This window comes from Umezawaea sp., assembly GCF_036375055.1.
GTDB lineage: Bacteria > Actinomycetota > Actinomycetes > Mycobacteriales > Pseudonocardiaceae > Umezawaea.
Genome location: NZ_DASUSQ010000086.1, coordinates 1 through 50,755 on the forward strand (window position 1 = coordinate 1; position 50,755 = coordinate 50,755).

The following is a 50,755-nucleotide window of genomic DNA, read 5'->3' on the forward strand; positions in this document are numbered from 1 at the left end:
TGGCGCTGGTGCTGGCGAACGGGCAGTTGGTGCAGCTGCACGACCCGGCGTTCCTGTTCCTGGGCACGGGTGACGTGTTCGGCGTGCCGGTCGGGGTGTTCGCCGCGGTGCTGTTCGCGGTGGCGGTGGCGTTGCTGGTCGGTCGGACGACGTTCGGCCGGCACCTGGTGGCGATCGGCGGCAACCGGGCGGCGTCGGTGCTGGCGGGCGTGCCGGTGCGGCGGGTCCTGATCGGCGTGTATGCGATATGCGGTGTGCTGGCGGCGGTAGCCGGTGTGCTGTCGACCGCGCGCCTCGGCGCGAGCGACCCGGCCGACGTGGGCCTGCTGATGGAACTGTCCGCGATCACCGCCGTGGTGGTGGGCGGCACGCCGTTGACCGGTGGCCGGGTGCGGGTGCTGGGGACCGTGATGGGGGCGCTGCTGATGCAGTTGGTGCGGGCGACGTTGATCAAGCACAACCTGCCCGACTCGACCGCGCAGATGGCGCAGGCCGCGATCATCGTCGGCGCGGTGTACCTGGCGCGTGAGCGGAGCAGCCGATGACCGCCGTCCGTGGTCGGATCGGGCGTGGGATCGGGCGTGGGATCGGGCGGCAGGGCGCCGCGGTCGCGCTGGTGGTGATGGTGCTGGTGGCGTGGCTGTCGTTCCCGAGGTTCGGCAGCCCGGACAACCTGCGTGACATGGCGCTGCAGGGGTCGTTCCTGGCGATCGTCGCGCTCGGCATGACGTTCGTGATCATCACCGGGGGCATCGACCTGTCCGTCGGGTCGGTGTACGCGCTCGGCGGCGTGCTGGCCGCCTACGGCTCCCAGCACGGGTTCCTGGTGGCGCTGGCGCTGCCGCTCGTGGTGTGCGGGCTGATCGGGTTCGTCAACGGCGTGCTGGTGGCCAGGACGAAGATGGCGCCGTTCATCGTCACGCTGGCGTCGCTGCTGTTCGCCAGGGGCCTGCTGCTCGCGATCACCGACGAGGGCTCGACCACCTACCGCGTCCCGGCCGACTCGGCGTTCATCGAGCTGGGCCGCGGCACGATCGGCGGCTTCGGGTACCCGGTGTTCATCGCGGCGGCCCTGTGCGTGGTCGGCGGGATCGTGCTGCGGCGCACCAGGTTCGGCCAGTCGGTGTTCGCGACCGGCGGCGCGGAGCAGTCCGCGCTGCTGATGGGTCTGCCGGTCGCCCGCACCAAGATCACCGTCTACACGATGAGCGGCGTGCTGTCCGGGCTGGCGGGCGCGCTGACCGCCGCCTACCTCCAGTCCGGCGTCACGGTCATCGGCGTCGGCACCGAGCTGGACGCCATCTCGGTCGTCGTCATCGGCGGCACCCTGCTGACCGGCGGAGCGGGCACCGTGCTCGGCACCGTCATCGGCGTGGGTCTGCGCAACGTCATCCAGAACATCATCAACCAGATCGGCACCCTCGACAGCAACTACCAGTCAGTGGTCAGCGGCGCGTTCCTGCTCGTCGTCGTGATCCTGCAACGGTCCCTCGCCAGAACAAAACCACGACGATAGGAGGTTCCGCTCCACGAGCACGGCCCGGCTGCGTTCCCCCGCGAAGTCTTGGAGCCAACGATGCCCTCCTCCCGACGCGTCCTGAGCGTCGTCACCGCCTTACTCGTCGCGACGACGACCGCGGTCGCCGTCGCACCACCGGCTTCGGCTGCCGTCTGGCAGCCGAAGCCGTTCCAGCTCACGACACCCTGGACGAGCCAGGTGTCGCCCACCAACGCCCTCCCCGAGTACCCGCGCCCGCAACTGGTGCGCTCGGAGTGGCTGAACCTCAACGGGGTCTGGGAGTTCGCCGGAGCACCCAACCTCGACTCGCCGCCCATCGGCAGGCCGCTCGCCGAGGGCGTGCTGGTGCCGTACCCGATCGAGTCCGCGCTGTCGGGGATCAAGCGGCACGAGGACAACATGTTCTACCGCCGCACGGTCACCGTCCCGACGGCCTGGAGCGGTCGTCGGGTCAACCTGAACTTCGGCGCGGTCACCTGGGAGACCCGCGTGTGGGTCAACGGGGTCCGCGTCGGCGCGACGCACACCGGCGGCTTCGACGCGTTCTCCATCGACATCACGTCCGCGCTCAAGGCGGGTGAGAACGAGATCGTCGTCGGCGCCCGCTCGACGGTCGACGGCAGCCTCCACCCGATCGGCAAGCAGCGCCGCAACCCCAGCGGCATCTTCTACACCGCCGCGTCCGGCATCTGGCAGACCGTGTGGCTGGAGCCGGTGAACGCGGCGAGCATCACCCGGCTCGACACCACGCCCGACGTCCCGGCGGGCGTCCTCGACCTCGTGGTGCGGGGCACCGCGGGGATGCAGGCGCGCGCCGAGGTGCTGAGCGGCGGCCAGGTCGTGGGCACCGCGACCGGCGCGGTCGGGTCGCACCTGCGCGTCCCGGTGCCCAGCGCGCGGCTGTGGTCGCCGGACGACCCGTTCCTCTACGACCTGCGGGTGACCCTGCTGGGCACCGGGGGAGGGGACGTCGTCACCGGCTACTTCGGCATGAGGTCGGTCGGCAAGGCGATGATCGGCGGCGTGCTGCGGCCGACGCTGAACGGCGAGTTCGTGTTCCAGCTCGGCACGCTCGACCAGGGCTACTGGCCGGACGGCATCTACACCGCGCCCACGGACGCGGCGCTGAGGTTCGACCTGGAGCGCCAGAAGGCGCTGGGCTTCAACGTGGTCCGCAAGCACATCAAGGTCGAACCGGCCCGGTGGTTCTACCACGCCGACCGGCTCGGGCTGATGGTGTGGCAGGACATGCCCGCGCTGGACGCGGTCGACGACACCCCGGTCGCCAGCCACGCCAACTACGAGTCCGAGCTGCGCCGGATGGTCGAGCAGCTCAAGGGGATCACCTCGATCGTCCAGTGGGTCCCGTTCAACGAGGGCTGGGGCGAGTACGACAACGGCCGCATCGTCGACCTGGTCCGCTCGATCGACAGCACCAGGCTCATCAACCACAACTCCGGCTCGAACTGCTGCGTGTCCGACCCGGAGCCGTCCAACGGTGACGTGATCGACGACCACGCGTACCAGATCTCCACCGGCACCAGGCTCCCCACGGCCACGCGGGTCGCGGTGCTGGGCGAGTACGGCGGCCTCGGCAGGGCGATCCCCGGCAGCGAGTGGCAGCCGGGAGCCGGGTTCGCCTACGGCGCTCTCCACCCGGACGAGTCGTCGCTGACGAACCGGTACGTCGACATCACCAGGGAGGTCGGCAGGTTCGTGCACGAGCGCGGGCTGTCGGCGTCGGTCTACACCGAGCCCTACGACGTCGAGAACGAGGTCAACGGCTTCTACACCTACGACCGCCGGGTGCTGAAGATGACCGAGGCGCGGGTGCGCGAGGTGAACCAGCGGGTGCTGGCCCTGGCGCGCGGCACCGAGGTCGGCCGCGGCGAGCTGGTGTCGCTGCGGGTGACCACGACCGGGTACACCGACCGGTTCCTGCGCCACTCCGACGCGCTGGCCCGCACGGACGTGATCAACGGCGGCAGCTCCGACGTGGCCAAGCAGGACGCCACGTTCTGGGCACGCCCCGGCCTGTCGAACTCCGCGTGCCTGTCGTTCGAGTCCCGCAACCACCCCGGCAGGTTCCTGCGGCACTCGAACCTCCGGGTCCGCAACGACCCGAACGACGGGTCCGCGACGTTCGCGGGCGACGCCACGTTCTGCGCCCGCGAGGGGGCGGGGGGCACGCGGCTGGAATCGGCCAACCTCCCCGGCGCCTTCCTCCGGCACCACAACGAGGCCGTCCACCTCGCCCGCTCCAGCGGCACGAACCCGTGGGACGGCGGCGGGAGCTTCTCGGCGGACAGCACGTGGGCCGCGACCACCGGCACCTGGCGCAGCGGCGCCGACCTGCCGCTGGACCAGGCCAGGTCGTTCCGGGTGACCACGCCGGGCTACACCGACCGGTACCTGCGCCACCAGGCCGACCTGGCGCGCACCGACGTGGTGAACGACGCGAGCGCCGCGGTGCTCAAGTCCGACGCCACGTTCATCGTCCGCCGGGGCCTGGCGAACTCGACCTGCTACTCCTTCGAGTCCCGCAACCACCCCGGCCGCTTCCTGCGCCACGCGGACTTCCGCGTCCGCCTGGCGGCGAGCGAGAACACCGACCTGTTCCGGCTGGACGCGACCTTCTGCGCCCAACCGGGAACCGGCGGCGTCCGGTTCGCCTCGGCCAACGAGCTGGGGACGAACATGAGGCACTACGCGGAGGCCGTGTACGTGGCGTCCAGCGGCGGCGCCCACGTGTACGACAACCCGGCGTCCTACGACCAGGACGTCAGCTGGGCCGTGTCCAACCCCTGGGCCCCGTAGCCGGGGGCCGACCGGTGGTGTCGCCGTGTCCGCCGTCCACGGCGACACCACCGGACCGCCCTGCCGGGTGGTCGCGGGCGTGGTCGAGCCGGGGAGGACGGTCGAGGCGCGAGGTGGCAGGGTGGTGCCCATGGTCGACACGCCGGTAAGGCTGGGCATCATCGGACTCGGCGCCATGGGTGGACGGGTGTTGGACGTCGCCGCGGCGCACGCTGACCTGGTGGTCGTGCGCGCCTGCGACCTGGACCGGGCGACGCTGGACCGGGTCTCGGCGGCGCACCCGGACGTCGCGGTCAGCCGCGACCCGGCCGACGTGCTGGGCGCGTCGGACGTGGACGCGGTCTACCTCGCCACGCCGCCCGCGTTCCACGCCGGGATGACCGTGGCCGCGCTCGCCGCGGGCAAGGCGGTGTTCTGCGAGAAGCCGCTCTCGGTGAGCGCCGAGGACGGGCGGAGGATGCGGGACGCCGCGGCGGCCGGCGGCCTGGTGACGGCGGTGAACTTCGCGCTCTCGGACCGCGACGTGGTGCTGGAGGTGGAACGGGCGCTGGCGGCCGGTGAGGTCGGCGACGTGCTCGGCGTCGACGTGCGGCTCCAGTTCCCGAAGTGGCCCCGCGAGTTCCAGGCGGACGCGCTGTGGCTGGACGGCCGGGAGCAGGGCGGGTTCGTGCGGGAGGTGTTCTCCCACTTCGCGTACCTGACCGACCGGCTGGTGGGGCCGTTGCGGGCGGTCGACGTGAGCGCCGACTTCCCCGCGAGGGGCAGCGAGGTGGCCGCGCGCGGCCTGCTGCGGGCCGGTGACGTGCCGGTGCACTTCTCCGGTGTCGCGGGCGTGGCCGGACCCGAGCACTACGAGTGGGTCCTGTGGGGGACGCGCCGGTCGTACCGGCTGCTGGAGTGGGCGAACCTGGAGGTCTTCGAGGACGGCGCCTGGACGCCCGTCCCGAGCCGCGGCCGGGGGTCGGACGCCTCGCGCCTCGGGCTGTTCGCCGAGGCGGTGCGCGGGGGGCCCACCTCGCCGAACCTGGCAGGCTTCGACGTCGCGCACCGGGTCCAGGAGGCGGTGGAGGCCTTCCACGCCTGAGCCGGGGTGCCGCCGCCAGGGGGCGGCGGCACCGTCGTGACCTAGTCCACGTGGAAGCCCGGACTGGTCGCCAGCTCGGTCAGCTGGACCTCGGTGAGCGGGAGGGCGGCCAGAGCGGGGACGCTCTCCCCGTGCTGCTTGGCCTGGTAGACGAAGACCACCGTGCCGTCGTCGTGGCGGTAGGCGGCGAGCTGGTCGAACCGCTTCTGGTCACCGGAGCCGTCGGAGGTGAGCAGGCCGACCTGCTCGCCGCCGACGTCGACCACCCGGCACGGCCCCTTGATGCCCCACGACTGCCCGGTCACCTCGCACGGGCCGGTCGGGTAGGTGTTGCCCGCCGTCGTGACCTGCACGTGCAGGGTGCCCACGGCACCGCTGCCGTCGGTCTTCACGAGGGGGGCGTCCACCAGGTACTCCCACACCTGGCCGCCGTCGGCCGCGTAGTCCAGGAACTGCGACTGCGTCCTCACGGCCGCGGTCCCGGCCCCGCCCTGGAGGGTGAGGCCGGGGGGAACGGCGCCCGTGAGGACGGGCACCATCCCGACGCTCTTGGCCGCACGGGGGCCGCTGGTCGCCGTGCGGTCGGACTGGCCGTCCGGCCACGCGGTCTCGGACGCCTCCACGTCCGGGCCCCCCGTCGTGCTCGGCGCCGCGCCCGTCGAGGCGCTCCCCGGCGCCGCCCCCCCGTTCGCGGCCTCCAGCCCACCGCCGGACATCGCGCCGGGCAGCAGCGCCGCACCCGCCGCGATCCCCACGACCGCCACCCCGGCGACCGCACCCGCCCAGGTCGCGCGACGGCGCCGCTGGGCCTTCCGGCCCGCCTCCACCGCCGTCCTCGTGTCCATCGGTGGCGGCGGGCTGCTCGCCACCATCACGCCGCGCAGGGCGCTCCTGACCTCGTCCTCGTTCATCGGACCCACTCCTGGTAGTCGTCGGCGAGCCTGCCGCGCAGCGTCTGCAGCCCCCGCGCGGCCTGGCTCTTCACCGTTCCCGTCGTGCACTTCAACGCCCTGGCGGTCTCCTCGACCGACAGGTCCTCCCAGTACCGCAGGACGAGCACGGCCCGCTGCCGGGGCGGGACGTGTTCGAGCGCCGCCAGCACCACGAGCCGGTCCTCGGCGGACCCGCCCGTCGGGCTCGCGGCCTCGGGAGCGCCGTCGGAGAACCGCTCGCGGCGGTACTGCCCGCGTCTCGTGTCCGAGACGAACGTGCGCACCAGGATCTGCCTGGTGTAGGCGTCGACCACCTCGTGCCGGGCGATCCTCCGCCACGCCAGGTAGAGCTTGGTGAAGGTGACCTGCACCAGGTCCTCCGCCCGGTGCCAGTCACCGCACAACAGGTACGCCGTGCCGCGCATGGCGCCGGAGCGCGCCGCGAAGTACTCGGCGAACTCGGCGTCCCGATCACTCATCCGTTTCTCCCTACCGTGCGGTACCGGGCTAGTCACGCTCACGGGAGCCGATCCGGTTGCACCGGGCGCGGAAACAGCCGCGGGCAGGATCCACAGTGGAAGGCCGGACGCCGTCCACAACGGACCGCGGCGGGCGGAAGGGGCCGGTGGAGCGGGGCGGACGGGGGTGCGGGGGACCTCCGGTGGACGGGGCGGGTGGACGAGCGTCGGACGTGGCGGAGAGTAGCCCCGCGCCCGTGCGCGCGGCGAGAAGCCGCCATGGTCCTTGTCCCTCGGCGCGAGGTCGCGATACGGTCGCTGGGAGCGCTCCCAGAACATCCACGACGAGGTGGGCCATGAGAGGGAACCGAGTAGTGCCAACGGGTGCAGACGCGTGCCTCTCGGCGGACCGCGAGCCGTGGGTGTCGATCGCGGCCACGGCGCCCCGTCGCCGCGCGGTGTCCGGGTTGGGTGATTTGTCCCCCGGTGGTGGGGCGAACGCCCGCGCGTCCGAGTCGGTGTCGCGCGGCCGTGCCGGATCGCGCGCGGGCGTGTTCGAGTCCACTGTGGTCGGCGCGCTGCCCGGCGCGGGCCGGCGGGCCGCGAGCGCGGTGCCGATCACCGCCGCCGCGTCCGCGCGGGTCGCCGTCCGGTCGCCGGTGCCACCCGGACGGTCCGCGAACGGCCATCGCGACGCCCCGCCGTCTCGTTCGGTGATGGCGGGTGTGTGCCATGTGGCCAGTCCCGATCCGCCAAGCGGGTCACCCCGGTCCCGATCGGCCTAGCGGGTGCTGATCATCGGCCCGTCGCGCTCCTCGATGGTTGGTCTGGCCTGGTTCCAAAACCGCATCCGTGCAGGTGAAGGCACTGGGAGCGCTCTCGGAGTTCAGTAACCGGCCCGATCGGTCCACGAGGGACCGGAAGTGCCATCAACCAAATATCCGCAGTTCACGGGTGTTGTCCACCTATTTGACCCCCATTGGTAACAGGCTGGACACAAGTCCTTGACACCCATTAGTGGTGCCGACCACACTTCGGCACCTGGGAGCGCTCCCAGACTCGTTCGCCTCATCCGGAGGCTGCCGAGATCCGCCGCCCTCAGCAGAGGAGTCCTTACGTGCCGTACCGCTCAAACCGATGGGTCATGGCGCTGGCCTGTACCGCCGCGCTCGCCGCTACCGCCGCCTGCGGTTCGAGCGACGCCGGTACCACCGCAGACGGCAAGGTCGAACTGACCGTCGCCACGTTCAACGAGTTCGGCTACGAGGACTTGTTGAAGGAGTACGAGGCGAGCCACCCGAACATCAAGGTCACCCACCGCAAGACCGGCAAGTCGGACGACCACCACCAGAACATGTTCACCAAGATCGGCGCGGGCTCCGGCCTGTCCGACATCGAGGCCGTCGAGGAGGGCTGGCTCGCGCAGGTCATGGCGAAGTCCAACCAGTTCAACGACCTCACCAAGATCGGCCCGGCCGACGTGAAGCCGGACCGCTGGCTGAAGTGGAAGTCCGACTCCGCCACCACCAAGGACGGCGCGCTCATCGGCTACGGGACCGACATCGGTCCGCTGGCCATGTGCTACAACAAGGACCTCTTCGCCGCCGCCGGTCTCCCGACCGAGCCCGAGGCCGTGAAGGCCATCTTCGCCACGTGGGACAGCTACTTCGCCGCGGGTGACCAGTTCAAGGCCAAGACCGGCGACAAGGCGTGGTTCGACAGCGCCGCGCAGGTCTTCAACGCCATGGTCAACCAGAACAAGGTCGGCTACTACGACGTCGACGACAAGCTCGTCGTCGACTCCAACCCCGACATCAAGGCCGACTGGGACAAGGTGACCGCCGCGGTCGCCAAGGGCCAGTCCGCGAAGCTCGTCGCGTTCGGCAACGAGTGGAACACCGGCTTCAAGACCTCGGCCTTCGCCACGAAGACCTGCCCGTCCTGGATGCTCGGCGTCGTCGAGAAGCAGGCCGGTCCGGAGAACTCGGGCAAGTGGGCCGTCACCGACGCCTTCCCCGAGGGCGGCGGCAACTGGGGCGGGTCCTTCCTGACCGTGCCCAAGCAGAGCAAGCACCCGAAGGAAGCCGCTGAGCTGGCCGCGTGGCTGACCGCGCCCGAGCAGCAGATCAAGGCCTTCACCTCGAAGGGCACGTTCCCCAGCCAGGTCGAGGCGCTGACCGCCCCGGCGCTGCTGGAGCAGACGAGCGCGTACTTCGGCGGCGCCAAGGTCGGCGCGCTGTTCGCCGAGCAGGCCAAGAAGGTCCCGGCCGCGCAGCACAAGGGCCCGGCCTCCGGCCAGATCCAGGACAAGGTGTTCAACTCGGCGCTCCAGGCGGTCGAGCAGGGCACGAGCGTCGACGACGCGTGGAAGCAGGCGGTCGAGGGCTCCCAGAAGGCCGCCAAGTGACGGCTGACCTCACGGAGGTGCCGAGCGGGCGGGGCGTCGAGCCCCGCCCGCCCGTCCTGCGTGAGCCCCCGAACGGGCACCCGAAGCTGCCCTGGCGCGACCGGCTCACCCGGCTCGACGTCAAGTACACCCCGTACGCCTTCATCGCGCCGTTCTTCATCCTGTTCGCGCTGATCGGCCTCTTCCCGTTGCTCTACACGGCATACGTGTCGCTGTTCGACTGGGAGCTGGGTGCCGACGAGCACCCGTTCATCGGGCTGGAGAACTACGCGACGCTGCTCGCGGACGACCAGTTCTGGAACGCCATGTTCAACACGATCAGCATCTTCGTGTTGTCCAGCGTCCCGCAGATGATCATCGCGGTCCTGCTGGCCGCGCTGCTCAACACCGCGCTGCGGGCGCGGACCGCGTGGCGCATGGGCGTCCTGCTGCCGTACGTGGCGAGCCTGGTCGCGCTGGCGATCATCTTCAGCAACCTGTTCGGCAAGCAGTACGGCCTGATCAACACGTTCCTGAACTCGGTCGGGCTGAGCCCGGTCGACTGGCAGGGCAACTGGTTCGCCAGCCACGTCGCCATCGCGACGATGGTGAACTGGCGCTGGACCGGCTACAACGCGCTCATCGTGCTGGCGGCCATGCAGGCCATCCCGCGCGAGGTGCACGAGGCCGCGCTGGTCGACGGCGCGGGCGCGGTCCGCAGGTTCGTCAGCATCACGCTGCCCCTGCTGCGCCCGACGATCATCTTCGTGGTCATCACGTCGACCATCGGCGGCTTGCAGATCTTCACCGAGCCCAAGCTGTTCGACCCGGCGGGCGGCAGCGGCGGCGGGTTCTCCAACCAGTACCAGACCGTCGTGCTCTACCTGTACCAATCGGGCTTCCAGGACTTCAACCTCGGCTACGCCTCGGCGATGGCCTGGATCCTGTTCCTGGTCGTCCTCGTCATCGCCGCCGGGAACTTCTTCCTCACCAGGCGGATCGCGTCAACGGGGGAGAACGAATGACCACGCTGACCACCAGGCAGCCCCCGGTCGCCCGGCCGGGCAAGAGGCTGCGCGCCTCCGCCCTGCTGGAGCGCCCCAACTTCGCGGTGTACGGGATCCTCATCGCGTTCATCCTCGGTTCGGCGTTCCCGTTCTACTGGTCGTTCCTCGTCGCCAGCTACGACGCCAACGTGTTCACCGGCGACGTGCCGCTGATCCCCGGCGGGAACTTCCTCACCAACGCCTCCAGGGTGCTCGACGCCATCCCGTTCTGGAAGGCGCTGGGCAACAGCGTCATCGTGTCCGGCACGGTCACGCTGTCGGTCGTCCTGCTGTCCAGCCTGGCCGGGTTCGCCTTCGCCAAGCTCCGCTTCCGCGGCAGCAAGGGCCTGATGCTGTTCGTCGTCGCCACGCTCGCCGTGCCGACGCAGCTCGGCGTCGTGCCGCTGTTCATGGCGATGGCCGAGTTCGGCTGGTCGGGCACCCTCGGCGCGGTCATCGCGCCGAACCTGGTCACCGCGTTCGGCGTCTTCTGGATGCGGCAGTACATCGTCGACGCCGTCCCGGACGAGCTGATCGAGGCCGCCCGCATGGACGGGTGCAGCATGCTGCGCACCTTCTGGCACGTGTGCCTCCCCGCGGTGCGACCCGCCGCGGCGATGCTGGGCGTGTTCACGTTCATGCAGTCCTGGAACGACTTCCTGTGGCCGCTGATCGTGCTCAACCCCGAGGACCCGACCATCCAGGTCGCGCTGGAGAAGCTCCAGTCCGGCTACTACGTCGACTACTCGCTGGTGCTCGCCGGAACCACCATGGCCACGGTCCCGGTGCTGTTGGTCTTCATCGTACTCGGGCGGCAGATCGTCGCCGGGATCATGCAGGGCGCTGTGAAGGGGTAGTTGTGGACCAGATTTCGTTTCCCGACGGCTTCGTGTGGGGCGCGGCGACGGCCGCTTTCCAGGTGGAGGGCTCGACGACCGCGGACGGTCGCACGGACTCCATCTGGGACGCCTTCTGCAGGTTGCCCGGCGCGATCGTCGGCGGCCACACCGGTGAGCCCGCGGCCGACCACTACAACAGGGTCGAGCAGGACGTGAAGCTGATGGTGGACCTGGGCCTCCAGGCCTACCGGTTCTCCATCGCGTGGCCGAGGGTCCGCCCGGACGGCGGCGCGGCCAACCAGGCGGGCCTCGACTTCTACGGCAGGCTCGTGGACACGCTGCTGGCCAACGGCATCAAGCCGTGGGTGACGCTGTACCACTGGGACCTGCCGCAGGCGCTGGAGGACAAGGGCGGCTGGGCCGAGCGCGACACCGCGTACCGCTTCGCGGACTACGCGACGACCGTGGTCGAGTCGCTCGGCGACCGCGTCACCTCGTGGACGACGCTCAACGAGCCGTGGTGCTCGTCGTTCCTCGGCTACGCGGCGGGCGTGCACGCGCCCGGCCGCCGCGAGCCCGAGGCCGCCGTGGCCGCGGTGCACCACCTGCTGCTCGGCCACGGCCTGGCGACGTCCGCGATCCGGGCCGTCCAGTCCGACGCCGAGGTGGGCATCACGCTCAACCTCTACCCGGTGTTCCCCGCGGACCCGGAGAGCGCGGCCGACGTGGACGCCGCGCGGCGGCTGGACGGCATGCAGAACCGGATGTTCCTCGACCCGGTGCTGCGCGGCGAGTACCCGGCCGACGTCGTCGAGGACTTCACGCCGTACAAGTTCATCGAGAACGTGCGGGACGGCGACCTGGAGATCATCTCCACGCCGCTGGACATGCTCGGCGTGAACTACTACTCCGAGCACAACGTGAGCACCGTGTCCGACGGCCTCGTCCCGCTGCGCAACGGCAGGCGGCAGAGCGGGTCGCCGTGGGTCGGCCTCGACCAGCTCTCGTTCCCCACCCGGAACCTGCCGCGCACCGACATGGACTGGGAGGTGCAGCCGGACGGCCTCACCAAGGTGCTGCGGCGCCTGCACGACGAGTACCCGCGGCTGCCGCTGTACATCACCGAGAACGGCGCGGCCTACCCCGACGCGGTCAACGGCGACGGCGGCGTGCACGACCCGGACCGGTTGGGCTTCATCGAGTCCCACCTCCGGGCGGCGCACAACGCCATCGCCGCGGGGGTGGACCTGCGCGGCTACTTCTGCTGGTCGCTGCTGGACAACTTCGAGTGGGCCGAGGGGTACGCGAAGAGGTTCGGCATCGTGCACGTGGACTACGACACCCAGGTCCGCACGCCGAAGGCCAGCGCCCGCTGGTACGCCAAGGTGACCAGGGAGAACGCACTGGTCGCCACGGGTGGCCTGTGACCGACGTAGCCAGGAACAGACGCCCCGGCCCCCGGCTGGAGGAAGTGGCCCGTGCGGCCGGGGTGTCGCGTTCCACCGTTTCCAGGGTGATCAACGAGGAGCCCTACGTCAGCGCCAAGGCGCGTGACGCGGTCCACCAGGCCATCCTCGACCTGGGGTACAGCCCCAACCAGGCGGCCCGCACCCTCGCGGGCAACCGGGCGAACGCCATCGCGCTCGTGGTGTCGGAGCAGGGCAGCCGCGTGCTGTCCGACCCGTTCTTCGCGGGCGTGCTGCGCGGGGTGCACGCCGAGCTGTCCGGTCGACGGGTCCAGCTCGTGCTGATGATGACCCAGCAGGACGACGAGAAGGACGTCGTCGGCTACCTGTCCGGCGGGCACGTCGACGGCGTGCTGATGGTCAGCCTGCACGGCCAGGACCCGCTGCCGCTGAAGCTGGCCGACGCCGGGGTGCCGATCGTGGTCGGCGGCAGGCCGCTGGTCGGCGACGGCATCCAGTACGTGGACTCGGACAACTTCAACGGCGCGCTGGAGGCGGCCAGGTACCTGGTGGCCACCGGCCGCCGCCGGATCGCGACCATCGCCGGGCCGAGGGACATGGCCGTGGGGATGGACCGGCTCAACGGGTGGCGCCGGGGCATGGCCGAGGCCGGGCAGCCGTCGGACCTGGTGGCGCACAGCGTGTTCACTCCGGACGGCGGGGCGGCGGCGATGGAGGACCTGCTGTCCCGCGAGCCCGAGATCGACGCGGTGTTCGTCGCCGCGGACATCATGGCGATGGGCGCGCTGCGGGTGCTGCACGCGCAGAACCGCCGCATCCCGCGCGACGTCGCCGTCGTCGGGTTCGACGACCTGATGATCGCCTCCACGGCCCTGCCGCCGCTCACCACCGTGCGGCAGGACGTGGAGCAGCTCGGCCGCACCATGACGTGGTGCCTGCTCGGCCAGCTCGACGGGGAGGAGGGGCTGCCCCCGTCCCTGCTGCTGCCCACCTCGCTGGTGATCAGGGCCAGCGCCTGAGAACGTCGCCCGCCGCACGTGTCCCGACCGTGCGGCGGGCGGTCACGCCTACTTCGCGGGCAGGTTCAGCGACGGGTTGACGGCGCCGGAGGAGAAGACGCACACGGCCTGGTTGGACCGCGCGCACTCCTTGGACGCCTCGATCCGCAGGTACTCCAGGTAGTTCGGGTCGGCCAGCGACTTCGAGAGCTGGGCCTGCGCGGCGGACTGGTCGATGGCCACCTTCTTGGCGCTGCGGCCCTTGCGGATCTCCGGGTCGTTGTAGTCCGCCCCGATGATCAGCAGCTCGACCGGCGGGCACGGCAGCAGCCGCGCGTCCTTCGCGTTCGGGTCGCCCGGCAGCTCGCGGTCGAACGACGGGCCGCAGAAGAACTGCTTGCCGGTCTGCCGCTCCAGGTACTCCTGGAAGCGCTTGCCGACGTCGGCCTGGAGCAGCGTGAGCGTGCCCGTGTCGGTGTTGGGCACCTGGACGTTGTTGACGATCGCGTCGCCGAAGTACTTGCGCGCCTCGTCCTTGAAAGCGGATTCGAGCTGCGGGTAGAACTTCTCCCGCAGCAGCTTGCGCCAGCCCTCCGGCTCGTTGCCGTCGTCGTCGAGCTGGCACTCGTAGTGCTTGCACAGGTCCTCGAAGAACTTGCGCAGCGTCCCGCCCTCGTAGCCGGGGATGTCGTCGTCGCGCGTGTTCGTCTTGAAGGCCACGCTGATCTCGAAGTCGACGAGCATGCCGTTGGTGTCGGCGTCACCGCCGGCGGGCACGCTGATCACGCCGTCGACGTCGGCCCGCTCGTCGCGGCGGACGATGTAGCTGCGCTGGGAGGTGGTGAGCCGGTAGACGTCGTCGTTCCAGGTCCACTCGACCTCGCCCGGCCGGACGACGCTGGAGAACGCCTTGCCGTCGATGCTGCCCGACGTGTAGTGCAGACCGATCGCGTCCGGCTCGATCTCGGTCGCCGTGCAGCCCGCGGTGCCGAGCACCGCCACCGCCAGCAGCGCCGCGACCGCGCTCCTCTTCGTCATGGAGTCCTCCCCCTGGGTGCGAGATGTCCGAAGTCTGACACCCGTTGTGCCCCAGGGGTTCCGGAATGGTCCGTTTCCTCGTCGCGCCCCACGCGCGGCGGAGTGGCGCCTCCCGCGAAGCGCCACTCCGGTCCGGTGGGGATCAGGCGCAGGCCGCGCCGTTCAGCCTCGGGCTCGCGAACGGCGGGGTGCCGCCGGAGAACGAGGCGTTGTAGCCGATGGTCACCGAGGCTCCGGTCGCCAGCGGGCCGTTCCAGGCCACGTTGGTCACCGCGATGACGTCACCGGTGTCGGTCCAGTTGCCGTTCCAGCCCTGCGAGAGCGTGACACCGGGCGCGGAGAACTCCAGCGTCCACGAGCTGATCGCCGCACCGCGGTTGGTGATCACGACCTCGCCGCTGTAGCCGCCCGACCAGCTGCTGGTGACCTTCTGCGTGGCCTGGCAGCCGCCGGACGGGGTGCCGGGCGTCGTCGTCGTGGTGGTCGTGGTGGTCGTGGTCGTCGTCTGGATCGGACCGGCCGCCGCGGCCAGGTCGTACGCGCGCTGCGGCACGAACTGGCCCGCCGGGGCGATGCAGCCGTCCGACTCGCCCGGCAGCTTCACCCAGAGGAACGCGTCGATCCTGGAGTCGCCGGTCGCCGTGGTGCTGGGTGTGCCGATCGCGCGGCCCGCCGGGTCGCACCACTCGCTGCCGAGCGGGCCGTTGCCGTTGCGGCTGGTGTCGACCACGGCCTTCAGCCGCTGGTCGCCGACGGCGTCGAGCACCGACTTCGCGAAGGCCACCTCGTTGCCGGTGGCGCGGTAGTTCGACACGTTGGTGGAGATGCCGTCCGCGCTGTTCGAGATGTCCGCGCCCCGCAGGCGGTTGGCGGCCTCGCCCGCGCCGAGCCACGCCGAGTGGCCGATGTCGAAGTACACCTTCGCCTGCGCCGAGCCCGCCTTGAGCTTCTTGCCCGCGTAGGCCATCGACGCCTTGGTCTCGTTCTGCTGGTCCGCGTTCTGGCAGGTGGACATCAGGGGCAGGACGTCGGGTTCGAGGATGATCGACGCCGGTCGGCCCGCGAGCCCGGCGGCCACCTGGTCGACCCACTGGCGGTACGCGCTGTGGGACGGGGCTCCGCCACCGCTCGCGCCACCGCAGTCGCGGTTCGGGATGTCGTAGACGACCAGGATCGGGATCTTGCCCGCGCTCGCCGCCGCGCCCACGTGGGCGTCGACCTCCGCGCGGACGGTCGAGGTGTTGGTGGTGGTGAACCACTTCGCCTGCGGGACGGACGCGATCCGGTCGCGGATCAGCGCCGTGCGGGAGTCGCCGGGGTTCGCCGCGACCCACTTGGCCGCGTTGGTCGTGGGATCGGTGTAGAACGCCGAATCGGCCGCCAGCGCGGTGCTCGGGGCGTGCAGCAGCAGGGCGCCCCCCACGGCGAGCGCGGTGGACAGCGCTCCCAGCGCGAGGACGTGCTTCGGTGCGGACATGGCTCTCCCGGTGGGTCGGGTGCCGGGGGGAGCGACGTTGCTCCCCCCGGCACCACGTTTCAGGGCGGCGGTGGGTGGTGGCGCCGGTCCCGCCGCAGGGCAGTGCGACGGGACCGGCGTCCGCGCCGCGTCGCGGGACGGGCGTCCCGGACCGGTGGTCACCACCGGGTCGGGAGCCCGCGGTCCGCGTGCGGCGCGTTGCCCGGGGTGACGGCCAGACCTCCGCCGTCGGCCTGGCCGTCACCCCGGTACTCCGGGTCGTGCTGGGTAGGCCGGGAGAGCGCGAAACCGGACCCCGGTCGTCAGGGACGTGGGGGAGTGGTTCGCCCGAATTCCTCGCGGCATCTGTTCGACTGCGGGAGTGAAGGACTGGGAGCGCTCCCAGGTGGGAACGACTTTAACCAGAGGGAAACGTGCCCGAAAAGACCCGAAAGTTGTTGAATATCGATCTATATTTTCCTGTTCAGACACGCGCTGTCGCGAAAGTCCTTGTTCCGCCGTGGTTTCTGCGGCAATTGAGACGCCGGGTGGGCCACCGGGATTACGTCGCGTGGTCGGGAGCCTGCCTGTTAGGCCATTGGGGATACGCGGGGTGTGGTGCGAGGGATCGCCGTTGTTGATGTTGCGGCTTTCCCGAATTGCGCCGATCGGCTGCCGGGGTGCGACTCCAGTCGGCGCAGGAAACAAGTCGTGCATTGCGTTTCCGGGCGGTTACGCCCTAACTTGGGAGCGCTCCCAGAATTTTCCGGAGGTTCCGCAATGACGCGCACTCCGTCAGCCCGCGTGCCCGGCGCCGTTGCCGCGGTGCTGCTCGCGGTCGCGGTGATCGGCGCTCTGGTGCTGGTCCCGCCCTCACGGCCGACGGCGGTCGCGGCACCCGCCGTCGCCGGTCGGGTGGACGACCTGCTCGCGCGGATGAGCCCCGACGGCGAGGTCGGGGGGATGACGCGGGCCGAGCGCGCCGCGCCGAGCCCGGTGTCCGGCCTCGTCACCCACCGCACCGGGTCCGTGCTGTCGGGCGGTGGTTCAGCTCCGGAGCCCACCGGGCCCACCACGTGGGCCGACGGGTACGACGGCTCCCAGCGCGCCGCGACGGCAGGCCCGCTCGGCATCCCGGTGCTCCGCCCCGCCCGTGACGACGGGTCGGGCCGGACCTCCGCCACCACCTCGGACGTCCGCCACCAGCGGGCGGGTGACGGCGCCGACGCGGTCGCCCGAGCGGGCGAGACCCCCCACGCGGAAGGAGGAGACCGCCCCGGAGACCACGTTCCCACCGGGACGCCGCCGGTGGCGTGGACGTCCGGCAACGCCCGGCAGCCGATCGACGACGGGGACGGCACACCGCCGGGGTTCGGGCTGACCCACCCTCCGACCAGCACCCCCGAAGGCGGCACGGCGACCAGCCGGGTCGTGGACGAGCGGTCCGGCGGCCTCCAGGCCGGGACCACCGTCGCGAACCCCGGTGCCACCCCCCTGTCCGGCTGGACGGTCGGGTGGAGCAGACCCGACGACCAGCCGATCGGCGGCCTCCGGAACGGGGCCCCCGGCCAGACCTCCACCAGCACGTCGGTCGACGACCTCGACTGGAACGCCTCCGCCGGGCCGGGCGCCACCGTCGCCCTCACCGGAAGCGGTGGTGCCGCGTCCCCCGACACGGCCCACCGCACCCGCTAGACCGACCGCACCACCCCGCGGACCGAAGTGGGCGCCTCCGCCCGCTCCTTCGGCGCGCACCCCTGCACGGGTCGACGGCGACCCGAGATCGAGGAGGACCGAATGAGGATCAGGGGCAGAGCACGTCCGCTCCTCAGGCGACCGTTACCGGGCCTGACCGTCGTGGCGCTGATCGTCGCGTCGGTGCTGCCCGCGACCAGCGGGGTCGCGCAAGCGGCGGTGGCCTGCACGGTGAACTACCAGATCAGCAACGAGTGGAACAACGGCTTCGGCGCGAACGTCACCATCCGCAACGAGGGCGACGCCGTCACCGGCTGGAACCTGACCTGGAACTTCGCCGACGGCCAGAAGGTCACCCAGGGCTGGAACGGCACGTTCACCCAGTCCGGCACCAAGGTCACCGTCACCCCGCCCGACTGGGCGCGCACCATTCCCGTCGGCGGCACCACGTCGGTCGGCTTCAACGGCAGCAAGGGCGCGACGAACACCGCGCCGACGGACTTCGCGCTCAACGGCGTCCCCTGCACGGGGGCGAACAGGGCCCCGTCGATCTCGCTGACCAGCCCCGCGGTCGGCTCCACCTACACCGCGCCGGGCACGATCCCGCTCGCCGCGTCGGCGGAGGACGCCGACGGCACGATCGCCAAGGTCGAGTTCTACGCGGGCGACCAGCTGCTCGCCACGGACACGGCCGCGCCGTTCGCCGGGTCGTGGAGCGGTGTCCCGGTCGGTGACTACTCGATCAGCGCCCGCGCCTACGACAACCGCGGCGCCACCACGAGCTCCACCCCCAGCGCGGTGAAGGTCCTGTCCGGACCCGCCGTCCTCGCCTCGCCCAACGCCGTGAGCGTCAAGCAGGGCGCGACCGGCACGTTCGGCGTCTCGCTGGCGATCCAGCCGTCGGCACCGGTCACGGTGACGATCGCACGGGACTCCGGCAGCACCGACCTGACGGCGTCGCCGACGACGCTGACGTTCACCACCGCCAACTGGAGCACCAAGCAGAACGTCACGGTGACCTCGGCGGCCAACGGCGGCGACCTCGGCACCGCGACCTTCTCGGCGTCGGCCACCGGCCAGACCGCGGCGTCCGTGGTGGTCAAGGAGATCTCGTCGTCCACATCGGACTTCAACCAGGCCTTCCTCGACCAGTACAACAAGATCAAGGACCCGGCGAGCGGCTACTTCCGCAAGTTCGGCGACCTGCTGGTGCCCTACCACTCCATCGAGACGCTGATGGTGGAGGCCCCGGACCACGGTCACCAGACGACGTCGGAGGCGTTCAGCTACTACCTGTGGCTGGAGGCCAGCTACGGCCGGATCGCCGGTGACTGGGCCCCGTTCAAGTCGGCGTGGGCGTCGATGGAGAAGTTCATCATCCCCGCCACCGCGGACCAGCCGACCAACTCCAAGTACGACCCGTCCAAGCCCGCCACCTACGCGCCCGAGCACCCGAGGATGGACCAGTACCCGTCCGTGCTCGACTCGAACGCGAAGCCGGGTGTCGACCCGATCGCGAACGAGCTGAAGACCGCGTACGGCACCTCGGACGTCTACGGCATGCACTGGCTGCTCGACGTGGACAACACGCTCGGCTTCGGCCGCTGCGGCGACGGCACCACCGCGCCCGCCTACATCAACACCTACCAGCGCGGGTCGTCGGAGTCGGTGTGGGAGACCATCCCGCAGCCGTCCTGCGACACGTTCAAGCACGGCGGCCCCAACGGCTACCTGGACCTGTTCACCAAGGACGCGTCCTACGCCAAGCAGTGGAAGTACACCAACGCCCCCGACGCGGACGCGCGCGCCGTGCAGGTGGCGCTGCTCGCCGAGCGGTGGGCGACCGCCCAGGGCAAGGCGGGCGACATCGCGTCGGAGATCAAGAAGGCGTCCAAGATGGGCGACTACCTCCGGTACGCGATGTTCGACAAGTACTTCAAGAAGATCGGCGGCTGCGTCGGGGCCACGAGCTGCGCCGCGGGCACCGGCAAGGACAGCTCGCACTACCTGATGTCCTGGTACTACGCGTGGGGCGGTGCCACCGACACGTCCGCGGGCTGGGCGTGGCGGATCGGCGACGGTGCCTCGCACCAGGGCTACCAGAACCCGCTCGCGGCCTACGCGCTGGCGAACACGCCGTCGCTCAAGCCGCTGTCCGCGACCGGCCAGGCCGACTGGGCCAAGAGCCTGGACCGCCAGCTGGAGATGCTCCAGTGGCTCCAGTCCGCCGACGGCGCCATCGCCGGTGGTGTGACGAACAGCTGGGAGGGCAACTACGGCACGCCCCCCTCGGGCACGCCGACGTTCTACGGCATGTACTACGACGCCCACCCGGTGTGGCGCGACCCGCCGAGCAACCGGTGGTTCGGCTTCCAGGCGTGGGGGATCGAGCGCACGGCCTCGCTGTACCAGATGACCGGTGACGCGCGGGCCAAGAAGATCCTCGACAAGTGGGTGCCGTGGGCCATCGCCAACACGACGATCGGCGCGAACGGGAACTTCCAGATCCCCTCGGACATCGAGTGGACCGGCGCGCCGGACACCTGGAACCCGACGACGCCCGGCTCCAACGCCAACCTGCGGGCCAGGGTGCTCAACTTCAGCCAGGACGTGGGCATCGCGGCGTCGTACGCCAAGACGCTGCTCAACTACGCCGCCAAGTCCGGCAACGCGCAGGCCAAGTCGGTCGGCGAGGGGCTGCTGACGGCGCTGCTGGCCCACCAGGACGACAAGGGCATCGCGGTGCCCGAGACGCGGGCCGACTACAACCGGTTCGACGACAAGTACAACGCCACGACCGGTGAGGGCACCTACGTCCCGCCGGGCTGGACCGGGAAGATGCCGAACGGCGACGCGATCGACCAGAACTCCACGTTCCTGTCGATCCGCTCGAAGTTCAAGACCGACCCGGAGTGGCCGAAGGTCCAGGCCTACCTGGACGGCGGGGCCGCCCCGACGTTCACGTACCACAGGTTCTGGGCGCAGGCCGAGATCGCTACGGCGTTCTCCCTGCACACCGAGCTGTTCGGGTAACACCCGGACGGACGCCGCCCCCCGAACCCGGCAGGCGGGGGGCGGTGGTCCGGGCTCGTCCGCACGTCCTCGACAGCGTTGTCGAAGACGCGCGCAGTCCTGTGTGGACATTGTCGAACATGGCGTTCGAAAGATTCGATAAGTGTTGTGCCGCAATGACTTCAGAACATCTTCGTGGCTGACCGATTAACCGGTTCAGTCCTTGACGCGCGCCAGTTCGCGGTGCTCCCATGATGGGGCCGTCGCATTCGAGAAGGAGCACTCGTGCGATACCCCCTGCACAGAGCGAGGACCCCGCGCGACACCGCGGCGGACCACCCGGTCCGGTCCACGGTGGAGCACCGGCGGAGCCCTGGCCCCGGCGCCGACGCCACCGGCGCCACCGCGTCACCGCGCTCCACCGGGACCCGTACCGCCCGCGTCGGGCGGAGGGCGCTCGCCGGCCTGCTGGCCGCGGTCACGACGGCCGCGCTGGCGGTCGTCGCGCACGTCGGCGGGTCCGCTCCGGCCGAGGCGCAGGCCGGCTACACGTGGAGCAACGTCGAGATCGCCGGTGGGGGCTTCGTCCCCGGCATCGTGTTCAACCAGACCGAGCGCAACCTCGTCTACGCCCGCACCGACATCGGCGGCGCGTACCGCTGGAACCAGTCCACGAGCCGGTGGATCCCCCTGCTCGACCACGTCGGCCTGACCGACTGGGGTCTCAACGGCGTCGCGAGCCTCGCCACCGACCCGGTCGACCCGAACCGCGTGTACGTGGCGGCGGGCATGTACACCAACAGCTGGGACCCCAACAACGGCGCGGTCCTGCGGTCGTCCGACCGCGGTGCGACGTGGCAGAAGACCGCGCTGCCGTTCAAGCTCGGCGGCAACATGCCCGGTCGCGGCATGGGCGAGCGGCTGGCCATCGACCCGAACCGCAACAGCGTCCTGTACCTGGGAGCGCCGAGCGGCAACGGCCTGTGGCGCAGCACGGACTCGGGCGTCACCTGGAGCAGGGTGACCGCGTTCCCGAACGCGGGCGACTACGCCCAGGACCCGAACGACCCCAACGGCTACCTCAACGACAACCAGGGCGTGCTCTGGGTGACGTTCGACCCGCGGACCGGCAGCGCGGGGCAAACCACCAAGACCATCTACGTCGGCGTGGCCGACAAGCAGAACAACGTCTACCGCAGCACGGACGGCGGCACGACGTGGGCGCGCGTGGCCGGGCAGCCGACGGGCTTCCTGCCGCACAAGGGTGTGCTGGACGGCGCGGGGCAGCTCTTCCTCGCCACCAGCGACACCGGCGGCCCGTACGACGGCGCCAAGGGCGACGTGTGGAGGCTGAACACGGCCACCGGCGCGTGGACGCAGATCAGTCCGATCCCGTCGAGCAGCACGGACAACTCCTTCGGCTACAGCGGCCTGACCGTCGACCGCTCGCGCCCCGGCACGCTGATGGTCGCCACCCAGATCGCCTGGTGGCCGGACGTCGTCTTCTTCCGCAGCACCGACTCCGGCGCGACCTGGACGCGGATCTGGGACTGGACCAACTACCCCGAGCGCTCCACCCGCTACACGCACGACATCTCGGCGGTGCCGTGGCTGTCGCTCGGCATGAACCCGCAGCCGCCCGAGGTCACGCCGAAGCTCGGGTGGATGACCGAGTCGATGGAGATCGACCCGTTCGACTCGAACCGGATGATGTACGGCACCGGTGCCACCGTCTACGGCACCAGGAACCTCACCACCTGGGACACGGGCGGCAAGATCACCATCACGCCGATGGTCGCGGGTCTGGAGGAGACCGCGGTGCTGGACCTGATCAGCCCACCCTCCGGCGCACCGCTCATCAGCGGGCTCGGCGACATCGGCGGCTTCCGGCACGACCGGCTGGACGCCGTGCCCGCCAGGGTGTTCACCCAGCCCACCTTCACCTCCACCACGAGCCTGGACCACGCCGAGCTGACGCCCGCGACGGTGGTGCGGGTCGGGCAGTTCGACAAGTCGAGCCGCCCCAACGACAACCGGGTCGCGTTCTCCACCGACGGCGGCTCGAACTGGTTCCAGGGCACCGAACCGGGCGGTGTGACGGGTGGCGGCACGGTCGCCGCCGCGGCCGACGGGAGCCGGTTCGTCTGGAGCCCGGCAGGCACCGGGGTGCACCACTCCACCGGCTTCGGCAACTCCTGGCAGCCGTCGTCCGGCATCCCGGCGGGCGCTGTCGTGGAGTCGGACCGGGTCAACCCGCGCAAGTTCTACGGGTTCGCCGCGAACAGGTTCTACGTCAGCGTCGACGGCGGGGCCACGTTCACCGCGTCCCCGGCGACCGGTCTGCCCGACAGCGCGCACTTCAAGGCCGTCGCGGGCCGCGAGGGCGACGTGTGGCTGGCCGGTGGCGCGGGGCTGTGGCGCTCCACGGACTCCGGCGCGACCTTCACCAGGTCCACGTCCGTGGCGGAGTCGAGCAACATCGGCTTCGGCAAGGCCGCCCCCGGCCGGACCTACCCGGCGCTGTACGCCATCGCGACGGTCGGCGGCGTGCGCGGGGTCTTCCGGTCCGACGACACCGGCGGCACGTGGACGCGGATCAACGACGACAAGCACCAGTACGGCAACATCGGCGACGCCATCACCGGCGACCCGCGCGTCCACGGCCGGGTCTACCTGGGCACCAACGGGCGCGGCGTGGTCCTGGGCGAGGCGTCCGGCACACCCACGACGACGACCACCACGACCACCACCACCACGACAACCACGACCACGACCCCGCAGCCGTCGACCGGCTGCGCGGTGAGGTACACCGTGACGGGCGAGTGGCAGGGCGGGTTCCAGGGCAAGGTCGAGATCACCAACGGCTCCACGACGCCGATCGACGGCTGGACGGCCAAGTGGTCGTTCGCCAGCGGCCAGGTGATCAGCAGCCTGTGGGGCGGCGTGGTGACGCAGTCCGGTGCGGCGGTCTCGGTGGCCAACGCCCCCTACAACCGCACGATCGCCGCGGGCGCCACCGCCGAGGTGGGCTTCACGGCGAGCTGGACCGGCACGAACACCAGACCGACCGCCTTCACGGTCAACGACAAGGCGTGCACGTAGGCCCGACCACCGTTACCCGCACCCCCGGAGGCTCCCGTGCACCGACGCACGACGAGATCGCTCACCTGGCTCACCGCCGCGGTACTCGCGGCGGTGGGGCTGGTGGCGCCCGCACCGCCGGACGCGTCCGCCGCGCCCGCGTTCAACTACGGCGAAGCCCTGCAGAAGTCCGTCTGGTTCTACGACGCCCAGCGGGCGGGCGACCTGCCCGCCGACAACCGGGTGTCGTGGCGCGGGGACTCCGCGCTGACCGACGGCGCGGACGTCGGCCTCGACCTGTCGGGCGGGTTCTTCGACGCGGGTGACCACGTCAAGTTCGGCCTGCCCTTCGCGTCCAGCGTGTCGATGCTGGCGTGGGGGGCGGTCGAGAACCGGCAGGCCTACACGGGTTCCGGGCAGCTCGCCGCGCTGCGGTCGAACCTGAAGTGGGGCACCGACTGGATCATCGAGGCGCACCCGTCGCCGAACGTGGTCTACGGCCAGGTGGGGTCGGGCAACCCCGACCACGCCTGGTGGGGGCCCGCCGAGGTCATGCCGATGGCCCGGCCCGCCTACAAGGTCGACGCGTCCTGCCCGGGCTCGGACCTGGCGGGGGAGTACGCGGCGGCGCTCGCGTCGAGCTCGATGGTGTTCGCCCCGACCGACCCCGCCTACGCGGCCACGCTGATCACCCACGCCAAGCAGCTCTACTCGTTCGCGGACACCTACCGCGGCAAGTACAGCTCCTGCATCACCGACGCCGCCAACTACTACAACTCCTGGAGCGGCTACCAGGACGAGCTGGTGTGGGGCGCGATCTGGCTCTACCGCGCCACGGGCGACGCGGCCTACCTGGCCAAGGCGAAGGCCGAGTACCCGAAGCTCGGCACCGAGCCGCAGAGCACCGAGCGGTCCTACAGGTGGACGATCGCCTGGGACGACAAGTCCTACGGCGCCTACGTGCTCATGGCGCACCTGACCGGTGAGCAGACCTACCTCACCGACGCCAACCGCTGGCTGGACTTCTGGACCACCGGCTACAACGGCAACCGGGTGCGGTACTCGCCCGGCGGCCAGGCCGTGCTCGACACGTGGGGCTCGCTGCGGTACGCGGCGAACACCGCGTTCGTCGCGCTGGTCCACGGCGACTGGCTCAGGACGAGGGACGCCGCGCGGGCCACCACCTACCACGACTTCGCGGTGCGGCAGGTGAACTACGCGCTCGGCGACAACCCCCGCAACTCCAGCTACGTCGTCGGCTTCGGGGTGAACCCGCCGCGCAACCCGCACCACCGCACCGCGCACGGGTCGTGGTCGGACAGCATCGCCGACCCCGTCACGAGCAGGCACGTCCTGTACGGGGCGCTGGTCGGCGGTCCGAGCACGAACAACGACGCCTACGTGGACAGCAGGCAGGACTACGTGGCCAACGAGGTGGCGCTGGACTACAACGCGGCCTTCACCGGCGCGCTGGCCCGCCTCTACGGCGAGTACGGCGGCACCCCGCTCGCGAACTTCCCGGTCGCGGAGACCGCGGACGGGCCCGAGCTGACCACGCAGGCCGCGGTGAGCCAGAGCAGCACCCTGTTCACCGAGATCAAGTCCTACGTGCTCAACAGGTCGGCGTGGCCAGCCAGGACGTTCACCGGCTCCCTGCGCTACTACTTCACCCTGGACGGCACGACCACGGCCGACCAGATCACCGTGACCACCAACTACAACCAGTGCGGTGCGGCGTCGAAGCCGCTGCGGCACAGCGGGAACGTCTACTACGTCGAGGTCCCGTGCACCGGGGTCGCCCCGGCGGGGCAGTCGGCGCACCGCAAGGAGGTCCAGTTCCGGCTGACCAGCTCCGGCACCTGGGACCCGACGAACGACTGGTCCTACCAGGGGTTGCCGGTCGGCAACGTCACGCCGACGACCACGTCCCGGATGGTCCTCGTGCAGGACGGCCGGACCGTGTGGGGCACCGCGCCGGACGGCACGAGCACGCCGGACACGCAGGCCCCGACCGTCCCGGGTGGACTGACGTCGTCCGCGGTCGGCGGGACGAGCCTCACGCTGGGCTGGACGGCGTCGACCGACGACGTCGGCGTGGCGGGCTACGACGTGCTGCGGGTCGACGGGTCGACGTCGACCGTCGTCGGCACGCCGAGCGGGACCTCCTACACCGCGACGGGTCTGACGCCCTCGACCGCGTACCGGTTCGCCGTGCGCGCCCGCGACGCGGCGGGCAACACCTCGGCGGCGACCACCCCGCTGGACGTGACCACCACGTCCGGTGGCGGTGGCGGCTCGGTCGCGGTGCTCCAGCGCGGTGACGGCGGACCGCGGGACAGCCAGGTCCGCGCCGTCCTCCAGGTCGCCAACCGGGGCACCACCGCTCTGCCGCTGACCGGCGTGACGCTGCGGTACTGGTTCACCGGCGACGCTCCTTCGCCCACCTACCAGGCGTTCTGCGACTGGGCCGTGGTCGGCTGCGCCCAGGTGAGGGCCGAGGTGGTCCGGCTCCCGACCGCCAGGACCGGGGCCGACGCCTACCTCCAGGTCACCTTCACGGGTGGCAGCGTCGCGCCGGGTGCCACCAGCGGTGACGTCCAGCTCCGCTTCGCCAAGTCGGACTGGTCCGCGTTCGACCAGTCCGACGACCACAGCTACCGGGTCTCCGCCACCCCGGCGGACCACGACCGCGTGACCGCCTACACGGGCGGCGTGCTCACCTGGGGCGTCGAGCCCCAGCCCTGATTCCGGTGCGGGGCGTACTGCGCGCTCAGGCGCCCCGCGCCGGTTCCACAGCCTCAGGAGAGGTCCCTGCCGATGAGGAAGTCGATCGCACTGGCGAGCGCGCTGCTCGCCACCCTGTTCTTCGTGACACCGTCGCTCACCACGGCGCAGCCCGCGTCCGCGTCGAACGCCGCCGCCACCGGGTTCTCCATCTCCGGCGGCAAGCTGTACGACGCGACGGGCGCCGAGTTCATCATGCGCGGCGTCAACCACGCCCACACCTGGTACACGTCCCGCACCGCGCAAGCGCTCGCGGACGTGAAGAGGCTGGGGTCCAACACGGTCCGCGTCGTGCTGTCGAGCGGTGACCAGTGGACGCGCAACGACGCCGCCGACGTGGCGAACGTGATCTCCCAGTGCAAGGCGAACAAGCTCATCTGCGTGCTGGAGGTGCACGACACCACCGGCTACGGCGAGCAGGCCGCGGCGGTGTCGCTGGCGAAGGCCGTCGACTACTGGATCAGCGTGCAGAGCGCGATGACCGGCCAGGAGGCCTACGTCATCCTCAACATCGGCAACGAGCCGTGGGGCAACACGAACACCTCCGCGTGGACCGCCGACACCAGGACCGCCATCGGCAGGCTGCGCTCAGCGGGGTTCACCCACACGCTCGTGGTCGACGCCCCGAACTGGGGCCAGGACTGGTCCTTCACCATGCGCGACAACGCCGCCTCGGTGTTCGCGAGCGACCCGCTGCGCAACACGATGTTCTCCGTCCACATGTACGGCGTGTTCGACACCGCCGCCGAGATCACCGACTACCTCGGCCGGTTCCGGACCGCCGGACTGCCGATCCTGGTGGGGGAGTTCGGCCACAACCACTCCGACGGCGACCCGGACGAGGACACGATCTTCTCCTACACGCAGTCGCGGGGCATCGGCTACCTCGGCTGGTCGTGGAGCGGCAACGGCGGCGGCGTCGAGTACCTCGACATGGCCACCGGCTTCGACGCCTCCCAGCTCACCTCGTGGGGGCAGCGCATCTTCAACGGCGCCAACGGGATCAAGCAGACCTCGCGGGAAGCCGCCGTCTTCGGCGGCGGTGGCCCCACCGACACGACGCCGCCGACCACGCCGGGCACCCCGTCCGCGTCCGGCGTCACCTCCAGCGGCGCCGCGCTCTCCTGGACCGCCTCCACCGACGCCGTCGGCGTCACCGGCTACGACGTGGTGCGGGTCAGCGGGAGCACGGAATCGGCCCTCGCGTCGACGGCCTCGGCGTCCGCGACGCTCACCGGGCTGACCGCCTCCACCGCCTACACCGTCGCGGTCTACGCCCGCGACGCGGCGGGCAACCGGTCGGCCCGCTCCGGCACCGCCACGTTCACCACGCAGGCGGGCGGCACCGGCGCGTGCGCCGTCAGCTACAAGGTCGCGAGCCAGTGGCAGGGCGGGTTCGGCGCGGACGTGACGATCCGCAACACCGGGACGGCCGCCGTCAACGGCTGGACCCTGCGCTGGACCTTCGCCAACGGCCAGACCGTGACGCAGATGTGGAACGCCACCGCCGGCCAGTCCGGCACGCAGGTGTCGGCGGTCAACGTGCCGTACAACGCCGCCATCGCGGCGGGCGGCTCGGTGGGCTTCGGCTTCAACGCGTCCTGGACCGGCACCAACGCGGTCCCCACCGCCTTCACCCTCAACGGTGCCGCGTGCACCGGCTCGTGATCGAAAGGAGAAGTCGTTGCGCTTCAGGCGAATGATCGCATCGGGTGCGGTGGTCGTCGGCGTCGCCGCCGTCACCACCGTGCTGATGCCCAACGGGGTCGCGCTGGCCCACGGGTCGATGACCTTCCCGGCCAGCCGGACCTACGCGTGCTACGAGGACGGACGGGCGGGCAGCGGGGGCGGCGACCTCAACCCGACGAACCCCGCGTGCGTCGCGGCGGTGGCGGCCGGTGGGAAGCAACCGCTGTGGGACTGGTTCGGCAACCTGATCAGCCAGGCGGCGGGCAAGCACCGGGAGATCATCGGTGACGGCAAGCTGTGCGGCCCCACCACCAAGTTCGACGCCTACAACCTCGGCCGCAGCGACTGGCCCACCACGTCGTTGCGGGCGGGTTCCACGATCACGATCAAGTACAACGCGTGGGCCCCGCACCCCGGCACGTGGGAGCAGTACGTCACGAAGGACGGCTACAACCCCAACCAGCCGCTCCGGTGGTCGGACCTGGAGGCCGCGCCGTTCAACACGGTGGTGAACCCGCCCCTGGGCAACGGCGAGTACTCCTGGAACGCCACGCTGCCGAACAAGTCCGGCAGGCACGTGATCTACTCGATCTGGCAGCGGTCGGACAGCCCGGAGGCGTTCTACAGCTGCTCGGACGTGGTGTTCAACGGTGGCGGCGGGAACCCCGGCGACACCACGGCGCCCAGCGCCCCCGGCACCCCCACGGCCACGGCCGCCGCCAACTCGGTGGCGCTGTCCTGGCCCGCCGCCACGGACGACGTCGGCGTCACGGGGTACCAGGTGTACCGGGAGGCCGGGGCGACCGACGTGCTGGTCGCGTCGACCACCTCGCCGTCGGCGTCGGTGACCGGGTTGACCGGTGCGACGGCGTACTCGTTCTACGTGGTGGCGAAGGACGCCGCGGGCAACACGTCACCGCCGTCGTCCGCGGTGTCGGTGACGACCCTGCCGGGCTCCTCGCCGGGGACGTGCGCGGTCACGTACACGACGCCGAGCGTGTGGTCGGGCGGGTTCACGGCGAACGTGGTCGTCAAGAACACCGGGACGAGCCCGGTGAGCCCGTGGTCGCTGGTGTGGGACGTGCCCAGCGGGCAGACGATCAGCAGCGCCTGGTCGGCCGACGTCGCGGTGTCCGGTGGGACGGCCACGGCCAAGGGCGTCAGCTGGAACACCTCCATCCCGGCGGGCGGCTCGATCAGCTTCGGGTTCAACGGGGCCGCGTCCGGCACCCCGGCGAGCCCCGGCGCGTTCACCCTCAACGGGGCGTCGTGCGGCTCGGTGTGACCCTGGTGATCGCGGCTCTGGTGTCGGGGTCGGCGGCGTGCTCCGCCGTCGACCCCGACACCGGGTCGGCCGCCGGGGTCGGGACGTGGGTGCACGCCAGGACGGGGGAGTGCGCGCCGGTGCGCACCGCGTCCGTCGAGGAGTTCGCCGAGTTCGTGGGGCCGTTGCGGGCGGAGCTGTACGCGCCGTTCGTGGCCGAGTGGGGGACCTGTTCCGTCGCTCCCTACGAGAAGCTGGGGCTGGTGGTGTTCCAGGCCGGGCGCATGAAGGACTTCCAGGAGTCGTGGAAGGCGGCGCTGGCGTCCGGGCAGGTCACCGACAACCCCGACTTCGCGTTCGGCGACGGGTTCGCGCTGAGCGCCACGACGGGGTTGGAGCGGCTGGGCCTGCGGTACCTGCACTGCACGCCGGTGGACGCCACGGCCCTGTCACCGGAGCCTGCCGAGGCCGACGGGTGCGTGTACACGGCGATGGTGCCCGGCCACCACCACCACTGAACCGGTGGTCAGGCGCTGGGCGGGGTGAGGAACGCCGGTTCGGCCGCCGAGAGGTTCTCCGGCAGGCGCATGCCCTCGTGCAGCGGCACCAGCTCCGACTGGAGGACCATCGCCGCCGCGCCGATGGCCGGTGCCGTCGCCGCCGAGCGGGACAGGCGCACGTCCACCCGGTGGGTCGCCCTGGCGAAGAAGGCCCGGTCCAGTTCCTCCTCGACGATCGGCAGGTACACCGAGCCCGCGACGGCGAAACCGGGACCGGTGAGGACCAGGACGTCCAGGTCCACGAGGTTGGCGAGCGTCCGCGCCGCGACGGCGATGTACCGCGCCGAGCGCTCCAGGATCGCCAGCGCCTGCGGTTCGCCGCGCCTGGCCGCGCGGCTGACCGCCGCGAAGTCCGCCGCCACCGAGGGACGGGAGCGCTTCGTGCCGGTGAGGCCCACCATGCGGGCCAGGACCTGGTCCGCCCGCGCCGCGGCCACCACCGCCGCCGGGCCCGCCAGGCTCTCCACGCACCCCCGCGCGCCGCACCAGCACTCGGGGCCGAGGGCGTCCACGCAGGTGTGGCCGATCTCGCCCGCGTTGCCGCTGGTGCCGCGGTAGGTGATGCCGCCGATGACCAGGCCCGCTCCGATGCCGGAGCCCATGTAGAGGGCGGCGGACGTCGACGTGCCGCCGATGCCGCCCGACCAGTGCTCGCCCAGCGCCGCCGCCGTGGCGTCGTTGTCCAGCAGGACCGGCAGGCCGGTCGCGCCCGCGAGCGCCTGGTCGAGGGGGAAGTCCTCCCACCGGCGCATCGGCGGTGGGGTCCGCGCCATGCCGGTGGCCGCCGAGAGGGGACCGGGGGAGACGAGGCCGATGCCCAGCACCCGGTCCTGGTCGACGCCGACGCGGGCCACCAGGGCGGTGACCTCGGCTGCCATCCTGGCGACCACCTCGGGCGGCTCCTGGGCCCCCGCGCCGGGCCTGGTGATGCGGGCGACGACGGCGCCGCCCAGGTTCGTGAGCACGTAGGTGATGCCCGCGTGGTCGAGGTGGACGCCGATGGCGTAGCGCGAGGCGTGGTTGAGCTGGAGGAGCACCCGGCGCTTGCCGCCCGTCGACTCGGCCCGCCCCGTCTCCAGGACCAGGCCCTCGTCGATGAGCCTGCGGACGACCGTGGAGATCGTGGCGCCGGTGAAGCCGGTGGCGTTGATCAGGCCCACCCGGCTGATCGTGCCCGCCGCGCGGATGACGTCGAGCACCGCCGCCTTGCTGCTCGCGTGCAGCGTCGTCCGGGCCTGACCGGTCACTGGTCCTCCGTGGTGTGGCCAGCACTTACTTCGTTCAACGGTCGAAGGGTAGCAAGCGGCCGGCGGCGACAGGACCGATCGGCGGTAGCACCGGAGCGGGCCAGAGGTATTGACTTCGTTTCTTCACTGACTTAACAATCTTCCCACCGCAGCGACTCGCGCGTCGACGGCCGGTCGCTGCCACCCAGCCAGGAGAGGATCAACGATGTTCCTGAAGGCACAGCGCTCCCGCGTCGCGGCGGCGGGATTGGCCGTGGTCGCCCTGATCGCCGCCGGGTGCGGGTCCTCCGGCAGCGGTCGCTCGGCCGACGCGGACACCCTCGTCGTCTACACCGGCCAGTCGGGTGACTACCAGGTCAACTTCAACCCGTTCTCGCCGACGCTCATCGACGGACCGGGCACGATCTTCGAACCGCTGTTCTTCTTCAACGTCATCAAGGACGTCGAGCCCCGGCCCAGGCTCGGCAAGTCCTTCTCCTGGAACGCCGAGGGCACCGAGCTGTCGATCGAGCTCCGCGACGACGCCACGTGGTCCGACGGGCAGAGGTTCACCGCGAAGGACGTGGTGTTCACGCTCGACATGATCACCAAGAACAAGACGATGAACTCCACCGGCTACCAGGGCCGGGCGACCGCGGTCGACGACACCCACGTGGTGGTGGCGTTCGACGAGCCCGCCTTCATGGAGGGCCCGCAGGTGCTCGGCAAGATCTTCATCGTCCCCGAGCACCTGTGGAAGGACATCGCGACACCCGCGACCGACCCGGTGAAGTCGCCCGTCGGCACCGGGCCGTTCCTGCTCGACGAGTTCAAGCCGCAGGCGTTCACGCTCAAGGCCAACCCCGGCTACTACGCGGGCGAGCCGGCCGTGAAGAAGATCCGCTACCTGTCGCTGTCGGGCAACCAGGCCGGTGCCGACGCGCTGAAGGCCGGGCAGGTCGACTGGCAGACCGGGCCGGTGCCGGACATCGAGAACGTGGAGAAGAACTACCCCGGCTACAAGGCGATCATCACGCCGATGAACCAGGCCGCGCTGTTCACCTGCTCCAACGCCGAGCTGGGCTGCACGGGCGCGCAGACCGACCCCGCCGTGCGCAAGGCGATCTACTACGGCGTCAACCGCTCCCAGGTGAACGCGCTGGCGTTCGAGGGCACCGCCAGCGAGGTCTCGCCCGGTTTCGCGCTGGTGCGGCGGGACGAGGGCGTCGTCTCGGCCAAGCTGAAGGAGAGGACCGCGCCGATGAGCCCGGACGTGGCCAGGGCGACCGGGCTGCTGGAGGGCGCCGGGTACACCAGGGGCGGCGACGGGATCTACGCGAAGGACGGCGAGCCGCTGGAGCTGACGGTCAAGGTCGTCGCGGGGTGGACCGACTACATCACCGCCGTGGACACGATGGGCCAGCAGCTCCAGCAGGTCGGGATCAAGATCACCCCGCAGCAGCTGTCCTGGAACGAGTGGTCCGACGCCCGCGGTCGAGGCCAGTACGAGCTGCTGATCGACGCCGTCCAGCAGGGCCCCGCGCCCGACCCGTTCTACACCTACAGCTACTTCTTCAGCAGCGCGACCACCGCGCCCGCGGGCGAGATCGCGAACCCGAACTTCGGCCGGATGAAGGACGCCGCGCTCGACGCCGCGCTGGCGTCGTTGAAGAGGATCGACCCGAAGGACGCCGCCGCCCGGCAGCCGCACTTCGACGTGATCCAGACGCGCATCGAGGAGGTCATGCCCTACATCCCGATCCTCACCGGCGGCACGGCCAGCGAGTACAACGCCGAGAAGTTCACCGGCTGGCCCACCGAGGACGACCTCTACGCCTTCCCCGCCGTGTGGTCGCGGCCGGAGAACTCCGAGGTCTTCCTCAAGCTCAAGCCCGCGGGCAGGTGAGGCGCGCGGGACCGGGGGAAGCGCACCGATGAGGTACTACGCGCGGAAGTTCGCGTTCTACCTGGTCGCCCTGTGGGCGGCGCTCACGCTGAACTTCGTCATCCCCAGGCTGATGCCGGGCAACCCGGTCGACATCCTGCTGGCGAAGCTCCAGCAGCGCGGCGGGTCGATCGACCCGGCGGCGCGGAGGTCGTTCGAGCTGCTGCTCGGCACCGGCGGTGACGAGTCGGTCGTGAGCCAGTACCTCGCCTACCTGGGCAACATCGTCCGCGGTGACCTCGGCGTCTCGGTGAGCGCGTTCCCGGCGCCGGTGTCCGAGGTCATCGCGTCCTCGCTGCCGTGGACGGTGGTGCTGGTCGGGATCGCGACGCTGCTGTCGTTCCTGGTCGGCATCGCGCTCGGCGCGCTGGTCGGCTGGAAGCGCGGCACGTGGCTCGACTCGCTCGTGCCCGCGACGACCGTGCTGTCGGCGGTGCCGTACTTCTGGCTCGCGCTGATCCTGGTGGCGGTGTTCGCGTCCGCGCTCGGCTGGTTCCCGCTCACCGGCGGCTACGACGTGGTGCTCACGCCCTCGTGGGACGCGGAGTTCCTGTCGTCGGCGGTCTACCACGGGACGCTGCCCGCGCTGACGATCGTCGTGTCGTCGGTCGGCGGCTGGCTGCTCGGGATGCGCAACATGATGGTGTCGGCGATGTCCGAGGACTACGTGCTCACCGCGCGGGCCAAGGGGCTGCGGGACAGCAGGATCATGATCCGGTACGCCACCCGCAACGCCGTGCTCCCGTCGGTGGCCGGGTTCGCCACCTCCCTCGGGTTCGTGGTGTCCGGCTCGATCATCACCGAGCAGGTCTTCTCCTACCCCGGCATCGGCTCGAAGCTGCTCCAGGCCGTGCAGAACAACGACTACGCCCTGATGCAGGGGATCTTCCTGGTCATCACCGTCGCCGTGCTCGGCGCGAACCTCGTGGTGGACCTGCTCTACACCCTGATCGACCCCCGAACCCGCGTCAGCGGTGGATGAGGAGCGGCTGACTATGTCCACGGCGGACGTGAAGCGGCGGGTGCTGCCGCGCTGGTCGCCCAAGCTGGCGGTCGGGTTGGGACTCATCGGGGGCGTCGTGCTCCTCGGGCTCGTCGGGCCGCTCGTGGTCGGCGACCCGAACACCGTGCGGGACGCCGGCCTCACCCCGCCCGGTGCCGAGCACTGGCTCGGCACCACCCAGACCGGGCAGGACGTGGTGGCGCAGATCGCCTACGCCACCAGGGGGTCGTTGCAGATCGGCCTGGTCGTCGGGGTGCTGGCCACGGTGCTGTCCGCGATCTTCGGGATCGTCGGCAGCTACGCGGGCGGGATCGTCGACGAGGCGTTCTCGCTGTTCTCCAACGTGATGCTGGTGATCCCCGGCCTGCCGCTGGTGATCGTGATCGCCGGGTTCGTCCCCGCCGCGCAGCGCGGGTCGTGGACGATCGCGATCGTGCTGGCCATCACCGGGTGGGCGGCGTCGGCCCGTGTGCTGCGGGCGCAGACGCTGTCGCTGCGGAACCGTGACTACGTGGCCGCGGCGCGGGTGGCGGGGGAGAGGGCCTGGCGGGTGATCACCGTCGAGATCCTGCCGAACCTGCTGCCGGTGCTGGCGTCGCAGTTCGTGTTCGCGGTGGTGCTGGCGATCCTGAGCGAGGCGGGGCTGTCGTTCCTCGGGCTCGGCGCCTCGAACTCGTCGACGCTCGGGACGATGCTGTACTACGCGCAGAACGGGTTCGCGCTCCAGCGCGAGGCCTGGTGGTGGTTCGTGCCGCCGGGCCTGGTGATCGCGCTGTTCGGGTGCGGGCTGTCGCTGGTGAACTTCTCGATCGACGAGATCATCAACCCGAAGCTGCGGGACGTGCCGCGGAAGCCGGGGAAGGTGGCCTCGACGGTGGCCGCCGCCCCCGCTTCGCGCGGGGAGGACGACGCGGTGCTGACGGTGTCGGGGTTGTCCGTGGTGTACCAGGGGGAGAAGCCCGTGCACGCCGTGCGGGACGTGTCGTTGACGTTGCGGCGCGGGGAGGTCCTGGGGTTGGCGGGCGAGTCCGGGTGCGGGAAGACGACCCTGGCGTACGCGGTCAGCCGGCTGCACGAGCCGCCCGCGGAGGTGACGTCCGGGGCGGTGACGTTCCACGACCGCGACGGGACCGACGTGGACGTGCTCGGGCTCGGCGTGGAGGAGCTGCGGGCGTTCCGGTGGTCGAAGCTGTCGATGGTGTTCCAGGGGGCGATGAACGCGCTGAACCCGGTCACGTCGGTGGCGGCCCAGCTCGACGACGTGCTGCTGACGCACCGGCCGGAGATGTCGCGGGAGGAGCGGCGGGCGCGGTGCGTCGAGGTGTTCAGGCTGGTCGGGGTCGACCCGGCCCGGCTGGGGGCCTACCCGCACGAGCTGTCCGGCGGGATGCGGCAGCGCGTGATGATCGCGATGGCGCTGCTGCTCGACCCGCAGGTGATGATCATGGATGAGCCGACGACGGCGTTGGACGTGGTGGTGCAGCGGGGGATCCTGCTGGAGATCCTGAAGTTCCGCGACTCGCTGGGGTTCGCGGTCGTGTTCATCACGCACGACCTGCCGCTGCTGCTGGAGATCGCGGACCGGATCGCGGTGATGCGGGACGGGGAGGTCGTGGAGCTGGACACGGCCGAGGAGCTGAACCTCCGGCCCCGGCACCCGTACACGCGCGAGCTGCTCGACTCGTTCCCGAGCCTCACCGGGGACCGCGGGTCGTTCGTGCGCGGGACGCCCGCGCTGGACGGAGGGGTGCGATGAGCGCGCTGGAAGCTCGGGAGCTGGTGAAGGACTTCTCGGTCCGGAACGGGTTGCGGCGCTCGGTCCTGCGGGCGGTGGACCGGGTGTCGTTCACGCTGTCGGCAGGGCGGACGGTCGCGCTGGTGGGCGAGTCCGGGTCGGGGAAGTCGACCATCGCCCGCATGATCGCCCGGTTGGAGAAGCCGTCGTCCGGGGAGATCGTGGTCGGGGACGGGGCCGTGCTGGCGGACCGCGAGTACCGGCACCGCGTGCAGATGGTGTTCCAGGACCCGTTCGCCTCGTTGAACCCGTTCCACACCGTGGAGCACCACCTGGCCCGGCCGCTGGCCCTGCACGGGAGGGCCCGAGGGGGTGCGGAGACGGCGGCTCTCGTGCGGGAGCTGCTGGAGCGGGTGGCGCTGCCGCCGGAGTTCGCGTCGCGGCGGCCCCACGAGCTGTCCGGTGGGCAGCGGCAGCGGGTGGCCATCGCACGGGCGTTGGCTCCAGGGGCGGAGATCGTGGTGGCGGACGAGCCGGTGTCCATGTTGGACGTGTCGATCCGGTTGGGGGTGTTGACGCTGCTGGCGCGGTTGCAGCGGGAGGAGGACCTGGCGGTCCTGTACATCACCCACGATCTCGCCACGGCTCGGCACTTCTCCGATGAGATCCTGGTGCTGTACCGGGGGCGGGTGGTGGAGCGGGGGCCTGCCGACCAGGTGATCCTGGAGCCCCGGCACCCGTACACGAAGCTGCTGGCCGCTGCCTCCCCCGATCCCTCTGCCAGGGGGAGGGAGTTCTCCGTTGGGCGGGAGGTGGTGGAGGCCGCGGGGGCCGCTGCTTCGTACGATCACTTCGCCGGGACGTGGTCCTCTGGGTGAGGAAGGGCAGGCAAGGCGGGTGGTAGGCCTTGCGACCTGCGAACCGGCACGTGGTGCCTGGAAGCGTGGCCGGTTTTACTCGGGGGATTCGACCCTTTGTCGGGCTGAGGGCTTCCCACCTGCCCTTCTTGGCCCGGCAAAGGGTCGAATCGAGGGGCCCCACGTCACCTCGGCCACACCACGCTGGAACTCGCACCTCTCCCTGACGAGCCGCGGCTCCCTAACGAGCCGTGGCTCGGACGAGCACCAACCGCTCCGGGAACAGGACCGGAGCCTGGACCCCCGCCACCGCCAGCGCGCGGCCGGTCGTGGTGATGCCCTCGTCGGTCCACCACGGGAGCCGCACGCCCCACCGGACGGCGTTGCCGTCCGGGACGTCGCCCGGTGCCTGCGGGCGCACGTGGTAGGTCCTCTCCGGGTCCAGGCCGGGGAGGCGCACCGGGCCGGTGGGGTAGTAGGCGGAGGTGTCCGTGGCGACGATGGCGTAGAGGGCGTCCGTGCCGTCCTTCGCGACCACGCCGTGGACGTGGTACGCCGGGTCCGGGTGGTCCGCGTGCACGGCCGTGCCGGTGTGCAGGAGGCCGCGCACCTCCTTGTACAGGGCCACCCATTCCGCCAGGCGGGTGCGGTCCTCCTCCGATGCCTTGGTGAGGTCCCACTCGATGCCGAAGTGGCCGAAGAGGGCGGTGCCCGCGCGGAAGTCGAGCGGGTGCCTGCGGTGGGTGGTGTGGGAGGTGCCCGAGCCCACGTGGGTGCCCATCAGCTCCAGCGGGACGAGGGTGTTGGTCCAGCGCTGGATGCTCTGCCGTTCCAGGGCGTCGATGCAGTCGGAGACCCAGACCCGGTCGGTGCGCTGGAGGATGGCGAGGTCCACGCGACCGCCGCCGGAGGAGCACGACTCGATCTCCACGGTGGGGTGCTGGGCGCGCAGTTCGTCCAGCAGGCGGTAGGTCGCGAGGGTCTGGCCGTGGACGCCCGCGCGGCCCGTCGGGCGGTGGCCCGCCTCCACCAGGTCCCTGTTGTGGTCCCACTTGAGGTAGGAGATGTCGTAGGTGGACAGCAGGTCGTCGAGGCGGTCGAAGACGTACCGGAACGCCTCCGGGCGGGCGAGGTCCAGCACCTGCTGGTTGCGGGCCGCGCCGGGGAGGCGGTCGCCGGGGGCCATGATCCAGTCCGGGTGGGCCCTGGCGAGGTCCGAGTCCTCGTTGATCATCTCCGGTTCGACCCAGAGGCCGAACTGGAGGCCGAGGCCGGTGACGTGGTCGATGATCGGGCCCAGGCCGTCCGGCCACACCTCGTCGGAGACGTACCAGTCGCCGAGACCGCGCCGGTCGTCGCGGCGGGAGCCGAACCAGCCGTCGTCGAGGACGAAGCGCTCGCCGCCGACGGCCGCCGCGGCGTCGGCCAGGTCCTTCAGCCGGGTCAGGTCGTGGTCGAAGTAGACGGCCTCCCAGGTGTTCACGACCACCGGGCGGGGGCTGGACGGGTGCTGGGGGCGGGCGCGGAGGTCGTCGTGGAAGCGGGCGGAGACCTCGTCCAGGCCCGCCCCGTAGGAGCCGTACTGCCACGGCGACGTGTAGGACTCGCCGGGCGCCAGTTCGACCTCGCCGGACAGCAGCAGTTCGCCGGAGCCGAGCAGGGAGACGGCGTGGAAGGTCCGCTCGGCGAACGTGCGGTGGTTGCCGGACCACGCCGTGTGGACGGCCCAGACCTCGCCGGTGCGGTGGCCGAACGCCTCCGTGCCCGCGGCGAGCAGGTACGCCGAGTCGTAGCCGGTGCGGCCCGTGCGGTTCTCCCTCATCCGCAGGCCCTGCGTGAACGCGGTGCGCAGCGGTGCGCGCTCCCGCAGGTGGCGACCGGTGAAGTCGAGCAGTTCCACGGCCTCCGGCGGCACCGGGAGGGTCAGGTTCACCGCGTCCACCGCGAACGGCGAGCCGCCGGTGTTGGTCAGCACCGCCCGCTGGCGGACCAGGCCCGCGGCGGTCAGCTCGACGGTCAGCTCCAGTGCGAGCGCCGCGGCGGTGTCCTCGGCGCGCACGACCACGCCGCCGTCGGACACCGACGTGGCGGTGACGCGGAAGGCGGTGGAGAAGTCGCGGCCCGCGCGGTTGCCGACCAGGCCGGGCGTGCCGAGCCAGCCTGCGGACTGCTCGGGCAGCACGGCGACGTCGACGGGGCCGCCGATCGAGTTGCCGATCGGCTGCCGTTGCGTCGTGGTGCGCAGCGCGGCGAACGAGGCGTTCTCGCCGAGGTCGGCACCCCAGTGCAGCACCCTGGGCAGGGTGTCGCCGGACAGGTCCAGGGCGAGGCTCACCCCCGCCGCGCGCAGGTGTGCGTGGTCGGGGTTCGAGGCGAAGGGTGCGGAAGGCACGGTGAGCTACATCCCTGTCGGTCGTCGGAGCACCATCATTGACTTACTTTAGTTGCCGACGTAAGAATCGACCTGATTTCGAGTCACTTCGTGGAGCGGGGACCCCATGATCCACCAGACCTTGCACGACGGGTGGCACCTGAGCGCGGTGTCGGGCGACGTGCCCGAGGCCGTCCGGGGTGTGAGCGTGCCCGCCGAGGTGCCCGGCAGCACCCACCTCGACCTGCTGGCCGCCGGGTTGATCCCCGATCCCTACCTCGACCGCGCCGAGGAGGAGCTGGCCTGGGTGCACCGCGCCGACTGGCGCTACGCGCTGGCGTTCGACGCGGACGCCCCCGCCGACGGCGAGCGGGTCGACCTGGTCTTCGACGGTCTCGACACGGTGGCGGAGGTCGAGCTGAACGGCGTGCCGCTCGGATCGGTGCGGAACATGCACCGCGGCTACCGGTTCGACGTGCGGGACGTGCTGCGGGCGGGCTCGAACGACCTGGTGGTCACCTTCCGGTCCGCGCTGGCCCACGCCGAGGAGGTCGAGGCGGAGCTGGGCTGGCGCGACCACGCGTACCCGCACCCGTTCAACATGGTCCGCAAGATGGCCTGCTCGTTCGGCTGGGACTGGGGGCCCGACCTCCAGACGGCGGGCATCTGGAAGCCCGTCCGGCTGGAGCGGTGGTCGACGGCCAGGCTCGCGTCCGTGCGCCCGCTGGTGACGGTCGACGGCGAGGGCCGCGTCGAGGTGCGGGTGGACGTCGAGGGCGGGGAAGACCTCGTGCTGGTGGCCACCGTGGCCGGTCGTTCGGAGCGCGTGCGGGTGGACGGCGGTGCCGCCGCGGTCACCGTCGTCGTGCCGGACCCGGAGCTGTGGTGGCCGGTCGGGTACGGCCCGCAGCCCCTCTACGACCTGGAGGTCGAGCTGCTCGCGGACGGCGAGGTCGTCGACTCCGCCGAGCAGCGGATCGGCTTCCGCACCATCACCGTCGACACCGAGCCCGACGAGATCGGCACCCCGTTCACCTTCGTGGTCAACGGGAAGCGCGTGTTCGCCAAGGGCGCCAACTGGATCCCGGACGACCACTTCCTCACCCGGATCACCCGCGACCGGCTGGCCCGCCGGGTCGACCAGGCCGTGGGCGCGAACCTGAACCTGCTGCGGATCTGGGGCGGCGGGATCTACGAGACCGACGACTTCTACGACGTGTGCGACGAGCGCGGTGTGCTGGTGTGGCAGGACTTCCCGTTCGCCTGCGCCTCCTACCCCGAGGAGGAGCCGCTGCGCGGCGAGGTCGAGGCCGAGGCGCGCGAGAACGTCGCCCGGCTCGTCGGCCGCCCGTCGCTGGCGCTGTGGAACGGCAACAACGAGAACCTGTGGGGCTTCGCCGACTGGGGCTGGGCCGAGCAGCTCGCGGGCCGCACCTGGGGGCTGGGGTACTACACCGAGCTGCTGCCCGCGATCGTGGCCGAGCTGGACCCGACCCGGCACTACTCGCCGGGCAGCCCGTACAGCCCCGGCGACGTGCACCCCAACGACCCCGACCACGGCACGCGGCACGAGTGGGAGGTGTGGAACCGGCTCGACTACACCCACTACCTCGACCACGTACCGCGCTTCTGCTCCGAGTTCGGCTTCCAGGGGCCGCCGACGTGGGCCACGCTCACGAACTGGGTGCACGACGAGCCGCTGACGTCGACCTCACCGACGTTCCTGCTGCACCAGAAGGCCGAGGACGGCAACGGCAAGCTCGACCGCGGCCTGGCCGCCCACCTGCCCGTGCCCGAGGACTTCTCCGACTGGCACTGGGCGACCCAGCTCAACCAGGCCCGCGCGGTCGCGTTCGGCGTCGAGCACTTCCGGTCCTGGTGGCCGCGCACGGCGGGCGCGGTCGTGTGGCAGCTCAACGACTGCTGGCCCGCGACGTCGTGGGCGGCGGTCGACGGCGACGAGCGGCCCAAGCCGCTCTGGTACTCGCTGCGGCACGCCTTCGCGCCCCGGCTGCTGACGTTCCAGCCGAGGGACGGGCGGCTGGTGCTGGTCGCGGTGAACGACCACGACGAGGAGTGGTCCGGCGAGGTGGCGCTGGAACGGCTGACCTTCGGCGGCGACGTGCTGGAGGCGACTAGGCTCGCGTTCGCGGTGCGGGCCCGGACCGCGGCCCTGATCGAGCCGACCGAGCCACTGGTCACCCCGAACGACCCGGAAGGAGAGGTGCTGGTGGCCACCACGGCCGACGTGCGCGCCGTCCACCTCTTCGCCGAGGACCGCGACCTGTCCTACGCCCCGGCCCCGCTCAGCGCGCGGGTCGAGGCCGTGACCGGCGGCTACCGCGTCGACGTGCGCGCCACGTCGTTCGCGCGGGACGTCGCCCTGCTGGCCGACCGGGTGGCCCCGGACGCCGTCGTCGAGGAGATGCTGGTGCCGATGCTCGCGGGGGAGACCCGCTCGTTCCTGGTGCGCACGGCCGCCGTGCTGGCCGACCCGGCCGTGCTCGCCGCGCCGCACGTCCTGCGCTGCGCCAACGGCCTCGTGACCCCCGCGGTCAGGTCCTGAATGGGAGCCACCCCGACGGAGTCGGTCGGCGCGGTCGGGCTGGTGCTCGCCCGCCCGGCCCGGCTGCTCGGCGCCGAACCCTTCTTCATGGAGTTCATCGCGGGCATCGAGGAGCGCCTGTCCGAGCGCGGGCTGTCCGTGCTGCTGCACGTGGTGGCGGCGCACGACGCCGAGACCGCCGCGTACCGCCGGTGGGCCGCGCAGCACCTGGTGGACGCCGTCCTGCTGGTCAACCGGACGGTCGACGACCCCCGGCTGGCGGTGCTGCGCGAGGTCGGGCTGCCCACGATCGTCGTCGGCGAGCCGTCGCCGGACCTCCCGGTGCCCGCTGTGCGCTCCGACGACGCCGGGGCGATGGAGGAGGCGCTGGCGCACCTGCTGGAGCTGGGGCACCGGCACATCGCGCGGATCAGCGGACCGGGGGAGCTGCTGCACACCCGTGCCCGCTCGGCGGCGCTGCTCGCGGGCTGCCACGCGGCGGGCGTCGAGCCGGTGGTGCTGGAGGGCGACTACTCGGAGGAGTCCGGCGCGAAGCTCACGGCCGCGCTGCTCACCCGCGAGCGGCGGCCGACGGCGATCCTCTACGACAACGACGTGATGGCCGTGGCCGGGCTGAACGCGGCCAAGGAGTTCGGCGTCGCCGTCCCCACCGAGCTGAGCCTGCTCGCCTGGGACGACTCGACGCTGTGCAGGCTGGCCTCGCCCGCGCTGACCACGATGAGCGTCGACGTGCACCAGTTCGGCACCTCGGTCGCCGAGTCGGTGCTGGAGCTGATCGACGGCGCGCCCGTCGCGCAGCGGTGGTCACCGGCCGCCGTGCTCGTCCAGCGGGGCAGCAGTGCTCCCGCGCCCACCCCCTGAGGAGAACCGTGACCCACGCCGCCGCGGACACGCGCTACGACGACATGCCCTACCGCCGAGTCGGCCGCAGCGGGCTCAAGCTGCCCGCGGTGTCGCTCGGTCTGTGGCACAACTTCGGCGACGGAGACCGGACCACCGACGTCCAGCGGGCCGTGCTGCGCCGGGCGTTCGACCTCGGTGTGACGCACTTCGACCTGGCGAACAACTACGGCCCGCCGCCCGGTTCGGCCGAGGAGAACTTCGGCAGGCACTTCCGCCGCGACCTGCGGCCCTACCGCGACGAACTGGTGATCTCCACCAAGGCGGGCTACGGGATGTGGGCCGGTCCGTACGGCGAGTGGGGCTCGCGCAAGTCGCTGCTGTCCTCGCTGGACCAGTCGCTCGGCCGCCTCGGCCTGGAGCACGTGGACATCTTCTACAGCCACCGGCCCGACCCGGAGACGCCGATCGAGGAGACGATGGGCGCGCTCGACTCGGCCGTGCGGCAGGGGAAGGCGCTCTACGTCGGCATCTCCAACTACTCACCGGAGCAGACCGCCGAGGCGGCGCGGGTGCTGCGCGAGCTGGGCACGCCCCTGCTGGTCCACCAGCCGTCGTACTCCATGGTGAACCGGTGGATCGAGGACGGCCTCCAGGACGTGCTGGACACCGTCGGCGCCGGGTCGGTCGTGTTCTCGCCGCTGGCGCAGGGCCTGCTGACCGACCGGTACCTCAACGGCGTCCCGGCCGACTCCCGCGCGGCGTCCGACAGCCCGTTCCTCACCTCCGACCGGCTCACCGAGGAGACCCTCGGCAAGGTCAGGGCGCTGAACGACATCGCGAAGCGGCGCGGGCAGACGCTGGCCCAGATGGCCATCGCGTGGGTGCTGAGGGGCGGCCGGGTCACCTCGGCCCTCGTGGGCGCGAGCAGCGTGGCGCAGCTGGAGGACACGGTCGCGGCGACCGCGAACCTGGAGTTCGACCCCGACGAGCTGGCCGAGGTCGAGCGCCTGCTCTGACGTCCCCCGAAACGCGGCGTTGATCCGGTGGTGCTCACCGGGTGACTTCGCCGGAGCCCTCCACCCGACGAGGTGAGCCGCATGGCGCTGACGTTCGATCTCGCACTCGCCGTGGACGTGGGCGGCACGAAGCTGGCCGCCGCGCTCGTCGCGCCGGACGGGACGGTGGTGGACCGCAGGTCCGCCGCCACCCCGCCCGGTGACGGCGACGAGGTGTGGCGGGCGCTGGAGGTCGTGCTGGTCGGGTTGACCGCCGGTCACGACGTGGTCGGCGTGGGCATCGCCAGCGCGGCGCCGATGGACGTCCGCGCGGGCACCGTCAGCCCGGTCAACATCCGCGGCTGGCGCGGGTTCCCGCTCGTCGACCGGGTCTCCGCGCTGGTGCCCGGCGTGCCGGTGCGGCTGGCCGGGGACGCGGTCTGCATGGCGCTGGCCGAGTACCACCACGGCGCGGGCCGGGGGAGCCGCGCGCTGCTGGGCATGGTCGTGTCGACCGGTGTCGGCGGCGGGTTCGTGTTCGACGGCCGGGCCCACCTCGGCGCGCTCGGCAACGCCGGGCACGTCGGCCACTTCGTGCTCGAACCCGGCGGCCCGCTCTGCGCGTGCGGTGCCCGCGGCTGCTCGGAGGCCATCGCGAGCGGGCCGTCCATCGTGCGCTGGGCCTCCGACCGGGGCTGGCTCGCCGCGGGCGTCGCGGACGGCCGGTCGCTGGCCGCGTCCGCGCGGGCGGGCGACCCGATCGCGCGGGCCGCGTTCCGCCGGTCCGGGGAGGCCGTGGCGCGGGTGATCACCGTCGCCACCGCGCTGTGCGAGGTCGACCGGGTGGTGATCGGCGGCGGGGTGGCGCAGGCGTGGGACCTGCTCGGCCCGGCCGTCACCGGATCGCTCGCGGGGTGGCCCGGCCTGGACTTCATCCGGCACGTCGACGTGCACCCGGCCCAGCTCGGCGTGGACGCCGGGCTGGTCGGGGCCGCCGCGCTCGTCAGGGAGCCAGCACCGTCCGCAGGTGGCGAAGCTGGCGCTCCACGTGAGCCCGCGGCAGGGAGTGCCCGGTGAACGGGAACACCGCGATGTCCTTGGGGGCCGTGATCTCGTTGTAGGCCGCGTACACCGTCGACGGCGGGCAGACGTCGTCCATCAGCCCGGCCGTGAGCAGGCACTCCGCGGTGATCCGGCGGGCCAGCAGCGCGCAGTCGACGTACCGCAGGGTGTCCAGCGCCGCGGTCACCAGCTGCACGTTCTGGGCCAGGAAGTCGGCCACCTCGCTGTACGGCGCCTTGCCGGTGAGCGTGATCGCGCGCTGGAAGTCGCACAGGAACGGCACGTCCGCGTGGCACAGCTTCACCAGGTCGCCGCTGAGCGCGGCGGCGGCGAGCGCCAGCCCGCCGCCCTGGCTCACGCCGCTGACCGCGATCCGGTCGCGGTCGACGCCGTCCAGCCCGGCCACGACCTCCACGGCCCTGGCCGCGTCCACCATCAGCCGCGTGTAGTAGTAGGACTCCGGCTTCTCGATGCCCCTGGTCATCACGCCGGGGTGCGCCGGGCCCGCCAGCGCCGCGCCGGGGTCGCCGGTCGCGCCGACCGACCAGCGCCCGCCCTGGCCCCTGGTGTCCATCACGAACACCGCGAAACCCGTGCTGGGCAGCAGGGTGTGCTCGACCGGCAGGCCGCGCCCGCCGCCGTAGCCGATGAACGTGACCACGGTCGGCAGGGGGGCGTCGCCGCTGCCGGGCGGGCGGATGTACCAGGCGCGGATCGGGTCGCCGTCCGCGCCGGAGAACTCCACGTCCGCGACCGGCAGCGCGCCGTACGCCTCGGGCTCGTGCGGTGTCACGACCGGTGGCCTGGCCGCCGCCCGCGCCTCGTCCAGCCGGGCCTTCCACCACTCGTCCAGGCCGTCCGGCTCGACGGTGGGCGTGCGGTAGGAGACCAGCTGGTCGGCGGGCATGTCGAACCACGGCACGGGAGACCCCCAGGGTGCTTAACCGATTGACCGTCCGAAGACTACTCTCGCGCGGGTGGCGTGCGGACCGGTCGTCCGGGGCTAGACTTCCGTGATCAACAAGCGGTAGGGGGCGTCGGTGCGGGACAAGCGTCCGACCATCTCGGACATCGCGAAGGCGGCCGGTGTGTCGACCGGCGCGGTGTCGTACGCGCTCAACGGCAGGCCGGGCGTCTCGGAGACGACCCGAAGACGGGTCATGGACATCGCCGACCGGCTCGGCTGGGTGCCCAGCAGCGCCGCCCGCTCGCTGTCGGACGGCCGCGCCAACGCGATCGGGCTCGTGGTCGACCGGCCCGCCCGCGAACTCGGCGTCGAACCCTTCTTCGTGCAGCTGATCGCCGGGATCCAGGACGCGCTCGCCGACGGTCCGACCGCGCTGCTGCTCCAGGTCACCGACGACGCCACCGCCGAGCTGGAGGCCTACCGCCGCTGGTGGGCGGGCAGGCGCGTCGACGGGGTGCTGCTGGCCGACCTGCGCGCCGACGACCCGCGCGTCGACCTCGTGCGCGAACTCGGCCTGCCGACCGTGGTCCTCGCCGAACCCGTGCTGCCCGACCTGCCGTGCGTGTGGACCGACGACGAGTCCGCCGTGGCCGAGGTCGTCGAGTACCTGGTGGCGCTCGGCCACCGCCGGATCGTCCGCGTGGCGGGCCCGGACACGTTCGTGCACACCAGGATCAGGTCGAAGGCCTTCACCGAGGCCGCCGCCCGGCTCGGCCTGCGGGACGCGCGCGCCGTGCACGCCGACTACTCCGACGAGGCCGCGGCCCGCGTCACGCGCCGGGTGCTGACCGGTGCGGAACCGCCGACCGCGATGGTGTTCGACAACGACGTGATGGCCGTGTCGGCGCTCGCCGTGGCCCACGAGCTCGGCATCCCCGTGCCCGACCGGCTGTCGATCGTCGCCTGGGACGACTCCGCCCTGTGCAGGCTGGTGCGGCCCGCGCTGACCGCCGTGCGCAGGCCGATAGCCGAACGCGGGGCGACCGCCGTGCGCCTGCTGCTCGACGTGATCGGCGGCGGCGAGCCCCGCCACGTCAAGACCTCCGACCCCGAGCTGGTCCCGAGGTCCAGCACCGGCCCCGTTTCCGACCAGGCCTTGTCGCCCCGTCGTTAACCGCTTAACCTGGAACTGCCTGCCGGCTCACCACTCCCCAGTGGCGAGGAATCGCGTCCCTGCGATGGAAGGCTCTTCCATGAAAGCGCTCTTCGCCGTCCTGCTGGCACTCGCGGCGTGCCTGACCCCGTCGCTCCCCGCCTCGGCCGCCGCCCCCGTCCGGATCATGGCCCTCGGCGACTCGATCACCGGCTCACCCGGCTGCTGGCGCGCCCTGCTGTGGCAGCACCTCCAGGACACCGGGCTGACCGGCACCGACTTCGTCGGCACCCTGCCAGCGCAGGGCTGCGGATTCCCCCACGACGGCGAGAACGAGGGCCACGGCGGTTTCCTGGCCAGCAGGATCGCCGACGAGAACCAGCTGCCCGGCTGGCTGTCGGCCACGCTGCCCGACGTCGTCCTCATGCACCTGGGCACCAACGACGTGTGGAACGGCATCCCCGCCACCACGATCCTCACCGCCTACACCAAGCTCCTCGGCCAGATGCGCGCGAGCAACCCGGACACGAAGCTCCTGGTCGCCCAGATCATCCCGATGAACCCGACCGGCTGCTCCGCCTGCGCGCAGCGGGTGGTGGACCTCAACAGCGCCATCCCCGGCTGGGCCGCCGCCAACACCACGGCCCGCTCGCCGATCACCGTGGTCGACCAGTGGACCGGCTTCAGCACGGCGACCGACACCTACGACGGCGTGCACCCCAACGACGGCACCGGGATCCGCAAGATCGAGAGCCGCTGGTACCCGCCGCTGGCCGCCGTCCTGTCCGGCGCCCCCACCACGGGCACCGCGCTGGTGGGCACGCAGTCCGGCCGCTGCCTCGACGTCGGCGCCGAGGGCACGACCCGGCTGTGGGACTGCACCGGCGCCGCGAGCCAGCGGTGGACCGCCACCGCGGTGCGGGAACTGCGCACGGCGGCGTCGACCTGCCTGGAGGGCACGACCCCTGGCACCACCACCCTGGCCCGCCCGTGCACCGGCGCCGCGAACCAGCGGTGGACCGCCAACGCGGACGGCTCGCTCACCAACGCCCAGTCCGGCCTCTGCCTGGACGCCGTGGGCCAGGGCACCGCCAACGGCACCCGCACCGCCCCGTGGCCCTGCAACGGCCAGACCAACCAGAAGTGGACCCGGCGCTGACCGGTCCCGCCCCGCTCAGGCGTGGTCAGCGCGCAGCGCCGAGACCGTGTCGTAGGCCGCCACCAGGAACCGCCTGCCGAACGGCAGCACCTCGTCGGCCATGAGCGCCCGGCTGATCTCGCGCAGCAGCTCGTCGCTCCGGCGGGCCGCGGTGCGGGCGAGGACGGCCTCGTCGGGCGCCTCGGCACCGAGGCGCCCGACGGGCCACCGGTGGTCCGCGACGGCGGTCAGCGCGGCGTGGTGCAGTGCGACGACCAGGGTGGTCGCCGCGATCCTCGGCACCAGGTCGCTGATGGGCGCGGCGTCGCGGCGCCACGACGTGGGGTAGCGGCGGCGGTCCGGCCGGTGCAGGGGCACCTCCCACCGCAGGACGCGCAGCCGGGTGCGGGCGTGCTCGTGGACCAGCGCCTCGGCGATCCTCAGCGGGTCCTCCTCGCCGAGGCTGATGCCGAACGCGCCCGACGTCGAGTCGGACGAGGTGCTGATCATCTCGCGGGCGGGCAGGCCGAACCTCCGGCCGTCCGGCTGGTGGTGGGGGACCATGACCCGCAGGGTGCGGTCCACCTGGTTCCCGGCCGCCGGGTCGAGGAACGACAGCAGGCAGGACCCGGAGTCGACCACGTCGATCCACGCGCGGGCCCTGGGCAGACCGGCGTCGAGGCGTTCGGCGGGCAGGACGCCGTCGGTGAGGCGGGGGTCGAACCCGTCCAGCACGAAGCCGCTGTGCCGGGTCTGGGGCAGGACGTAGGTGGGCGTCGTGCCCGCCGGCAGCGGCCGCCGCACCAGCAGCGGGTCGAACTCCACCGTGCCGCCGCTGGTCGTGACCCGCGTGGTGCCGTCCTCGGCCACCGAGACCCGTCCGCCCGCGCCGCTCACCACGAGCCTGCCCAGGTGCAGCGGAGCCACCAGGCCCGACCACGGGACCACCGGCTCCGTCCGACCGCACTGGGCGGCGGCGAGCAGCCCGCCGAGGCCCGCGGCCGAGGTCGGGTCCGGCGGCCCGCCGAGCCACTCCTCGAAGGCGGGCACGGAGAGCACGTCCTGGAGCAGGTGCCGCGGCGCGTGCGCGAGGAGGTCGAGCTGGTCGAGGCAGTCCCGGCGCACGGCGGGGTCGGCGGCGTCGAGGTGGAGCGTGAGCAGGTCGGCGAGCAGCGCCAACCGCCTGCGGTACACGGCTTCGCGGAGTCCGCGGTGGACGGCGGGGTTGTCCTCGTAGCGCACGAACGCGGTCAGGTGCTCGTCCGTCCAGGATCCGGTCTCGGCCAGGCCGAGGCGGGCGCGCAGGCGGTCGACGACCGCGGCGGCGTGGCAGGTGTTCACCGTGATCGGCTCCCGTGGTGGTTGGTGCCGGGCCGCGCGGTGCGGATCCGGGAGCGGTTCGGGCCGACCTCCTCGCGTACCCCTCACGACGCGGGGAAGCCGGCTCGCCGCCTCCCGTCGAGCTGCGCGTCCGGTGTGCCGGACGAGTGCGGCCAGAATTCCACGGCCCGCCGCCGGCGCGGCCGGATGTCCGCACTTTGGCGTGTTTTTGGCCTGAGATCGGGGGTTCGGCACCGCGGACCCGAGGTGCGGGTGGTCGGCGCAGGAGCGGTTCGGCCGGGTGGACGCCCGTTGGTCGGCCAGGCCGACCAGAACGCGCCCGAGAGGGCGTGAGCGCGGTGCGAATGGCGCGGCGGACCGCCCGACCGGGCGGTCGGAACGCCTTCGCCCCCGCGGCGCGGTGTCTATCAATTGGCCGCTTTCCGCGAACTTTTCGAGAACTCCGCGGTGGTTCGATTGATCGCATGACAGCGGAACTCCCGAGTGGTCCCGTCGACGCCGTGGCGGTGTGGCAGCGGTTGTCGTCGGTGGTGGTGCATTCCTCGCCCGCGTTCCAGGTCCGGCGGGACGAGGTCGTCGGACCGGACGGGGGGCACGAGGCGCGCACGCGCGTCGTGGTGCCCGCGTCGGTCACCGTCCTGGCCGTCGACGACCAGGACCGCGTGGTCCTCACCCGCCAGTGGGTCTACACCCACGGCGGCACCGAGTGGCGCCTGCCCGGCGGCCGGGTCCGCACCGCCGACGTCGACCCGGCCGCGGCGGCCAAGCGGGAACTCGCCGACAGCACCGGGTTGTGCGCGGCGGCGTGGACGAGGATCGGCCGCGTCCACGGGGCGGACCTGGTGTGCGACCACGTCGAGCACCTGTTCCGCGCGGACGGCGTGGCGCTGGGCGACCGGCTCCGCCGCCGCACCCAGCGGATGCGCCGCGTGCCCTTCACCGACGCGGTCGACCTCGTGCGCCTGGGACGGCTCCCGCACGCGGGCAGCGCCCACGCCGTGCTCGCGGAGGCGCTGCGCCGCACGGGTGCCTGATCCCACGGGCGTCGCACCGGGCTGACCGCCTGGTCGGCGCCCGTTTCCTGTCTCCGCTCGCCTCCGGAAACAGGAAACCCATTCTCACGTCCGTCAGGCCGGTTCATCGTTGTCCCATCGGCGAGAACGAGAGCCGGGCCCGCGGATCCCGAAATCGGGTTTCAGCCGGCGGACGACGCGATGAACGGACAACGGGGAAACAATCGTTTACCCACGTTTATTCGGCATGCCCTCTTCCGCTGGGAACACCGTTGGTCCGTGCGGTTCTCCGAAAGCGGGAAAGGAGGTGCCGTCATGGAGCCGCACTTCATCGCCACCACGTCCACCCCGGTCGTCTAGTCGCGCACCGCGCTCCCCGCGCCGCTCCTGCCGGGAGCGGGAGCCGCGCGGGGAACGGGGGCACCGGGCCGGTCCGGGGTCCGGGGACGCCACTGGACGCCGTAGCCGCGGCCGGGCCTCGGGTTCGCGAACGACACGTCCACCTCGCCGATCCC

General features: G+C 71.8%; 35 protein-coding genes. 27 read left to right on the forward strand and 8 right to left on the reverse strand.

Annotation, left to right across the window (positions count from 1 at the left end; all coding sequences use genetic code 11):
• From VFZ92_RS24105 to VFZ92_RS24120, 4 genes are all read left to right on the forward strand, one after another.
• Positions 1-545 (forward strand): ABC transporter permease (locus VFZ92_RS24105; RefSeq protein WP_330878293.1); only part of this gene is annotated, 545 nt, incomplete at its 5' end.
• Positions 542-1,516, forward strand: a complete 975-nt coding sequence (locus tag VFZ92_RS24110; RefSeq protein WP_330878294.1) for an ABC transporter permease — start codon at positions 542-544, stop codon at positions 1,514-1,516. The genes VFZ92_RS24105 and VFZ92_RS24110, both read left to right, overlap by 4 nt.
• Positions 1,517-1,576: 60 nt before the next feature.
• Complete coding sequence (locus VFZ92_RS24115; protein WP_330878295.1) at positions 1,577-4,336, forward strand: AbfB domain-containing protein; 2,760 nt, start codon at positions 1,577-1,579, stop codon at positions 4,334-4,336.
• Positions 4,337-4,361: 25 nt separating this feature from the next.
• Entirely contained in the window at positions 4,362-5,420 is a 1,059-nt protein-coding gene (locus VFZ92_RS24120) for a Gfo/Idh/MocA family oxidoreductase (RefSeq protein ID WP_330878296.1), read from the forward strand.
• A 41-nt stretch (positions 5,421-5,461) separates the two neighbouring features.
• On the opposite strand, the gene VFZ92_RS24125 is transcribed toward VFZ92_RS24120, so the two are convergent.
• Both VFZ92_RS24125 and VFZ92_RS24130 read right to left on the reverse strand, forming a co-directional pair.
• Positions 5,462-6,331, reverse strand: coding sequence for a hypothetical protein (locus VFZ92_RS24125; RefSeq protein ID WP_330878297.1), 870 nt, complete (start codon positions 6,329-6,331; stop codon positions 5,462-5,464).
• Positions 6,328-6,831: a SigE family RNA polymerase sigma factor gene (locus tag VFZ92_RS24130; RefSeq protein ID WP_330878298.1), complete on the reverse strand. Its 504-nt coding sequence runs from the start codon at positions 6,829-6,831 to the stop codon at positions 6,328-6,330. Before VFZ92_RS24130 ends, VFZ92_RS24125 begins: the two co-directional genes overlap by 4 nt.
• A gap of 1,123 nt (positions 6,832-7,954) precedes the next feature.
• Here VFZ92_RS24130 and VFZ92_RS24135 point away from each other — a divergent pair.
• Genes VFZ92_RS24135 through VFZ92_RS24155 form a run of 5 tightly spaced genes read left to right on the forward strand, consistent with a single transcriptional unit; the run spans position 7,955 to position 13,527 of the window.
• On the forward strand, positions 7,955-9,217 hold the full coding sequence (locus tag VFZ92_RS24135) for an ABC transporter substrate-binding protein (protein ID WP_330878327.1): 1,263 nt from the start codon (positions 7,955-7,957) through the stop codon (positions 9,215-9,217).
• A 56-nt stretch (positions 9,218-9,273) separates the two neighbouring features.
• Positions 9,274-10,221, forward strand: a complete 948-nt coding sequence (locus VFZ92_RS24140) for a sugar ABC transporter permease (protein ID WP_330878328.1) — start codon at positions 9,274-9,276, stop codon at positions 10,219-10,221.
• Complete coding sequence (locus tag VFZ92_RS24145; RefSeq protein WP_330878299.1) at positions 10,218-11,099, forward strand: carbohydrate ABC transporter permease; 882 nt, start codon at positions 10,218-10,220, stop codon at positions 11,097-11,099. The genes VFZ92_RS24140 and VFZ92_RS24145 overlap by 4 nt, the downstream gene beginning before the upstream one ends.
• A 2-nt stretch (positions 11,100-11,101) precedes the next feature.
• The gene (locus VFZ92_RS24150; RefSeq protein WP_330878300.1) at positions 11,102-12,508 is read left to right on the forward strand and encodes a GH1 family beta-glucosidase; all 1,407 of its coding nucleotides are present in this window, start codon (positions 11,102-11,104) and stop codon (positions 12,506-12,508) included.
• Positions 12,505-13,527 carry a LacI family DNA-binding transcriptional regulator gene (locus VFZ92_RS24155; protein WP_330878301.1) on the forward strand — a complete coding sequence of 341 codons (1,023 nt, stop codon included), beginning with the start codon at positions 12,505-12,507 and terminating at the stop codon, positions 13,525-13,527. Before VFZ92_RS24150 ends, VFZ92_RS24155 begins: the two co-directional genes overlap by 4 nt.
• Before the next feature lie 48 nt (positions 13,528-13,575).
• On the opposite strand, the gene VFZ92_RS24160 is transcribed toward VFZ92_RS24155, so the two are convergent.
• Complete coding sequence (locus VFZ92_RS24160; protein ID WP_330878302.1) at positions 13,576-14,544, reverse strand: hypothetical protein; 969 nt, start codon at positions 14,542-14,544, stop codon at positions 13,576-13,578.
• A gap of 142 nt (positions 14,545-14,686) precedes the next feature.
• Positions 14,687-16,021 (reverse strand): glycoside hydrolase family 6 protein, encoded by a 1,335-nt coding sequence (locus VFZ92_RS24165; protein WP_330878303.1) that lies wholly within the window; start codon positions 16,019-16,021, stop codon positions 14,687-14,689.
• A 759-nt stretch (positions 16,022-16,780) separates the two neighbouring features.
• Here VFZ92_RS24165 and VFZ92_RS24170 point away from each other — a divergent pair.
• The 7 genes from VFZ92_RS24170 (at position 16,781) to VFZ92_RS24200 (ending at position 30,043) form a co-directional block, all read left to right on the forward strand.
• On the forward strand, positions 16,781-17,695 hold the full coding sequence (locus VFZ92_RS24170) for a cellulose binding domain-containing protein (RefSeq protein WP_330878304.1): 915 nt from the start codon (positions 16,781-16,783) through the stop codon (positions 17,693-17,695).
• A 102-nt stretch (positions 17,696-17,797) separates the two neighbouring features.
• On the forward strand, positions 17,798-20,728 hold the full coding sequence (locus tag VFZ92_RS24175) for a glycoside hydrolase family 48 protein (protein WP_330878306.1): 2,931 nt from the start codon (positions 17,798-17,800) through the stop codon (positions 20,726-20,728).
• Between the two features lie 264 nt (positions 20,729-20,992).
• The gene (locus VFZ92_RS24180) at positions 20,993-23,809 is read left to right on the forward strand and encodes a cellulose binding domain-containing protein (RefSeq protein WP_330878307.1); all 2,817 of its coding nucleotides are present in this window, start codon (positions 20,993-20,995) and stop codon (positions 23,807-23,809) included.
• Between the two features lie 36 nt (positions 23,810-23,845).
• Positions 23,846-26,533, forward strand: a complete 2,688-nt coding sequence (locus tag VFZ92_RS24185; RefSeq protein ID WP_330878308.1) for a glycoside hydrolase family 9 protein — start codon at positions 23,846-23,848, stop codon at positions 26,531-26,533.
• A gap of 72 nt (positions 26,534-26,605) precedes the next feature.
• Positions 26,606-28,240 carry a cellulase family glycosylhydrolase gene (locus tag VFZ92_RS24190; RefSeq protein WP_330878309.1) on the forward strand — a complete coding sequence of 545 codons (1,635 nt, stop codon included), beginning with the start codon at positions 26,606-26,608 and terminating at the stop codon, positions 28,238-28,240.
• A 16-nt stretch (positions 28,241-28,256) separates the two neighbouring features.
• Positions 28,257-29,546 (forward strand): lytic polysaccharide monooxygenase, encoded by a 1,290-nt coding sequence (locus tag VFZ92_RS24195; protein ID WP_330878310.1) that lies wholly within the window; start codon positions 28,257-28,259, stop codon positions 29,544-29,546.
• Positions 29,531-30,043, forward strand: coding sequence for a hypothetical protein (locus VFZ92_RS24200; RefSeq protein ID WP_330878311.1), 513 nt, complete (start codon positions 29,531-29,533; stop codon positions 30,041-30,043). Before VFZ92_RS24195 ends, VFZ92_RS24200 begins: the two co-directional genes overlap by 16 nt.
• Before the next feature lie 8 nt (positions 30,044-30,051).
• On the opposite strand, the gene VFZ92_RS24205 is transcribed toward VFZ92_RS24200, so the two are convergent.
• On the reverse strand, positions 30,052-31,332 hold the full coding sequence (locus VFZ92_RS24205; protein ID WP_330878312.1) for an ROK family transcriptional regulator: 1,281 nt from the start codon (positions 31,330-31,332) through the stop codon (positions 30,052-30,054).
• 205 nt (positions 31,333-31,537) lie between these two features.
• Here VFZ92_RS24205 and VFZ92_RS24210 point away from each other — a divergent pair, with 205 nt between their 5' ends.
• From VFZ92_RS24210 to VFZ92_RS24225, 4 genes are read left to right on the forward strand one after another with little or no spacing between them, the layout of a single operon-like run.
• Entirely contained in the window at positions 31,538-33,217 is a 1,680-nt protein-coding gene (locus VFZ92_RS24210) for an ABC transporter substrate-binding protein (protein ID WP_330878313.1), read from the forward strand.
• 28 nt (positions 33,218-33,245) lie between these two features.
• The gene (locus VFZ92_RS24215; RefSeq protein ID WP_330878314.1) at positions 33,246-34,238 is read left to right on the forward strand and encodes an ABC transporter permease; all 993 of its coding nucleotides are present in this window, start codon (positions 33,246-33,248) and stop codon (positions 34,236-34,238) included.
• 13 nt (positions 34,239-34,251) lie between these two features.
• The gene (locus VFZ92_RS24220; protein ID WP_330878315.1) at positions 34,252-36,015 is read left to right on the forward strand and encodes a dipeptide/oligopeptide/nickel ABC transporter permease/ATP-binding protein; all 1,764 of its coding nucleotides are present in this window, start codon (positions 34,252-34,254) and stop codon (positions 36,013-36,015) included.
• Positions 36,012-36,872 carry an ATP-binding cassette domain-containing protein gene (locus VFZ92_RS24225; RefSeq protein ID WP_330878316.1) on the forward strand — a complete coding sequence of 287 codons (861 nt, stop codon included), beginning with the start codon at positions 36,012-36,014 and terminating at the stop codon, positions 36,870-36,872. The genes VFZ92_RS24220 and VFZ92_RS24225 overlap by 4 nt, the downstream gene beginning before the upstream one ends.
• 220 nt (positions 36,873-37,092) lie before the next feature.
• Here VFZ92_RS24225 and VFZ92_RS24230 read toward each other — a convergent pair whose 3' ends face one another.
• Positions 37,093-39,243, reverse strand: coding sequence for an alpha-galactosidase (locus VFZ92_RS24230; RefSeq protein ID WP_330878317.1), 2,151 nt, complete (start codon positions 39,241-39,243; stop codon positions 37,093-37,095).
• Between the two features lie 106 nt (positions 39,244-39,349).
• On the opposite strand from VFZ92_RS24230, the gene VFZ92_RS24235 reads away from it, so the two are divergent.
• The 4 genes from VFZ92_RS24235 to VFZ92_RS24250 all read left to right on the forward strand — a co-directional run bounded on the left by VFZ92_RS24235 (position 39,350) and on the right by VFZ92_RS24250 (position 44,703).
• Entirely contained in the window at positions 39,350-41,788 is a 2,439-nt protein-coding gene (locus tag VFZ92_RS24235; RefSeq protein WP_330878318.1) for a glycoside hydrolase family 2 protein, read from the forward strand.
• Positions 41,789-42,649, forward strand: a complete 861-nt coding sequence (locus VFZ92_RS24240) for a substrate-binding domain-containing protein (RefSeq protein ID WP_330878319.1) — start codon at positions 41,789-41,791, stop codon at positions 42,647-42,649.
• 8 nt (positions 42,650-42,657) lie between these two features.
• A complete protein-coding gene (gene mgrA / locus VFZ92_RS24245) occupies positions 42,658-43,647 on the forward strand; it encodes an L-glyceraldehyde 3-phosphate reductase (RefSeq protein ID WP_330878320.1) in 990 nt (329 codons plus the stop codon).
• Positions 43,648-43,728: 81 nt separating this feature from the next.
• On the forward strand, positions 43,729-44,703 hold the full coding sequence (locus VFZ92_RS24250) for an ROK family protein (protein WP_330878321.1): 975 nt from the start codon (positions 43,729-43,731) through the stop codon (positions 44,701-44,703).
• Here the strand turns inward: VFZ92_RS24250 and VFZ92_RS24255 are convergent.
• Positions 44,630-45,595, reverse strand: coding sequence for an acetylxylan esterase (locus VFZ92_RS24255; RefSeq protein ID WP_330878322.1), 966 nt, complete (start codon positions 45,593-45,595; stop codon positions 44,630-44,632). The genes VFZ92_RS24250 and VFZ92_RS24255 overlap by 74 nt on opposite strands.
• 133 nt (positions 45,596-45,728) lie before the next feature.
• Between VFZ92_RS24255 and VFZ92_RS24260 the strand changes: the two genes are divergently transcribed.
• Positions 45,729-46,769 carry a LacI family DNA-binding transcriptional regulator gene (locus VFZ92_RS24260; RefSeq protein ID WP_330878323.1) on the forward strand — a complete coding sequence of 347 codons (1,041 nt, stop codon included), beginning with the start codon at positions 45,729-45,731 and terminating at the stop codon, positions 46,767-46,769.
• 79 nt (positions 46,770-46,848) lie between these two features.
• A complete protein-coding gene (locus VFZ92_RS24265; protein WP_330878324.1) occupies positions 46,849-47,907 on the forward strand; it encodes a ricin-type beta-trefoil lectin domain protein in 1,059 nt (352 codons plus the stop codon).
• A gap of 15 nt (positions 47,908-47,922) precedes the next feature.
• On the opposite strand, the gene VFZ92_RS24270 is transcribed toward VFZ92_RS24265, so the two are convergent.
• Positions 47,923-49,227: an aKG-HExxH-type peptide beta-hydroxylase gene (locus VFZ92_RS24270; protein WP_330878325.1), complete on the reverse strand. Its 1,305-nt coding sequence runs from the start codon at positions 49,225-49,227 to the stop codon at positions 47,923-47,925.
• Between the two features lie 464 nt (positions 49,228-49,691).
• Here VFZ92_RS24270 and VFZ92_RS24275 point away from each other — a divergent pair, with 464 nt between their 5' ends.
• Positions 49,692-50,261, forward strand: a complete 570-nt coding sequence (locus VFZ92_RS24275) for an NUDIX hydrolase (RefSeq protein ID WP_330878326.1) — start codon at positions 49,692-49,694, stop codon at positions 50,259-50,261.
• Positions 50,262-50,755 lie beyond the last annotated feature (494 nt).

Coding starts and splice junctions, on each gene's coding strand:
- VFZ92_RS24160 (WP_330878302.1), bottom strand. CDS start 14,544: ATGACGAAGAGGAGCGCGGTCGCGGCGCTGCTGGCGGTGGCGGTGCTC.
- VFZ92_RS24110 (WP_330878294.1), top strand. CDS start 542: ATGACCGCCGTCCGTGGTCGGATCGGGCGTGGGATCGGGCGTGGGATC.
- VFZ92_RS24130 (WP_330878298.1), bottom strand. CDS start 6,831: ATGAGTGATCGGGACGCCGAGTTCGCCGAGTACTTCGCGGCGCGCTCC.
- VFZ92_RS24215 (WP_330878314.1), top strand. CDS start 33,246: ATGAGGTACTACGCGCGGAAGTTCGCGTTCTACCTGGTCGCCCTGTGG.
- VFZ92_RS24235 (WP_330878318.1), top strand. CDS start 39,350: ATGATCCACCAGACCTTGCACGACGGGTGGCACCTGAGCGCGGTGTCG.
- VFZ92_RS24220 (WP_330878315.1), top strand. CDS start 34,252: ATGTCCACGGCGGACGTGAAGCGGCGGGTGCTGCCGCGCTGGTCGCCC.
- VFZ92_RS24175 (WP_330878306.1), top strand. CDS start 17,798: ATGAGGATCAGGGGCAGAGCACGTCCGCTCCTCAGGCGACCGTTACCG.
- VFZ92_RS24265 (WP_330878324.1), top strand. CDS start 46,849: ATGAAAGCGCTCTTCGCCGTCCTGCTGGCACTCGCGGCGTGCCTGACC.
- VFZ92_RS24165 (WP_330878303.1), bottom strand. CDS start 16,021: ATGTCCGCACCGAAGCACGTCCTCGCGCTGGGAGCGCTGTCCACCGCG.
- VFZ92_RS24115 (WP_330878295.1), top strand. CDS start 1,577: ATGCCCTCCTCCCGACGCGTCCTGAGCGTCGTCACCGCCTTACTCGTC.
- VFZ92_RS24125 (WP_330878297.1), bottom strand. CDS start 6,331: ATGAACGAGGACGAGGTCAGGAGCGCCCTGCGCGGCGTGATGGTGGCG.
- VFZ92_RS24250 (WP_330878321.1), top strand. CDS start 43,729: ATGGCGCTGACGTTCGATCTCGCACTCGCCGTGGACGTGGGCGGCACG.
- VFZ92_RS24190 (WP_330878309.1), top strand. CDS start 26,606: ATGAGGAAGTCGATCGCACTGGCGAGCGCGCTGCTCGCCACCCTGTTC.
- VFZ92_RS24225 (WP_330878316.1), top strand. CDS start 36,012: ATGAGCGCGCTGGAAGCTCGGGAGCTGGTGAAGGACTTCTCGGTCCGG.
- VFZ92_RS24240 (WP_330878319.1), top strand. CDS start 41,789: ATGGGAGCCACCCCGACGGAGTCGGTCGGCGCGGTCGGGCTGGTGCTC.
- VFZ92_RS24135 (WP_330878327.1), top strand. CDS start 7,955: ATGGCGCTGGCCTGTACCGCCGCGCTCGCCGCTACCGCCGCCTGCGGT.
- VFZ92_RS24210 (WP_330878313.1), top strand. CDS start 31,538: ATGTTCCTGAAGGCACAGCGCTCCCGCGTCGCGGCGGCGGGATTGGCC.
- VFZ92_RS24275 (WP_330878326.1), top strand. CDS start 49,692: ATGACAGCGGAACTCCCGAGTGGTCCCGTCGACGCCGTGGCGGTGTGG.
- VFZ92_RS24145 (WP_330878299.1), top strand. CDS start 10,218: ATGACCACGCTGACCACCAGGCAGCCCCCGGTCGCCCGGCCGGGCAAG.
- VFZ92_RS24170 (WP_330878304.1), top strand. CDS start 16,781: ATGACGCGCACTCCGTCAGCCCGCGTGCCCGGCGCCGTTGCCGCGGTG.
- VFZ92_RS24255 (WP_330878322.1), bottom strand. CDS start 45,595: ATGCCCGCCGACCAGCTGGTCTCCTACCGCACGCCCACCGTCGAGCCG.